The sequence below is a fragment of the Streptomyces javensis genome, assembly GCF_039525925.1.
Taxonomy (GTDB): Bacteria; Actinomycetota; Actinomycetes; order Streptomycetales; family Streptomycetaceae; genus Streptomyces; species Streptomyces asiaticus.
Genome location: NZ_BAAAIF010000009.1, coordinates 56,728 through 113,136 on the forward strand (window position 1 = coordinate 56,728; position 56,409 = coordinate 113,136).

A 56,409-nucleotide genomic window follows, 5' to 3' on the forward strand; every position below is an offset into this window, starting at 1 on the left:
CCCGCCCCGGAAGCGTCCGGTGTGGCACCAGCGGCTGCGGAACCGCCTCGGCGGGCATCCGGCTGTGGAGCCTGCCGCACAGCCCGAGACCCAGCCCAAAGCCCAAGGAGCCTGATTCGTGGACACGATCCTCGGTCCTCTTTATGACGTAGTTTCCTGGATCATCGTCCAGTTCCACTCGTTCTACAGCTTGATCTTCGATCGGGACAGTGGCTGGGCGTGGGGTCTGTCCATCGTTTCGCTGGTGGTGCTGATCCGGATCTGCCTGATCCCGCTCTTCGTGAAGCAGATCAAGTCGACGCGGAACATGCAGGCGCTCCAGCCCAGGATGAAGGCGATCCAGGAGCGCTACAAGAGCGACAAGCAGCGCCAGTCCGAAGAGATGATGAAGCTCTACAAGGAGACGGGTACCAACCCGCTCTCGAGCTGTCTGCCGATCCTCGCGCAGTCGCCGTTCTTCATCTCGCTGTACCAGGTGCTCAACCACATCGCGAACAACAGGACGGTCGGTGTCATCGACCAGTCGCTGCTGGACAGCGCCCGTAACGCCCACATCTTCGGCGCTCCGCTGTCGGTGAAGTTCATGGACTCGGCCTCCAAGGTCGAATCCCTCGGCGCCTCGCTGACCGACGTCCGCATCGTGACGATCACCATGATCGTCCTGATGTCGGCCTCGCAGTTCTTCACCCAGCGCCAGCTGATGACCAAGAACGTCGACCTCACGGTGAAGACGCCGTTCATGCAGCAGCAGAAGATGCTGATGTACGTCTTCCCGATCATGTTCGCCGTCTTCGGCATCAACTTCCCCGTCGGTGTCCTCGTCTACTGGCTGACCACCAACGTCTGGACCATGGGCCAGCAGATGTTCGTCATCCGCCGGAACCCGACCCCGGGCAGTGTGGCCTTCAAGGCCCGCCAGGAGCGGCTGCGGGCCAGCGGCAAGCTGAAGGAGGAGCCGGCCGAGGTCGCCGCCAAGGAGGCGGCCGAGACGGCGCGTGCCAACCGTCAGCAGCCCAAGCGCCAGACCAAGGCGCAGCGCTCCACGACCGGCCACAGCAGGGCCAGCTCGCAGCCGGCCGCCTCGGCCTCCCTGGAGAAGTCCACCGAGGACAAGCCCGCCGAGAAGCAGGGTCCGGGGCAGAAGAAGGGCGCGCAGGGCGGTAAGCCGGCCGGCGGCGGCTCGGCCTCCGGCTCCTCCCGTGGCTCGAAGTCCGGCCAGCGCAAGGGCCAGCAGCGCCCCAAGCACCCGTCCAAGAAGTAACGAAGGAGTCCATCCGTGACGGAAGGCACCACCCCGGCAGCCGAGGGTGTCGACACCCTGACCCGCCTTGAGCAGGAAGGGGAGATCGCGGCCGACTACCTCGAGGGGCTGCTGGACATCGCGGACCTCGACGGCGACATCGACATGGACGTCGAGGCCGATCGCGCAGCGGTGTCGATCATCAGCGACTCGACCAGCCGTGATCTACAGAAGCTGGTCGGCCGCGATGGAGAGGTGCTGGAGGCCCTTCAGGAGCTGACCCGCCTCGCGGTGCACCGGGAGACCGGCGACCGCAGTCGGCTGATGCTCGACATCGCCGGATACCGGGCCCGTAAGCGTGCCGAGCTCACCGAGCTGGGTACCAAGGCGGCCGAGGAGGCGAAGGGCACCGGTCAGCCGGTGAAGCTCAAGGCGATGACGCCCTTCGAGCGGAAGGTGGTGCACGACGCGGTGGCCGCCGCCGGACTGCGCAGTGAGTCCGAGGGCGAGGAGCCCCAGCGCTGCGTGGTCGTGCTTCCGGTCTGAAGCGGTTCCGCCTCGTGATCCACACGGCCCCGTCTGCACGCAGACGGGGCCGAATCTTGTCAGCCTTACATCATCGTTCAGCAGAGTGTTCGGTACGGAAGGACGGTCCCCGTGACGGAAGCAGCGGAGCTCCCCCCGGCGCCCCCCGAGGCAAGGGACGTATTCGGCGACCGTTTCCCGGAGGCCGTCCGCTATGGCGAGCTGCTGGCCGATGTGGGGGTGACCCGCGGGCTGATCGGCCCGCGTGAGGTGCCGCGGCTGTGGGAGCGGCATCTGCTGAACTGCGCCGTGCTCTCCGAAGTGGTGCCCGAGGACGTCACCGTCTGCGATGTGGGCTCGGGCGCCGGGCTCCCCGGTATCCCGCTCGCACTGACCCGTCCCGATCTCCGGATCACGCTGCTGGAGCCCCTGCTGCGCCGGACCAACTTTCTGCGGGAAGTGGTGGAGCTGCTGGGGCTGGAGCATGTGACGGTGGTGCGTGGCCGCGCCGAGGAGGTCCTCGGCAAGCTGACCCCGATGCATGTGGTGACGGCTCGGGCGGTGGCCCCGCTGGACCGGCTGGCCGGCTGGGGGGTTCCGCTGCTGCGCCCGTACGGTGAGATGCTGCTGCTGAAGGGCGACACCGCCGAGGAGGAGCTGAAGCAGGCCCGGGCCGCACTGGGCAAACTGGGCGTGGTGGGAACCTCGGTGCTGCATGTCGGTGAGGGAGTGGTGGACCCGCCGTCCACGGTGGTGCGGGTCGAGGTCGGGGAGAGCCCCGGGGGTGTGCGCTTCGCGGCGAAGCGTGCCAAGGCGGCTCGCCGGTCACCGCGGCGTCGGCCCTGAATCAGGAACATTGCTCCATACAAGCTGGCAAAACTACACATACCGGAGTGTCGCGACCCATTGACGAGGCCTCCCGTGCATCGTGTTTCACGTGAAACGTCGCTCCCTGCTGCATGGAATCATCAGTCGCGGTCGTGCGGCGGCCTTGCCCCGCGACCGCCGACCCCGTATCAACGTGGATTCATCCACAGGAGAACGGGCCTCGCTGGTTCACGACCCCAAAAGCATGGCAGGCTCTGCTTATTGCGAGCCTGATGTCGAGGAGAGTGAATCCTTGCGGTCCGACGCCAACATCGCGGGGCCGATGACCGATCCGGTCCCCGGCCCCCGTACCGAATCGCCGGGGGAGGATGTTTCACGTGAAACGCCGCCTCCGATGGACGACACCCCTATCGGCCGCGCCGCTCAGTTGGCGGTCGAAGCCCTGGGCCGCGCCGGTGAGGGGTTGCCCCGGCCGGAGCAGACCCGGGTGATGGTGGTCGCCAACCAGAAGGGCGGGGTCGGGAAGACCACGACCACGGTCAATCTGGCCGCCTCGCTCGCCCTGCACGGTGGTCGCGTGCTGGTTATCGATCTCGACCCACAGGGCAATGCCTCGACGGCGCTGGGGATCGACCACCATGCCGAGGTGCCATCGATCTATGACGTGTTGGTCGACAGCAAGCCGTTGTCCGATGTGGTGCAGCCGGTCCCGGATGTGGAGGGACTCTTCTGTGCTCCGGCCACGATCGATCTCGCCGGCGCCGAGATCGAGTTGGTCTCCCTGGTGGCCAGGGAGAGCCGGCTTGAGCGGGCCATCGAGGCGTATGAGCAGCCGCTGGACTACATCCTCATCGACTGCCCGCCCTCGCTGGGTCTGCTGACGGTCAATGCGCTGGTGGCCGGGGCGGAAGTGCTGATCCCGATCCAGTGCGAGTATTACGCGCTGGAGGGGCTGGGGCAGCTGCTGCGGAATGTGGATCTGGTGCGGGGGCATCTCAACCCCAAGCTCCATGTCTCGACGATCCTTCTCACCATGTACGACGGTCGCACCCGGCTGGCCTCCCAGGTCGCCGACGAGGTGCGGAGCCACTTCGGCGGCGAGGTGCTCCGGACGAGCATTCCCCGATCGGTGCGCATCTCCGAGGCCCCCAGTTATGGGCAGACCGTCCTCACCTATGACCCGGGGTCGAGTGGGGCGCTCTCCTATCTGGAGGCGGCCCGCGAGATCGCCCTCAGAGGTGTCGGCGTGCACTACGAGGCCCAGCACGCCCATGCCTTGCCCGAGCTCAGCCAGCACGACCAGCACAGCAGCATGCAGGAGGGGATTCAGTGAGTGAGCGACGCAGAGGACTGGGCCGTGGGCTCGGTGCCCTGATCCCTCCCGCGCCGAAGGGGGCGGACAACGCCGCGTCCTCGGCGGGGGCGGGAACGGGAACGGTCACGACGACCGGGGCCACCACCTCACCGACCGCGGTCCCGGTGCTCACCCAGGAGCGCGGAGTGGCGGCGGCCAAGGTGGCCGGACTGGCCACCCAGACGGTTCCACAGGAAACCGAGCCCGCGCCGCGGGAGCAGGAGCCCGAGGCCGCCGCCCCGGAGGAGATGCCGGAGGAGGTGGCCGGGGCTCACTTCGCCGAGCTGCCGCTGGACTTCATCACCCCCAACCCGCGGCAGCCCCGTGAGGTCTTCGACGAGGACGCGCTGGCCGAACTGGTCACCTCGATCCAGGAGGTCGGTCTCCTCCAGCCCGTCGTCGTACGGCAGTTGGCGCCGGAGCGCTATGAGCTCATCATGGGCGAGCGGCGCTGGCGGGCCTGTCGTGAGGCCGGGCTGGAGAAGATCCCCGCGATCGTCCGGGCCACGGATGACGAGAAGCTCCTCCTGGACGCGCTGCTGGAGAACCTCCACCGGGCCCAGCTGAACCCGCTGGAAGAGGCGGCGGCGTACGACCAGCTGCTGAAGGACTTCAACTGCACGCATGACGAGCTGGCCGACCGCATCGGGCGCTCGCGCCCGCAGGTCTCCAATACGCTGCGGCTGCTGAAGCTCTCCCCGTCCGTCCAGCGCAGGGTCGCGGCCGGGGTTCTCTCCGCGGGCCATGCGCGGGCGCTGCTCTCCGTGGACGACCCGGAGGAGCAGGACCGGCTGGCCCATCGCATCGTCGCCGAGGGGCTCTCGGTGCGTGCGGTGGAGGAGATCGTCACGCTGATGGGATCGCGCTCGGGCGGCACGACCAAGCCCAAGAGCCCGAGGGCGGGTGCGAGGGTGTCCCCCGCGCTCACGGATCTGGCCTCACGTCTCTCCGATCGGTTCGAGACGCGGGTGAAGGTCGACCTCGGTCAGAAGAAGGGGAAGATCGTCGTCGAGTTCGCCTCAATAGAGGATCTCGAGCGGATCCTCGGCTCGCTGGCCCCCGGTGAGGGGCCGGTGCTGGAGCAGCCGCTCTCATCCGAGGGCGGAGCGGAGGACGAGGACGAGTGAGGCGCTGTCCGTGCGGTTCAGGCCGCACGGAAGGGCAGCGCGGGGCGGGTCGCGTTCCGACATGGTCGGAACGCGACCCGCTGTTTGCCCAAGGGCGGTATCGGTGCAATCTCGGCACGGATACGATGCGATCAGGTAGGGCGGATCCATGTGGAGGCGCCGCATGTGGAGGGCAGGGCCATGCGATCGGTGAGCCGCACCGGACTGTTGGCCACAGGATTGGGCCTGGGAGCTGTCGGCGGTTTCGTCGGCAGTCTGCTCAGGGAGCGTAGTGCGCTGTCAGCCGCCCGTGGCGCGGCTGGCCACGGAAGTGAAGGACTGGCTTCATGGGGCGTCGGCTCGTACCGCTCACGCTGGACAACCTCCCGGACATCCCCAAGCGCTGCCGCGCCTGTGTCTTCTGGGAGCTCGATCCGGTCAGCGGCGAAGCAGCCGTAAGGGCCGGTCGGCCGGAGCTGGAGAAAGAGGCATGGATCTCCGCCGTGCTGCTGGAGTGGGGATCCTGCGGCCGAGTGGTCTATGTCGATGAGGTCCCGGTGGGCTTTGTGCTGTACGCGCCTCCGGCGTATGTGCCGCGCTCCACGGCCTTCCCGACCAGTCCGGTCGCGGCCGATGCCGTCCAGCTGATGACGGCGTGGCTGATGCCCGGATACCAGGGGCAGGGGCTGGGCCGGGTGATGGTGCAGACCGTTGCCAAGGATCTGATCCGCCGGGGGTTCAAGGCGGTGGAGGCGTTCGGGGACGCCACCTGGAAGGAACCGGCGTGTGTGCTGCCCGCCGATCATTTGCTGGCCGTGGGCTTCAAGACCGTACGGCCGCATCCGCGCTACCCCCGGCTGAGGCTGGAGCTGAGGACGACGATCTCCTGGAAGGAGGATGTCGAGCTGGCGCTGGACCGGCTGCTCGGCGCCGTCCAGAAGGAGCCCGCGCTTCGGCCGCTGTAGCGGTTCCACGTGAAACACGAAGGGGCTGCCCTGATGGGCAGCCCCTTCGTGTATGAGGGCGACGCGCGGCGTCCTCAGCCGATGAAGTCGGCCAGGTCGCGCTCGATGGCAGCCTTGGGCTTGGCGCCGACGATGGTCTTGGCCACCTCGCCGCCCTGGTAGACATTGAGCGTCGGGATGGACATCACGCCGTACTTGGCGGCCGTCGCCGGGTTCTCGTCGATGTTGAGCTTGGCGATGACGATCTTGTCGGGGTGCTCGGCCGCGATGGCCTCCAGGGAGGGGGCGATCTGGCGGCACGGACCGCACCAGGCGGCCCAGAAGTCGACGAGTACCGGCTTGTCGCTCTTGAGGACCTTCTCCTCGAAGTCGGCGTCCGTCACGGTGACCGTGGCACCGGCCATGGCAATCTCCTTAGTGAGTTGGTGCAGAGGTGGGAAGCGAAGTCAGACGGTGGCGTCGCCCTGGCCCAGCGAGGCGAGGTACCGCTCGGCGTCCAGTGCCGCCGAGCAACCGGTGCCGGCCGCGGTGATCGCCTGACGGTAGGTGTGGTCCACGACATCGCCGGCGGCGAAGACACCGGGCAGGTTGGTCCGGGTGGTGGGTGCGTCCACCTTCAGGTACCCGTCGTCGTCCAGGCCCAGCTGGCCCTTGAACAGCTCGGTGCGCGGGTCGTGGCCGATCGCGATGAACAGTCCGGTGACCGGCAGCTCGGAGGCCTCATCCTTCTTGACGTCGCGGATCGTGAGACCGGAGAGCTTGCCGTCGCCGTGGATCTCCTCGACCACGCTGTCCCAGATGAACGAGATCTTCGGGTCGGCGAAGGCCCGCTCCTGCATCGCCTTGCTGGCGCGCAGGGTGTCCCGGCGGTGGACCACCGTGACCGACTTGGCGAACCGCGACAGGAAGGTCGCCTCCTCCAGGGCCGTGTCACCGCCGCCGATGACGGCGATGTCCTGGTCCTTGAAGAAGAACCCGTCACAGGTGGCACACCAGGAGACACCGCGGCCGGAGAGCTCGTCCTCACGCGGCAGCCCCAGCTTGCGGTGCTGAGAGCCGGTGCTCACGATGACGGTCTTGGCCCGGTGGACCGTACCGGTGGAGTCGGTGACGGTCTTGATCGGCTCACTGAGGTCGACCGCGGTGACATCGTCCGGAACGAGCTCGGCGCCAAAACGCTCGGCCTGGGCCCGCATGTTGTCCATCAGGTCGGGGCCCATGATCCCGTCCCGGAAGCCCGGGAAGTTCTCCACATCGGTGGTGTTCATCAGGGCGCCACCCGCGGTCACGGAGCCTTCGAAGACCAGCGGCTTCAAGGAAGCGCGGGCGGTGTAGAGCGCGGCCGTATAGCCCGCGGGCCCGGAACCGATGATGATCACGTTGCGGACGTCGCTCACGGATGTCTTCCTTGTCTCTGCCGACTGCCGGACTGCTGACTGGGCGGGCGGCTCCGGGTCCCCCCGGAATTCCGCTGCCACCCCACCCAACGGATCCTACGGGTCAGGCATTCCCGAGCGCTGTCAGACAGGGCCCCCGGTGTGCGGTGTGCCTCAATACCGTGGGTAGGTCCGGGTCACCAGGAGCTCCCCGGGAGTCGTCGGGGACGCGGAGACGCAGGACGCGTCGATCACAAAGGCATCGACGCGCGAGCTGTCGGAGGGGTGCGGGAGGACGACGATATAGGCGCTCTGACCGTCGTAGGTGTCCTGCTGCGCCGCGAGGGCCGGCTCCTTGCGGCCGGTACCGCTCTGTACGCAGGAGGGCACCTGAGGGTCGTCGTCGGCGCGCAGTGGCACATCGGGTGAGTTGCCCTGCCCGGTGACGCCGTTCGACGCGGTGGACTTCCGGTCGGCGAGCAGTTCGTGCACACGGTCCTTGAGCGTGCCCGAGGAGAGGGTGGACTTCGCGGTGGAGCTCTGGCTGGCGTGCGCCTGCGGGTCGCTGTCGCTGTGATCGCCGGAGGAGCCGCTCTGGAGGAAGAAGGAGCCGATCCCGATCACCGCGGCGGCGCATGCGCCGCCGAGGACGGCCTTGCGCCAGCGGCGGGCGCGGCCGGGGCGGGTGCTGGGCCCGGTGGATCCTCGTCCGGGCCCGGTGGCCCCACGCGGGCGCCCGGCGGGCCGGTCCGCCGCGATGGACGGCTTGGCCGTGGGCTCCACGGTGTCGGCGTCGGGGTCGCTCGAGACGGCATCGGCCGTTTCACGTGAAACAGGCGCGGGCGCGTCGTCCGGATCCGGAGTTTCACGTGAAACATCGCCCACGCGCTCGGGGGCGGTCGCGTCGAGAAGCGCTTCGGCGGCCAGCGCCGCGTCGATACGGCCCGCGATATCGGCGGGCATCCGTACCGGTCCCGGGAGCGTTCCGAGTAGGGAGCGGATCTCGTCCAGGGACTCCCATACGTCCGTACACAGCGCGCAGCTCGCGAGGTGAGTGCGCACATCGACGGCGCGGGACGGAGAGAGCAGACCCTCGGTGAGTGCGGAGATCTCCGCGACTTCAGGGTGCTCTTCCGTGTCCGTCGAGGATGTCACGCTCGCCCACCTCCGCCCTTCACGGCATCTGTGTCGTTCGGTCCTGCCGTCGGTGGGACGGACGTCCCCTGCGTCCGGTTCCTTCCCATGCCCGAGGGTGAGCTACCCCTCCCACTGGGGTGGAGATGTGAGAGGAGTGGCAGCAGTCGTGCGCGGCCCCGGGCGCAGCGGCTCTTCACGGTGCCGGTGGGAACGTCCAGGACCTTCGCCGCCTCCGCGACGGGGTAGCCCTGCATATCGACCAGCACCAGAGCCGCGCGCTGCTCGGGAGGGAGGGTGCGCAGCGCCTGGAGCAGTTCGCGGTGGAGATCACCGCGCTCGGCGGGGGCGGCGGCCGACTCATGGGGTTCCAGGAGTTGCTCGAGCCGCTCGGTGTCGTCGACGGGGGAGGTGCGACGGGAGGCGGCCTTGCGGGCCCGATCCAGACAGGCGTTGACCGTGATGCGGTGCAGCCACGTGGTCACGGCGGACTGGCCCCGGAACGTGTGGGCGGCGCGATAGGCGGAGACGAGCGCGTCCTGGACCGCGTCGGCCGCTTCCTCACGGTCGCCGAGGGTGCGCAGCGCCACCGCCCAGAGTCTGTCGCGGTGGCGCCGCACTATCTCGCTGAAGGCGTCCGGGTCGCCGTCGACGTGCCGGGCGAGGAGCTCGCCGTCGCTCGCTCCGCCGATGGTGGCGTCGTCCAACGTTGAGCCCCCTGCCCGATCAGCCGGCTCAGCCGGTGAACTTCACTTCGGTGATGGCCTGCTTGTAGCCGGGGTCGCTGTACGTGTCACCGGGCGCTTGGGGCATCGCGGTCATCCACAGGACGACATACCGGGCCGATTCCGGGCGGTTCACGGTGAGCTTGGCCGTGGTGCCCGAGGTCGTGGTTGTTGCGAGCTTCCTCATGGAACTCAACGGTGCGGAGGAGGAAAGCGAGTCCGCCGCGTACAGCGACACCGTGGTGTGATCGCCCCCATACTTCAGCCCGAGGGTGGCCGTCTTGGGCTTGTGTCCCGCACCAAGGTCGTACACCAAGCCCACACCCTTCTTGAAGGCCGGGTTGAGATCGGGGCCTTCGTCGTAGCTCTTGCTGCGCCACACCGTGTCTGGGTCGTCGTCGTAGGTCAAGGGCACCTGATTGGTGTGCTGGGGATTCCCGTCGGGGTAGTATTCCGCGGCGCCCTGGATCTTCATCGGTTTGCTGCCAACCTTTGCGCCCTTGCCGTCGTCCTTCTCACTGGTGGACTTGCCCGGGCTGGACTTGTTCTCCTCCTTCAGGAGGGTGTCCGCGAGCTGCCAGCTGCCGAGGCCGAGAGCGGCGATCAGAAGGGCGGAGACGGTCCACTTGAGGGCCTTGCCCGTGCGGCTCTGGAGCGGCGGCGGGGGCGGCACGGAAGCGGCCGGAGGGGCCGGGTGCGTGGTGCGGCCGCGGTGCGGCTGCTGGCCGTACACACCCTGTTGGTACGTCGTGCGCGGGTACGCCGGGGAAGGGGTGAAGGCGGGCTCCGGCGGCCGGATGCGCGGCATCGCCGCGACGGCCTTGGCCAGCTCCTCGGGGGTGGTGCAGGGCTGGTCCTGACGGGAGGCGGTGGCTCCGTCGTTGACCAGCGCGCGCATCGCGAGCTCGGACAGACCGCGGTGCACTCCGGCACGGACCTGATCGGGGGCGATCAGGCCCACGCCCTTGGGCAGCCCGGAGAGGCCGTAGGCGTCGGCCTCGTACGGCCAACGCTGGGTGAGCGCCGCGTACAGCAGCGCGCCGATCGCCTCGGTGTCGGTGCGCTGGGGGTGGTCGACGCTGATACCACGCAGGGCGGCCATGACGGCCAGTCCGCGGATGCGGTACTGACCGGACTCGGTGCGCAGTACGGAGCCGGGGTTCAGCCGCAGATGGGCCAGGCCCTCGCGGTGGGCGGCGGCCATGGCCTGGGAGACCTGGCTGACCAGTTGGTACGCGTCGTGCGGCTCGAGCGGCCCGGCGGCCAGCACGGCGGTGAGCTCGGTGGCGTCGGGAAGCCACTCATGGACGACATAGACGAGATCGTTCTCCTCGACGGCGTCGAGGACCTGGACGAAGCGGGGATCGCCCAGCAGGGCCGCCGAACGGGCCGCGGCGAGCACCGACCTGGCGCGCGGATGGTCCGCGGGCACGACATGCACCCCGACGGCACGCCGCAGTTTCTCGTCCACGGCACGCCAACTGCTGAATCCGTCCAGACGGGTGACGCACTCCTCCAGACGGTAGCGTCTGGCCAGCTTGTGACCGCTGTGCAGTTCTAGGGGGTTCGCTTCGGCCGCGGTGCCCGTATCGTCGGTGACCGCGGCCTCTGTCCCCTTGCCGACCTTCTGTTTCGTCCCCGCCCCGTCGGCCGTGGCCTTACCCGCCTCGGCGGTCAGCGGCTCCTCTCCACCGCTGTCGGCCACGTCGACGGCAGCCGTGCTCCGTTCCGCCACCGTCGTTCCTGCCTCCCCATCCGTTGCGCCTACTCCGAGCCAAGACAATTGTGCCCACAGTCCGCCGCTATGCACGACACACGGTGGCGGACGATGGTTGTGCTCAATGATCAGCGTCCGAGTCGTCCGCGCACCATACCGACCATGGCCGTCAGCTCATCAACGCGCATCCGTTTCGCAGCAATGTAGAAGACCGCGATAAGAACGAGACCGCCGCCCAGCAAAGCCGCTACGGAGCCGACGACGCCCATTCCGAGGGTCTGCATGATGGTGTAGGCCGAGCCGCCGCCCAGGAGGGCGGCGGGGATGCTGGCGCCGACGAGGCGGGTGTAGGTGCGCACGACGCGGGGGCCGTCCAGATCGCCGCCCAGCCGGTTGCGCAGCCGCTTCCAGGCCACGCCCACGCCGATGGCGTAGGCCAGACCGTAGGCGGCCGCCATACCGGCGACGGCCCAGCGGGCGGGGAGCAGAAAATAGGCGAGCGCGGACCCAGCCGCGTTGACCGCTGCGACGATGACGGTGTTGTAGAAGGGGGTGCGTGTGTCCTCGTAGGCGTAGAAGCCGCGGAGGACGACGTATTGCACGGAGAACGGAATGAGCCCGAGGCCGAACGCCATGAGGATGTAGCCCATGGCTTGGGCCGTCTCGGTGCCCGAGGTTCCGAACAACAGAGTGCAGAGGGGGATACCGAGCGCGATGAAACCGAAGGCGAGGGGGACGATGGCGACGGCGGAGGTGCGCAGGCCCTGTGAGATGTCGTCGCGGACCGCTCCGGGGTCGCCATCGTGGGCCGCCCGGGAGAGCCTGGGCAGCAGAGCCGCCATCACCGAGACGGTGATGATGGCCTGGGGCATGTTCCAGATCAGCTGAGCGCTCGTGTAGCCGACGTAACTCGCTCCTGGGTATCCCCCATTGTCGGCTTCCGTGCCAGCCGCGGTGGCTAGCTGGGTCACCACGATGTTGCCCGCCTGGTTGGCAAGCACGAACAGCACGGTCCACTTGGCCAGCTTGGCGGCCTTGCCGAGGCCGTGGCCGCGCCAGTCGAAGCGCGGCCGGAATCGGAAACCAGCTGCTCGGAGGTAGGGGAACATCGACAGGGCCTGGACGGCGAGGCCGAGGAGCGTGCCGATGCCCAGCAGCCGGATTCCCTCCGGCGTGATGGTCGTGACACCCATGTTGGAGTTGCTGGAGGTGCCGAACACCCAGATGAAGAGGCCGAAAGTGGCGATGACGACAATGTTGTTGAGGACCGGGGTCCACATCATCGCCCCGAACTTGCCCCGGGCGTTGAGGATCTGGCCGACCACGACGTGCACACCCATGAAGAAGATGGTGGGCAGGCAGTAGCGGGCGAAGGTGACCGCCACCTCGTTGGAGGGGGGATCGCTGGCGATGTCCGCGGAGAGCATCCGGATCAGCGACGGGGCCGCGAACACCGAAACCGCGACGAGGCTGCCGAGCGCGACCATTGTCAGCGTGAGCAGACGATTGGCGTAGGCGACTCCGCCGTCCTCGTCCTCCTTCATCGCACGCACGAGCTGCGGGACGAAGACCGAGTTCAGGCCGCCGCCGACCGTGAGGAAGTAGATCATCGCGGGTAGCTGATAGGCGACCTGGTAAGCCTGGCCGAGGCTAGCGGCGCCGAGCCCCGCGACGATCACCATCTGCCGGAGGAAGCCGGTCAGGCGGGAGACCAAGGTGCCCGCGGCCATCAGCGCGCTTGACTGGAGCAGACCCGCCGCCCGGCCCCCTGAGGGCTTCTTCGGCTCTGGCTCGGTCGTGGGGGCGGTCACCACCGGGGCGGCCACCGTGGGGGCGGCGGCCGTCGCGCCGGGGGACTCGGATCTGGGGGGCCCGGGGTACGGCGCCTGCCCCTGAGCGGGCGCCTGGCCCTGCGGGTAGTTCCCCGGGCCCTGTGGGTAGCCCTGGCCCTCGCCGGGCCGGGGCTCATAGGACTGCTGATCGCGGTAGAGGTGCGCGAAGGCGTCCCGCTGCGGCTGCTCCCCCGCCCCATAGGCGTCGCCCGTCCCCGGATAGCCCTGGCCCGCCTGATCGGCCGTGTACGGCTGCTGTGCGGCTCCCTGGTGGCCGGCGGCGGCCTCGGGGGACCAGGCGCGCGGGTCGGGGCCCTGCGGCGTGGGGGGCTGCTGGTAGTACTGCTGCTGGTAGCCGTCCTGCCGCGGGGCCTGGGACGAGCGCCGGTCGTACAGGGGGTCCGTCAGCGGGTCGTGGTGGGCGTACCGATCCTGCGTCGGATACGGGTAGGGCGTGAAGCTGCCCGTCGCGTACGCGTCGTCCAGGTAGGGGTCCGGCGCGTAGTACTGCTGGCCGTACGACTGGCGGGGATCGGCCGGGGGCGCCTGCTGGGCGTCGCCCAGATACGGGTCCCGCTGGTGCGGTTCCTGTCCGTAAGGGTCGTGGGGGCCGTGAGGGGACGGCTGTGGCGGCGGTGGCACTCGGCCATCACCGTCATACGGCGCGTTCATCGCTACCCCACCTCATCGTCCACTGCGGCCCACCGGCTCCGGCATTGCTCAATGGTCCACTTTCTCACCCGAGCCGGACGGGCCAGCGCTTTGCGATCCGGTGTCCGACGCCGGGTCACTCGGCTGCTCGGGCACGAGGGCGTGTGCGGGGTCACACCGGTCGGTCTCCGGGGCCTCGCTGTTGTCCTCACCATCCTGCCCGTGCGCCTCCTCGGCGTCTTCCCCGTCCCCGCCGTCCTCACCGCTCCTGGCGGCCGCGCGCTTGCGCTGGACATAGATCCGGACACCGGCGAGGACCAGCAGCAGCACACCGCCGGCGATCACCAGAATCACGGTCGACGTGATTTCGGTGACATTCACCTCGAACTGCATCTCATCGCCGTACGGCTGGCCGTCCGGGGTGTAGAGCCGCGCCGAGACCCACACCGGGCCGTTCGCGTTGGCCGTGGTCCCGAACTTCACGGACTGGCTGTGGCCGCCCTCCACATTGACCAGCTGGGGGTCGCTGACCGCCAGCCGGTTGCCCTGCTGGGAGCGCAGGACGAGTCGCAGCTCCACGCTCTGCACCAGGTTGTTCTGGATGGTCACCGGAACGGTCGCGCTGCGCCCGGAGAGGGTCATGTTCGACTTCGGGACCAGGCGCACCTTATTGGTGAGCCCGGAGAGATAGGTCTGCACATCGTGCCGGAAACCGCTCGCGTTCTGCGCCTCGCTGCGCCACGAGGTCGACATCTCGCGCCTGATCGCGTTCCCGAAGGGGGTGACCACCCGGTATTTGGCGGTGAGAATCGGCTCGAAATTGTCCAGGGTCTTCTGGGTCTTCTGGATCCGCTCGAACGCCTCGGTGGGCAGCTCCCGCGCGCGCAGCGACCGGGGGTACGAGCGGGTGCTCGGCACCCGCTGGGTGGCGCTCGGGTCGGGCTTGGCCTTCGCGGCCTGCCCCAGGCTCAGCGGCTGCGTCCACTGCCCGGAGAGGCCCTCCAGGGCCGCCGCCATCGCCTGCGCCTGGCTGGTGGTGGGCGTCCGCTGGGGGGCGACCACGATGCTGCGCTGCCTGTCCGGCGCCTGGAGGTTGATCATCTGGCTTTGGGCCAGGAAGCGCTGGATGGCGAGGGTGGAGTTCTCCGCCTTGGACATGTCGCCGGTGAAGGCCGTCGACAGCCGCGCGTCGGCGACCACCGCCGTATTGCCGCCGCCGATCTGGCGGGCCGCGGTCGGGGTGTAGGAGAGCCCGCCGGTCTCGCGCAGGCTGTCGCTGCGGGCGATCACGTTGTGGGCGCCCGCGGAGGTGGCGACGTCCACGATCGAGGAGTCGACCGCGCCCTCGACGGGCCAGGCGAAGTCCGTGCGCGGCCGCGTCCCGAGGATGGTCTCCACGGTCGTCGAGGCGAGCTCGGTGGAGCCCTGGAGGTGGCTGAGGGCGCCGGTGACGTTCTTACCGCGGTGGGCGAGCGAGGCGAGGTCGGGGTCGGCGAACGGCAGCGCGACCACCTGCTTGCCCTCCACGGCCTTCTGGAGGGCGTCCAGCCACTGCTTGGCGACGGTCTGGCCGCGGCCCGCCCTGGTCCCGTTGCCCGAGGGGTTCTGGACCTCGTACTTCTTGGTCATCGCGTCGACCGTGGCGAGCAGGTCGGGGTCGATGACCCAGGTGATGGGGAGGTTCTTCCCCAGGGCGACCATCTGCTGGAGCCGGCCGCCCGGGGCCAGCTCCTTGGCCAGGCGGTCGTCCCGGAAGATCGGGGTGCGGTCCTCGTCGTTGTCCGTGCGGGCGGTCACATGGGTGGCGGAGATCAGCGGCCACAGATAGGTGAGCTGGGACTTCTTCTGGGACGGGCCCGACTGCCAGGGCAGGAAGGTCCGCTCGATGCCCAGCACCTGTGGCCAGGGCTGGTGGGAGGTGCCACCGGTGAGCGATACGCCGAGCTGATAGACGCCGTTCTCCCCCAGGTGCAGCTGATCCACCGGTATGGAGAGGGAGAAGTCACGGCTGGTGCCGGCCGCCAGCTTGCCGATCTTCTTGGCGTATTTGCCGTCGATCTCGGTGCCGTCGAGCCCCTCCGTATAGCCGGTGCGGTTTGCCGTGGTGTCGATCGCGCTGCGGCCGCTCATGGTCGGGCCGACACGGAGGCCCACCCGGGCCCCCGAGACGGTGCTCTTGGTGTCGTTGGTGACGGTGCCGCTGACGGTGAGGGTGTCGCTCTTCTTCGGCGCGGTGGGGGTCAGTGAGGTGATGGAGACATCCACCGATCGCGAGCCCGTGGCCTTGCTCTCGGCGTGGGCGGCGGGTGCCGCCGGAATCTGTACCAGGCCCGCGAGCATCGGCGCCGCGGCCAGCAGGGCCGCCGTGCGCCGCAACCATCGCCGGGCGCGAGCGGAAGTTGTCCCCCGGAGGTCTGCCGCATCGGCCACGCGCTCGCCCGTCCCTTGTCGTCAGTAGGTCGTCAGTGGTCGTCGCAATGTGCGTCCACGAATGGTAACGATGCCCGCTGTGACGAAGTGCTGTGGACGGCTCCACAAGATCGTTACGCAGTGGTGGCCCCATCGGGGGTGGACTCTCGGGGGCGCACGGCCACGTACCCTGTTCTGTTGTGCCGAACGCCAACAATGACAGCCGATCCCCGCAGTCCACCAACGAGCTCAGCCAGGTGCAGCGCCGCGCCGTGGGCGAACTCCTGCGGGTCTCTCCCGTTGCCGACGATCTTGCCCGTCGCTTCCAGCAGGCAGGTTTCCGCCTGGCCCTGGTCGGCGGCTCGGTACGGGACGCGCTGCTCGGCCGGCTCGGTAACGATCTGGATTTCACGACGGACGCGCGGCCGGATGAGGTACTGAAGATCGTACGGCCCTGGGCGGACGCGGTCTGGGACGTCGGCATCGCCTTCGGTACGGTCGGCTGCCGAAAGGGCATGTCGCCGGGAAGCGGGTCGGATCAGAGCTTCCAGATCGAAATCACGACTTACCGGTCAGAAGCCTATGACCGGACATCTCGGAAGCCCGAGGTGTCCTACGGCGACTCCATCGAGGAGGACCTGGTCCGTCGGGACTTCACGGTCAACGCGATGGCGGTGGCGCTTCCGCAGAAGGAGTTCATCGACCCGCACCACGGTCTGGAGGATCTCGCGGCCCGGGTGCTGCGCACTCCGGGGACGCCCGAGGAGTCCTTCTCCGACGATCCGCTGCGGATGATGCGTGCCGCGCGCTTCGCCGCGCAGCTGGACTTCGAGGTGGCCCCCGAGGTGGTCGCCGCGATGACGGCGATGGCCGAGCGCATCGACATCGTCTCGGCGGAGCGGGTGCGTGATGAGCTCAACAAGCTCGTTCTGGCCGATCACCCCCGCAAGGGGCTGCGGCTGCTGGTGGAGACCGGGCTCGCCGACCGCGTCCTTCCGGAGCTTCCGGCGCTGCGCCTGGAGCGCGATGAGCACCACCGCCACAAGGACGTCTACGAGCACTCGCTGACGGTGCTGGACCAGGCCATCGACCTGGAGACCAAGGGCCCCGATCTGACGCTGCGGCTGGCCGCGCTGCTGCATGACATCGGCAAGCCCAAGACGCGCCGCTTCGAGAAGGACGGCCGGGTCTCCTTCCATCACCACGAGGTGGTGGGGGCCAAGATGACCAAGTACCGGATGACGAGGCTCAAGTACTCCAATGAGCTGATCAAGGATGTCTCCCGCCTGGTCGAGCTGCATCTGCGCTTCCATGGCTATGGCACGGGGGAATGGACCGACTCCGCGGTCCGCCGCTATGTCCGCGACGCGGGACCGCTGCTGGACCGGCTGCACAAGCTGACCCGCTCGGACTGCACCACGCGCAATCGGCGGAAGGCGGTGGCGCTCTCGCGTGCGTACGACGGCCTCGAGGAGCGCATCGCTCGGCTAGAGGAGCAGGAAGAACTGGATGCGATCCGCCCGGATCTGGACGGCAACGAGATCATGAAGATCCTCGGCATCCCCCCGGGTCCGCAGGTCGGCAAGGCGTACAAGCATCTGCTGGAGCTGCGGCTGGAGCACGGCCCCATGGAGCGGGACACCGCGATCGCCGCGCTCCAGGAGTGGTGGGAAGCACAGCCGGAGGGCTGAGCCCCTCACGTTTCACGTGAAACATCGACCCGCTTGACGCTCTGCCGGTCATGTTTCACGTGAAACCTCACCAGGATCGCGGTGGCCGCGTAGAGCAGCGCCACAGAGATCAGCAGTGCGGCCGATGTGCCGTCCGGTGGCAGTATCACCGCGGCGACCGCCGCGGCTCCCACGAAAGCGACATTGAACAGCACGTCATAGAGGGAGAAGATTCGCCCGCGGAAGTCATCGGCGATGGCGGACTGCACCACGGTGTCGGTGGCGATCTTCGCCCCCTGGGTGATCAGCCCGAGCACGAACGCGGCGATCAGCATGGGAGCGGGCTCGAAGGGCAGCCCGAGTCCCGGTTCCAGGAGGGCCGCGCTCCCCGCGCACACCATCACCCAGGAGAGCCGGCCGTCCGGCCGGGAGGGCGTACGGGCGGCGAGCCGGGCCACCGCCCATGGTGTGATCACCGCCGCCGCGAAGAAGCCCGCGCCCGAGACGCCGACGGCCAGCCCCAGAAGCGTCAGCCCCTGGGACTCGGTGTCGGCCCATGCGTAGCGGCAGAGCATCAGCACCGTCACCGTGAGCGCGCCGTAGCAGAAGCGCATCAGCGTCATCGCGGTCAGTGCCACGGTGGGATCCCGGCGCTCCAGCAGATGGCGTACGCCCGCGACCAGACCCCGGGCGGTGCTCATCAGGGCCGCGGAGAGACGGGGCTGAAGGGCCGCGGGATCCGGCCCCAGCAGCCCCGGTGCCATCAGCAGGGCCGTGAGCCCGGCGATGAGATAGAGCGTGGCGCCCACCAGGACGACCAGCGCGTCCGATGAGGTGCCTCCCGGACCCGACAGTCGGACGATGAAGGCGAGGCTGCCGCCGGCCGTGGCGGCGAGCGTTCCGGCCGTGGGTGAGAGGGAGTTGGCCATGACCAGACGCTCCTGGCTGTCCACGACCCGGGGCAGGGCCGCCGAAAGACCGGCCAGCACGAAGCGGTTGACGGCCGTCACCGACAGGGCCGAGACATAGAAGAGCCACTCCGGCACCTGACCCAGCACCAGTACGGCGGTTCCGGCGGCCAGCCCCGAGCGCAGCAGATTGCCGTAGAGCAGCACCTGCCGGCGGCGCCAGCGGTCCAGCAGCACCCCGGCGAAGGGGCCGAGCAGGGAGTAGGGGAGCAGCAGGACGGCCATGGCGGAGGCGATGGCCGCGGCGGAGGTCTCCTTCTCCGGGGAGAAGACCACATAGGTGGCGAGCGCCACCTGGTAGACGCCATCGGCCGACTGGGAGAGCAGCCGGATGGCCAGAAGGCGGCGGAAGTCCCGCAGTTGCAGCAGTACGCGGAGATCACGCACAACAGGCATGGCGTCAGCCTCACACACCACACGGGCCTCCGGGTGTATTACCCGGAGGCCCGTGATCACGCGGCGGGAATCAGCGCATGGCGCTTCAGCGCTCGACCTCGCCCTTGATGAACTTCTCCACGTTCTCCCGCGCCTCGTTGTCGAAGTACTGCACCGGAGGCGACTTCATGAAGTACGAGGAGGCCGAGAGGATCGGGCCACCGATGCCGCGGTCCTTGGCGATCTTCGCGGCGCGCAGCGCGTCGATGATGACCCCCGCGGAGTTCGGGGAGTCCCACACCTCGAGCTTGTACTCCAGGTTCAGCGGGACATCGCCGAACGCGCGGCCCTCCAGGCGGACATAGGCCCACTTGCGGTCGTCCAGCCAGGCCACGAAGTCCGAGGGGCCGATGTGCACGTTGTCGGCGCCCAGGTCGCGGTCGGGGATCTGGGAGGTGACGGCCTGGGTCTTGGAGATCTTCTTGGACTCCAGACGCTCCCGCTCGAGCATGTTCTTGAAGTCCATGTTGCCGCCCACGTTCAGCTGCATGGTGCGGTCCAGGATGACGCCCCGGTCCTCGAACAGCTTGGCCATCACGCGGTGCGTGATGGTCGCACCGACCTGCGACTTGATGTCGTCACCGACGATCGGCACCCCGGCCTCGGTGAACTTGTCCGCCCACTCCTTGGTACCGGCGATGAAGACCGGGAGCGCGTTGACGAAGGCGACCTTCGCGTCGATGGCGCACTGGGCGTAGTACTTGGCGGCGTCCTCGGAGCCGACCGGGAGGTAGCAGACCAGAACGTCGACCTGCTTGTCCTTGAGGACCTGGACGACGTCGACCGGGGCCTCGTCGGACTCGTCGATGGTCTGGCGGTAGTACTTGCCGAGTCCGTCGAGCGTGTGGCCGCGCTGGACCGTGACACCGGCCGTCGGCACGTCGCAGATCTTGATGGTGTTGTTCTCGCTGGCGCCGATGGCGTCCGCGAGGTCCAGGCCGACCTTCTTCGCGTCCACGTCGAAGGCGGCGACGAACTCCACGTCCTTCACGTGGTAGTCGCCGAACTGCACGTGCATCAGACCCGGCACGCGGGTGTCCGGGTCGGCGTCCTTGTAGTACTCGACGCCCTGCACCAGCGAGGCGGCGCAGTTGCCCACACCGACGATGGCTACACGAACCGAACCCATTCCGGTTGCTCCCTGTGTGTACTGGACGAGGCCCCGCGGATGCCGGGCCTCACTTGGCGGTGTCATCGGACGGATCCGGCCGGGAACCACCCCGGTGCCGGGGCGGGCCGTCCGCATCTTCTGACTGGTCCTGCGGTGGCGGCCGGTCCTCGTCCCGCTCGGTCGTCCGGTCCTGCCCGGCGGTGCCGTCGCGCTGATCGCGCCCGGCCCGCTCGCTCTCGATCAGCTCGTTCAGCCAGCGCACCTCGCGCTCCACCGACTCCATCCCGTGCCGTTGCAGCTCGAGGGTGTAGTCGTCCAGGCGCTCGCGGGTGCGGGCCATGGCGGCGCGCATCTTGTCCAGGCGCTCCTCCAGGCGGCTGCGCCGCCCCTCCAACACCCGCATCCGAACATCTCGTGACGTCTGGCCGAAGAAAGCGAACCGGACGCCGAAGTGCTCGTCCTCCCAGGCGTCCGGCCCGGTGTGGGAGAGCAGTTCCTCGAACCGCTCCTTCCCCGCCGCCGTGAGCCGGTAGACGATCTTCGCCCGGCGGCCGGAGAGAGGTGCCGCGAGAGCTTCCTGGGAGGTGCTGCCGGATTCCTCGATCAACCAGCCGTTGCCGACCAGCGTCTTGAGGCAGGGATAGAGGCTGCCGTAGCTGAACGCGCGGAACACCCCGAGTGAGGTGTTGAGCCGCTTCCGCAGCTCGTATCCGTGCATCGGTGACTCGCGCAGCAGGCCGAGAACGGCGAACTCCAGGACGCCCGAGCGTCTGCTCATTCCCCGCCTCTCCTCTCCTCCGGGCCCGCTATGTCGAGCTGATGTATCGACTCGATACATCAAGACGATAGAACCGTGCTCGGGAAGGGACAAGAGGGACCACGGTGAACGCCGTCACATCACCAATTCGAGACACTCAATCTGACGGTTATGGAGCGAAGGTGGCGGCTGGGCGGGTTTTGACCGTGCGTACTCTGTTCGCCATGCAGACCTATGGGAACCAAGTGACGCCGCGATGCGTCCTCGTCCCGGATGCAGTGCGTCCGGTTGCCTGGTGCGACCGGATCGCACATTGGGGGGACCGGAAGCCATCTGCCGCTTTCAGGCGATAGCGCCTGCCCGAGGAGAAGTCGTTCCATGAGCGAGCACCGTCGCAAGCCGCCGCAACCCCAAGGCGGCGGACGAGCAGCGGCCCGGCGAGCCGGACAGCAGTCGTCCGGCCGCCGCGCAGCACCGACGCACAACGCCGCAGCCGGGTCGGACGCCACCCCGCAGGGGGACGAGCGCCCTTACGGCGGCCGCGCGGCGGCCCGCCGGGCCGCCCAGCGCGGCGGTGGCCGTAGACGAGGATCCGACGCGAGCGCGTCCGGCGCGGGCCCCGGCGGTCGCGGAGGCGGCCGGCGGGGGACCGGCGGCCGCGGGCGTGGCCCGGGGGGCGATGGGCCCCCCGGCAAGAAGCGCTTCATCGACTACCCGCGCGGCGGGCGGTCGGGGTTCCGGCGCTGGGTTCCGTCCTGGAGGCTGGTGACCGGAACCTTCATCTTCTTCTTCGCGGTGCTGCTCGGCGCCGTCGGCATAGGACTGTGGCTGGTGGAGGTCCCGACCGCCCAGGCCGCGTCCCAGACCCAGAAGAACGTCTACTACTGGGCGGACGGCAAGCAGATGGTGGTCTCCGGCGGTGGTGACCTCAACCGCCAGATCGTCCCCCTCAGCAAGATCCCCAAGTCCATGCAGAACGCGGTGATCTCCGCGGAGAACGCCAGCTTCTACGACGACAGCGGCGTCGACCCGATGGGTATCGCCCGCGCGGTCGTCAACATGGCGAAGGGTGGAGCGACCCAGAGTGGTTCGACCATCACCCAGCAGTTCGTGAAGAACACCTACCTCGACCAGTCGCAGACGATCACGCGTAAGGTCAAGGAGCTGTTCATCTCCATAAAGGTGGGCGCGACCAAGGACAAGGACTACATCCTCGGGAGCTATCTGAACACCGCGTACTACGGACGCGGTGCCTACGGCTGTCAGGCTGCCGCCCGCGCCTACTTCGACCGGGACTGCTCGAAGCTGACGCCCAGCCAGAGCGCCTTCCTGGCCTCGACGCTCAACGGCCCCAACCTCTACGACCCCAACGGCGGCTATGGCGCCGCCGCCACCAAGGAGGCCAACACCAAGCGCGCCAAGCAGCGCTGGGAGTGGACCCTGCGGCGTGAGGTCGCCGTGCACAGGATGCCCAGGGCCGAGGCACAGAAGTGGATCAGCAAGGGTTTCCCGATGCCGCAGAACCCGAAGGTGGCCACGAACAAGCAGGGCCAGATCGGCTACCTCACCGACCTCGCCGACAACTACATCATCGCCAACACCGGCATCAGCAAGTCACAGCTGGACAAGGGTGGCTATCAGATCCACACCACCTTCGACCGGAAGAAGATCAGTGAGCTGACCCGGGCGGTCGAGAAGGTCTCCAAGGAGAACATCAAGCCGAAGGAGCGCGAGGTGGACAAGCACGTCCAGTTCGGCGGCGCCTCGGTGGAGCCCAAGACGGGCAAGATCCTGGCCGTCTACGGCGGCAAGAACGCGCTGGAGCACTACCGCAACAACGCCGACTACACCGGTGTCCAGGTGGGCTCGACCTTCAAGCCCTTCGTGATGGCCGCCGCGATGACCAATGGCGCCCGCGATCCGAAGGGCCCACGGGAGCAACCGGATTCCGAGCGCACCCTGGTCTCGCCGAGCAGTGTCTACAACGGCGACAACAAGGTGACCCTGCGGGACTACGACGGAACCGTCTGGCACGACAAGGACGGCAAGGAGTGGCACCAGCGGAACGACGGTGACGAGGACAAGGGCCCGATCAGCCTGCGCACCGCGATGCAGTACTCGGTGAACACCCCGTTCATCCAGCTGGGCATGGACGTCGGCACCGACAAGGTGCGGGACGCGGCCCTGGCCGCGGGCCTCAGCAAGGAGCAGCTGTCGTCGATCACCCCGACGTTCTCGCTCGGCACCTCCGCACCCAGCGCCATCCGGCTCGCCGGGGCGTACGCCACCTTCGCGGCCAGCGGTCAGCAGGCCGATCCGTACTCGGTGGAGCGGGTCGAGGACAAGAACGGCCCCGTCTACGACCACAAGCAGGAAGCCGAGGTCAAGCGGGCGTTCGACTCGAACGTGGCGAACAACGTCACCGACGTGCTGGAGAACGTGGTCCAGCACGGCACCGGCACCTCGGCCAAGATCGGCCGTCCGGTCGCGGGCAAGACCGGAACCACCGACGAGAACAAGTCGGCCTGGTTCTCCGGCTACACCCCACAGCTGTCCACCGCGATCGGCATGTGGCGGGTGGACGACCAGGCCAAGAGCCAGAAGTTCCTGTCCATGCGCGGTGTGGGCGGCCAGAAGACGATCCACGGTGCGTCGTTCCCGGCGGAGATCTGGGCCGACTACATGCGCGGTGCCCTGAAGGGCGTGCCGGTCAAGAACTTCCCCGCGGCCACCCCGATCGGGCAGAAGGTCTTCGGCGAGGACGCCAGCCCGAGCCCGACCCCGACGACGGAGAAGCCGTCCGAGTCCCCGTCGGAGTCGCCTTCGGAATCTCCGTCGGAGTCCCCCTCGGAGTCGCCGTCCGGCAGCCCGACCCCGACGGACACCTGTGACCCGCTGGACCTGAACTGCAACGACAACGGCGGTAACGGGAACGGCGGCAACCAGAACGGCGGCGCGAACGGCGGTCCGGGAGGTCCGTCCACGTCGCCGACCACGGAGGACCCGGGCGGCCCCGGCGGCATATTCGGCGGCCCGTCCGGGGCCCGCAGGGAGGAATAGCCCGCGGTCCCGTACGACCCGTTCACCCTCGCCGGCCGCGCCGGAGCGAACCCGCTCCGGCGCGGCCGGCGCCGTTCCAGGCCCTGAACGGCTCTCTGCGCCTCTGGTACGCCTCTCCCCGTCTCCAGGCCCGGCCGGGCGTCCGCGGCGCGCTCAGCGGCCGCTGGAGCGGTCCTGACTCCCCTGGAGTGGCTCGTACGGCAGGATGGGGGCCATGAGCGTGCGCGAGGACCCACAGGCCCAGCCCGTCAGGCCGACCGCCGAGGACCCGGTGGCCGCGTCCGGCAGCGAGCTGATCGGTGGGCCGACCGGGCGCCGGGCCCTGCTCGGCACGAGCTGGTGGACCCCGGTGCGGATCGTGGCGATCGTCGCCATCGGCATGTTCGCCCTGGGCATGGTGCAGAAGCTGCCGTGCTACGACGGAGGCTGGTTCTACGGGGCCACCGCCCAGTACACCCACGCCTGCTACTCCGACATACCGCACCTCTACAACGGCCGCGGCTTCGCCCTCGACCTCGTCCCGTACTTCGACCGGATACCGGACAACGTCTCGGGCGGGATGCAGTACCTGGAGTATCCGGTCCTCACCGGCCTCTTCATGGAGGTCGCCTCCTGGATGACCCCGCACGGCGGCTCCATCCAGGACCGCGAGCAGATCTACTGGCTGGTCAACGCGGGCATGCTCATGGTCTGCACCGCGGTCATCGCGGTCTGTGTGGCCCGTACCCACCGCCGCCGCCCCTGGGACGCGCTGCTGGTCGCCCTCGCCCCGGCCTTCGCGCTCACGGCCACCATCAACTGGGACCTGTTCGCCGTCGCCCTTACGGCCGCCGCCCTGCTGATGTGGTCCCGCAGCCGGCCGCTGGCCGCCGGTGTGCTGCTGGGGCTCGCGACGGCCGCCAAGCTCTATCCCGGGCTGCTGCTCGGCGCGCTGCTGGTGCTCTGCCTGCGGGCGGGGCGGCTGCGGGCCTTCTGGGCGGCCGCGGGCGGAGCCCTGGCCGCCTGGCTCGTGGTGAACCTGCCCGTGATGGTCAGCACCCAGGGCGGTCCGCACATCCGTGATGGCTGGAAGACGTTCTACACCTTCAGCCAGGAGCGTCCCGTGGACTTCGGCTCCGTGTGGCTGATCATCTCCCAGCGCACCGGGAACTCCCTGGAGGACGTCAACACCTACGGGACCGTGCTGATGGCCCTGGCCTGCCTCGGGGTGGCGGCGCTCGCCCTGTGCGCCCCGCGCCGTCCGCGCCTGGCCCAGCTGTCCTTCCTGATCGTCGCGGCGTTCGTGCTCACCAACAAGGTCTACTCACCGCAGTACGTGCTGTGGCTCATCCCGCTGGCCGCACTGGCCAGGCCGCGCTGGCGCGACTTCCTGGTCTGGCAGGCGTGCGAGGTCATGTACTTCCTGGGGATCTGGATGTACCTCGCGTACACGGGCAGCGGCGACCAGCACCGGGGGCTGCCCGCGGAGGGCTATCAGCTGGCGATCGCCGTGCATCTGCTGGGGACGCTCTATCTGTGCGCCCTGATCATCCGGGACGCGCTGGTGCCGGAGCGGGACCCGGTGCGCCGGGACGGGTCGGACGACCCCGGGGGAGGCGTGCTGGACCGGGCCCCGGACGCGTTCGTGCTGGGAGAGGCGCGGCGCGCGTCCCGCTACGAGGGCGCGGCGCTGGTGGACTGGGGCGTCCACCGGGAGTGAGCCCCGGACCGGGACCTCTCCCGGCGGTGCGGAGCCCCTCCCGGCGGCGTGGGTTCAGCGGTCGAAGAGCCGGTCGAACTGCGTTGTGGTGTGCCGCAGATGTGCCACCAGCTCATCCCCCACCTGGGGTGCCTGGACATCGCTGGGCACGAACAGGATGGACACCTGCATGTGCGGCGGCTCGGCGAACCAGCGCTGCTTGCCCGCCCACACGAACGGCGAGAGGTTGCGGTTGACGGTCGCCAGACCGGCGCGGGCTACCCCCTTCGCTCGGGGCATCACCCCGTGCAGCGCCTTGGGCGCCTCCAGACCGACGCCGTGGGAGGTGCCGCCCGCGACCACGACCAGATGGCCGTCGGAGGCGGCCTTCTGCTGGCGGTAGCCGAAGCGGTCGCCCTTCGAGACCCGGGTGACGTCGAGCACCGAGCCCCGGTACTCCGTCGAGTCGTGGTCGCCCAGCCACAGCCGGGTGCCGATCCGCGCCCGGAAGCGGGTCTGCGGGAACTGCTGCTGAAGCCGGGCCAGTTCCTCGGCCTTGAGGTGGCTGACGAACATGGTGTGCAGCGGCAGCCGCGCCGCCCGCAGCCGGTCCATCCAGGCGATGACCTCCTCGACCGCGTCCAGGCCGTCGGTGCGGTCGAGCGGGAGGTGGATGGCGAACCCCTCCAGCCGGACGTTCTCTATCGCGGCGTGCAGCTTGGGCAGGTCCTCCTCGGTGACGCCGTGCCGCTTCATGCTGCTCATGACCTCGATGACCACGCGCGCGTTCACCAGGCCGTAGACGCCGTCGACCGACGAGACCGAGCGGATCACCCGGTCCGGCAGCGGCACCGGCTCCTCACCGCGGCGGAAGGGGGTGAGCACCAGCAGGTCACCGCTGAAGAAGTCCTTCATCCGGGCGGCCTCGTACGTGGTTCCGACCGCGAGGATGTCGCTGCCGAAGCGGGCGGCTTCCTCGGCCAGCCGCTCATGGCCGAAGCCGTAGCCGTTGCCTTTGCAGACCGGGACTAGCCCCGGGAACTGCTGGATCACCGTTTGCTGATGCGCCCGCCAGCGAGCGGTGTCGACGTAGAGGGTGAGCGCCATTGACCGGTCCCGGAACCTTTCTCGTAGCCGCGGTGTATTGGAGGTATGGGAGACAGCGAATCGTGGTCAGCGGCGCGACATGTAGATGTCGAGCGCCTTGTGCAGGAGCTTGTTGAGCGGGAAGTCCCACTCGCCGAGGTATTCGGCAGCCTGCCCGCCGGTGCCCACCTTGAACTGGATCAGGCCGAAGAGATGGTCAGTCTCATCGAGGGAGTCGCTGATGCCGCGCAGGTCATAGACGGTCGCACCCAGCGCGTAGGCGTCGCGGAGCATCCGCCACTGCATCGCGTTCGAGGGCCGGACCTCGCGCTTGTGGTTGGCGGAGGCGCCGTAGGAGTACCAGACATGGCCGCCGACGATCAGCATCGTGGCGGCGGCGACGGCCTCGTTCTCGTGCATCGCGAAGTACAGCCGCATCCGGTTGGGGTCCTCGGTGTTGAGGGCCGTCCACATGCGCTGGAAGTAGCTGAGCGGGCGGGGCCGGAAGTGGTCGCGCTCCGCGGTGATCTCGTAGAGCCGCTGCCACTCGGCCAGATGCTCGTAGCCGCCCTGGACGACCTCGACACCGGCCTTCTCGGCCTTCTTGATGTTGCGGCGCCACAGCTGGTTGAAGCCCTTGTGGACATCCTCCAGGGAGCGGTTCTCCAGCGGCACCTGGAAGACGTACCGCGGCTGGACGTCACCGAAGCCGGCCCCGCCGTCCTCGCCCTGCTGCCAGCCCATGCGCCGCAGCCGCTCGGCCACCTCGAAGGCGCGCGGCTCGATGAAGGTGGCCTCGACATCGCGCAGTCGCTTGACGTCGGGGCTCTGGATGCCGGACTTGATCGCGGCGGAATCCCAGCGGCGGATGATGACCGGCGGGCCCATCTTCACGGAGAAGGCGCCCTGCTGCTTCAGATGCGCGAGCATCGGGCGCAGCCAGTCCTCGAGGTTGGGGGCGTACCAGTTGATGACCGGGCCCTCGGGGAGGTAGGCGAGATAGCGCTTGATCTTGGGCAGCTGACGGTAGAGGACGAGACCGGCGCCGACGAGCTGACCCGTGGCGTCGAACCAGCCGAGGTTCTCCGAGCGCCACTCCGACTTGACGTCAGCCCATGCAGGCACCTGCATGTGGCTTGCCGCCGGCAGGCTCTGGATGTACGCCAGATGCTGCTCTCGGCTGATCGTCCTCAGGGTCAGGCTCATGTGGGGCGCTCCTCGGCAGGTTTGTCCCCAGGGTCGGGGCTCCGGCTCTCGCGCCGAAGCCTACTGCGACCGGGACACGCCCCGTTCGGGCCCGGGGAGAACCGGACTCCGGGCGGGCTCAGCCCAGCACGCCGCCGAAGAGCCCGCCATGTGCCATGCCGAGATAGAAGCCGACCCCGGCGGCACCGAGCCCGATGATCAGCAGGAAGCGCTCACCGGTGGTCACGGACCTCAGCTGGCCCCAGGCACCGCTGATCATCCCGATCAGTCCGACCCATGAGCTGACCAGGTGGAGGTGAGGGAAATGAGCCGTGACAAAGGCGATCACGCCGATCACCACAGTCGCCACGGCGACCGTGTTCTCTACGGGATGCGACTTGCCATCGGTGTCCAGGAAGGTGAACAAGCCGTGGTGGGATCGTGCTGCCTGTGCCATGGGGCACCTCCAGGTAGGCACATAGAGCAGGGCGGCGAACTGTTACGCCGCTCACACCCGATGTGTACAGATTGCGGGCCAAGACGCCCGGATTTCAAGCGGGCGGCAGGAGCCGGGTACTGTGTACCGTCCGCGGTGGTGTCTGTACTGACGCCGAAGCGGATACGCATCACGACCCTCCTGCCACGGAACGACCGTGGCCGCTGAGTCCAAAGGAGGTGGGTTCCACATGCGTCACTACGAGGTGATGGTCATCCTCGACCCCGATCTCGAGGAGCGCGCTGTCTCCCCGCTGATCGAGAACTTCCTTTCCGTCGTCCGTGAGGGCAACGGCAAGGTCGAGAAGGTCGACACCTGGGGCCGTCGTCGTCTCTCGTACGAGATCAAGAAGAAGCCCGAGGGCATCTACTCGGTCATCGACCTCCAGGCCGAGCCCGCGGTCGTCAAGGAGCTCGACCGCCAGCTGAACCTGAACGAGTCGGTCCTCCGGACCAAGGTCCTCCGTCCCGAGACCCACTGACCGCCTAAGCGTTCAGCGGTCATCGGGGCCGAATCGCAACGAGTAGCAAGCAGCCCAGCAGTACCCGCCGAGAGGTTCCCCCAATGGCAGGCGAGACCGTCATCACGGTCGTCGGCAATCTCGTCGACGACCCCGAGCTGCGTTTCACCCCGTCCGGTGCGGCGGTCGCGAAGTTCCGCGTCGCGTCCACTCCCCGTACCTTCGACCGGCAGACCAACGAGTGGAAGGACGGCGAGAGCCTCTTCCTCACGTGCTCGGTGTGGCGGCAGGCCGCGGAGAACGTGGCCGAGTCCCTTCAGCGCGGTATGCGCGTCATCGTGCAGGGCCGTCTGAAGCAGCGGTCCTATGAGGACCGCGAGGGGATCAAGCGCACGGTCTATGAGCTGGATGTCGACGAGGTCGGCGCCAGCCTGCGCAACGCCACAGCCAAGGTCACCAAGACCACCGGTCGCGGTGGTCAGGGTGGTTACGGCGGCGGTGGCGGTGGCGGCCAGGGCGGCGGTGGCTGGGGCGGTGGTCCCAGCGGCGGCGGCCAGCAGCAGGGCGGCGGCGCTCCGGCCGACGACCCGTGGGCGACCGGCGCTCCGGCCGGCGGCCAGGGCGGCGGAGGTGGTGGCTGGGGCGGCGGCTCCGGCAACTCCGGGGGCTACTCGGACGAGCCGCCCTTCTAGACCCGAGGCGTTGTTTCACGTGAAACAGCGCGCGGTCTGGTCAGGGCGACCAGCACACACTTCTTGATCACACTGGAGAGAGACAATGGCGAAGCCGCCTGCTCGCAAGCCTAAGAAGAAGGTTTGCGTGTTCTGCAAGGAGAAGATCTCCTACGTCGACTACAAGGACACGAACCTGCTGCGGAAGTTCATCTCCGACCGCGGCAAGATCCGTGCCCGCCGGGTCACCGGCAACTGCACCCAGCACCAGCGTGACGTCGCCACGGCCGTGAAGAACAGCCGTGAGATGGCGCTGCTGCCCTACACCTCCACCGCGCGATAAGGGAAGGGGACTGACTCATGAAGATCATCCTCACCCACGAGGTCTCCGGCCTCGGCACTGCCGGTGACGTCGTGGACGTCAAGGACGGTTACGCCCGTAACTACCTGGTCCCGCGTGGTCTGGCGCTCCGCTGGACCAAGGGCGGCGAGAAGGACGTCGAGCAGATCCGCCGCGGTCGTCGCATCCGCGAGATCGCCACGATCGAGCAGGCCAATGAGGTCAAGGCTCAGCTCGAGGGCGTCAAGGTGCGCCTGAAGACCCGCGCCGGTGACGCCGGCCGGCTGTTCGGCTCCGTCACCCCGGCCGACATCGCTTCGGCGATCAAGGACGCGGGTGGCCCGGAGGTGGACAAGCGCCGCATCGAGGTGCAGTCCCCGATCAAGACCCTGGGCGCGCACCAGGTCTCGGTCCGGCTGCACGCCGAGGTTGCCGCCAAGGTCGGCGTCGAGGTCGTCGCCGCCTGACGACGGCCGTGACGGCCGCCGTCGGCACCGTGCACAGTGCACCGGAGGGCCGCACCCCTGTTGTGGGTGCGGCCCTCCGCCGTGTCGGTCTTCCGCCGTGCTCGCCCTCCGCCGTGCCGAAGGCTGACGGGTGGGACGTGAGCTCAGCCGCGTACCGCGCCGGTGACGATCCAGCGACCGGAGCGGGCGCGCAGCCACAGGGTCGCCATCCGGACCGACATCATCAGCGCCATGGTGCACCACAGCGCCGTCAGGCCCCCGCCGAGCGAGGGCACCAGCAGCGCCACCGGGGCGAAGACGGCCAGGGTGGCGATCATCGCCCAGGCCAGATACGGCCCGTCGCCCGCGCCCATCAGTACGCCGTCGAGGACGAAGACCACGCCCGAGACCGGCTGGATGAGGGCCGTGACCAGCAGGGCGGGCAGCAGGGCGTCCCGTACCGCGGAATCGGTGGTGAACAGGGGGATGAACAGCGGCCGGGAGGCCACCACCAGCAGGCCCAGCGCCACGCCCGAGGCGATGCCCCACCGCACCATGCGACGGCAGGCGGCCCGGGCCCCCTCCTCGTCGCCGGCGCCCAGATAGCGTCCGATGATCGCCTGTCCCGCGATGGCGATGGCGTCCAGGGCGAACGCCAGCAGGCTCCACAGGGTGAGCACGATCTGATGGGCGGCGATATCGGTGTCGCCGAGGCGGGCCGCCACGGCCGTCGCGATCAGCATCACCGCGCGCAGCGAGAGCGTACGGATCAGCAGCGGTGCCCCGGCGTGGGCACAGGCCCTGATCCCCGCGGCGTCGGGCCGCAGCGAGGTGCCATGGCGCCGGGCGCCCCGGATGACGACGGCGAGGTAGACGGCGGCCATGGCGTTCTGGGCGATCACCGTGCCCCAGGCCGAGCCCGCGATGCCCAGCCCGGCCCCATAGACCAGGGTGGCGTTCAGCGCGGCGTTGGCGCCGAAGCCGCCGATGGCGACGTACAGCGGGGTGCGGGTGTCCTGGAGGCCGCGCAGCACACCGGTGGCGGCGAGTACCACCAGCATCGCGGGGATGCCGAGGGTGCTGATCCGCAGATAGGTGATGGCGTAGGGCGCGGCGGTGTCCGAGGCGCCGAAGAGGTCGACCAGGGCGGGGGCGGTGGGAAGGGCCACGGCGATGACGGCGGCGCCGAGCAGCAGGGCCAGCCAGATGCCGTCCATGCCCTGCCGGATCGCCCCGGCGAGGTCGCCCGCGCCGACCCTGCGGGCCACCGCCGCGGTGGTGGCGTAGGCGAGGAAGACGAAGATGTTGACGGCGGTGGCGAGCAGGGCCGCGGCGACGCCCAGACCGGCCAGCTGAGCGGTGCCCAGATGGCCGACGACGGCACTGTCGACCATGACGAAGAGGGGTTCCGCCACGAGTGCGCCGAAGGCGGGAAGCGCGAGTGCGATGATCTCGCGGTCGTGGTGGCGCGGGGTGCTCCGCGCGCTCGTGGGGACCTGTGTCATGAGGGCAATGTAATCGTCCACAGGTAAGAGACACAAGCTGCCGTCGCTCCTTACAAGGCGGCGCGCGGGACGATCTTCTCTGCGCCCTTTGTCGTGATCTTGCGCTGGGGGTGGAAGTTTTTCTCCTGCACAGCCACTGGATAGAGAAACCGCAGGTCAGACGTGGACTCTCGAGGTGATTGTGTGTTTGTCCACAGCACTGTCCCCCGGCCCGTGCACAGGTTCGCGCGACTTACCCACAGGATGGATCCCATCATCCACAAGCCCTGTGGATAACCAAGTTGGCTGGCGGTCCCGACGGGCCTACCGTGGTCCGGCGCCCGCCACCCGATCCGGCCCTGGAACCCCCAGACTTCGATGCGCCGTGTCCGGAAAGCCGGCCGCTCAGTTGTGTCATAGCCGTGCCGTAAGAAGGACGGGCACGGCGAGGTTCGCTTCGCGGACGGGAGGAGGTGGCGGGGTGAGCGTGCCCGAGCCCATGGACGACCCATGGGCGGACTCCGGCCCGTCCGACCGGTTCCCGTCCCCCCGCTTCCGCCGCGGTGAGGGCGGCGGCCGGGGCCGCGACGGCCAGGATCGCGACGGAGGCGGTGGCTCCCCCTGGGAGGGCTCCGGTTTCGAGCGCGTTCCGCCCCAGGACCTCGACGCCGAGCAGTCCGTCCTCGGCGGCATGCTGCTCTCCAAGGACGCCATCGCCGATGTGGTGGAGGTCCTCAAGGGCAATGACTTCTACCGGCCCGCCCACGAGACCGTCTACCAGGCCATCCTGGACCTCTACGCCAAGGGCGAGCCGGCCGACCCGATCACCGTCGCCGCCGAGCTGACCAAGCGCGGCGAGATCGCCCGGGTCGGCGGCGCCTCGTATCTCCACACCCTCGTCCAGTCGGTCCCCACCGCCGCCAACGCGGAGTACTACGCGGAGATCGTCCACGAGCGCGCCGTGCTGCGCCGCCTCGTCGAGGCCGGCACCCGCATCACCCAGATGGGATACGCGGCGGACGGGGACGTCGACGAGATCGTCAACAACGCCCAGGCGGAGATCTACGCCGTCACCGAGCAGCGCACCAGCGAGGACTATCTGCCGCTCGGCGACATCATGGAGGGCGCGCTCGACGAGATCGAGGCGATCGGCTCGCGCAGCGGACAGATGTCCGGCGTGCCCACCGGCTTCACCGATCTGGACTCCCTGACGAACGGGCTGCACCCGGGCCAGATGATCGTCATCGCCGCCCGCCCCGCCATGGGTAAGTCCACCCTGGCCCTCGACTTCGCGCGCGCCTGCTCCATCAAGCACGCCATGCCGAGCGTCATCTTCTCCCTGGAGATGGGCCGCAACGAGATCGCCATGCGTCTGCTCTCCGCCGAGGCCCGAGTGGCGCTCCACCACATGCGCTCCGGCAGCATGACCGACGAGGACTGGACCCGGCTGGCCCGCCGGATGCCGGACGTCTCCCAGGCCCCGCTCTACATCGACGACTCGCCGAATTTGTCGATGATGGAGATCCGGGCCAAGTGCCGCCGCCTCAAGCAGCGCAACGACCTCCAACTGGTCGTCATCGACTACCTCCAGCTGATGCAGTCCGGCGGCGCCCGGCGCCCCGAGAGCCGTCAGCAGGAGGTCTCGGACATGTCGCGAAACCTGAAGCTGCTGGCCAAGGAGTTGGAAGTACCGGTCATCGCGCTCTCCCAGCTCAACCGAGGCCCCGAGCAGCGCACGGACAAGAAGCCGATGGTCTCCGACCTCCGAGAGAGTGGATCCATCGAGCAGGACGCCGACATGGTCATCCTGCTCCACCGCGAGGACGCCTACGAGAAGGAGTCGCCGCGCGCGGGCGAGGCGGACCTGATCGTGGCCAAGCACCGTAACGGCCCGACGGCCACGATCACGGTCGCCTTCCAGGGCCACTACTCCCGCTTCGTGGACATGGCCCAGACCTGACAGCCGCCTTTGTAGGTTCTCAAATCCCGTGTCATTTTCTCAGTCGCAATGTCATCTGATTGGCCGAACTGACATGGGATTGAGAATCGCTGGCCACTGTCTTCACTCGTTCGGCTGACCTTGCCTTAGGTCCGGCGTGGGAGCCTCGCACGGATGCGAACGTAGCGCTCGCGGAGGAGGCGGCCGACGATCCGGGGGTGACGCATGGCGGCAGGGCTGAGAGCGGCATCGATCACCGTGAGCCTGCGGGGCCCGGATGGCAGCCAGGTTGAGAACCGGGAGTGGAGCGCGTCCTCGATCGACCTGCTTGCGGCGGCGTCACCCTGGCGAATCTTTCGCTGGTATAGGGGCCAGCGGCACTACTCGGGCACCTACTGGTCCGCCACGATGCGCGACCACGTGATCTACGAGTCGCGTCTCGTACTGGCGAGGCTCCTCTTCGCTGATTTCGATCCGTCCGTACGGCGTGTCGTGGCCCAGCCATTTCTGCTCAAGGCCGAGGTGGACGGGGCTGTGCGCAAGCACATCCCGGACTACCTCCTCGTCACCGACGAGGGGCCCGTGGTCGTGGATGTGAAGCCACTGCACCGGTTGTCGAAGCCGGAGGTGGCCTTCACTTTCGGCTGGACCCGTGAGGCGGTGGAGGCCCGCGGGTGGAAGTACGAGGTCTGGAGCGAGCCACCCACGGCTGAGCTGGAGAACGTCCGCTTCTTGTCGGGCTACCGCAGAGACTGGCTGTTCGACCGTGGGCTCGTCGACGAGCTCCGTGGGGCTGATCTCAACGGAGTCTCTCTGCGGCGTGCGGCGGCCAGCTTGCCCGGTCGCCCGGTCGCCCGGAGGAGCAAGTCCGATCTGCGGTCTATCACTTGCTGTGGACGCACGAGTTCACGGTGGACCTCGACCGGCCGTTCAGCCCGGCGCACTTGCTCAGGAGAACGGCGTGACCAGGGCCGGAGCGCGGGTCGGCGTCGGTACACACTTCCGCTACGACGGGGAGACCGTCGAGGTGGTCGAGATGGCCGCCACCACGGCCGGCAACGAGGTCGTCCTCAAGGACCGCCACGGCAGGCTCCTGCGTCTGTCATTGCGGGAACTGCTCTTCTCCGACCGGGCCACTCTTATCCCCGAGGGGCCTGGACCGTCCTCGGACGACGCCGAGGAGATTGCCTCGGTGGTACTGGGGCAGTTGGACGAGAAGGACAGACAGTAGATCCTGGAGCGGGCCGAGCACATTCGGGAACTCCTCACGGGATATCGGTCCGGCAGCACCGAACTTGCGCGTGAAGGCGAACCGCGAGCTCCGTACGCGCCGACGCTGTCGCTGGACGCCCGCTATGCGGCGAAAGCTGCGGAACTCGGAGTCACTGATCGCACTATTCGACGGTGGGTCGCCGACTATCGCCGACACAATGAGGCCGGCCTGGTCCAGCGGACAAGTCCCCAGACACGGTCCTTCGGCAGGGCCGATGACCGATGGGTGGAGACCGCGCTGGAAGTCATGGTCGAGCACACCGGAGAGTCGAAGCCATCACGCAAGATGGTCATAGATCGGACTCAGGCCCGGGTGATCGCGCGGTTCGGTCCTGAAGTCGTACCCCAGCCCAGCCAAGCCACTGCCTACCGGGTGCTCACAGAGCTGGAGCGGCGACACCCGCTGTTCCGGCTGAGTACGAAGCGCAACCGGGATATCGCCGATCGGCCGGAGGGCCCGTACGGCAAGCTGCGACCGACGCGGCCGGGCGAGTACCTGCTGATGGACTCCAACCGCCTGGACGTCTTCGCGTTCGACCCGCTGACCCTGAAGTGGGTGCAGGCCGAGCTGAGTGTCGGGATGGACTGGTACACCCGCTGCATCACGGGGATCCGGCTCACGCCGGTCTCGACGAAGGCGGTGGATGTCAGCGCAGTGCTGTTCCAGTCATTTCGGCCGCGGCCTGCGGGGCGGGACTGGCCGCGGCACGCGGTCTGGCCCGAGCACGGCATCCCCCGCACCGTCCTGGTCGACGTCAAGGGCGCCACCGGGCCGGGGCTGGCCTCGCCGCCTTTGGTTCCCGAGACGCTGGTCGTCGACCACGGCAAGGTCTACGTATCGGAGCACCTGACCAGCGTCTGCCGCCGGATGGGCATCTCCATCCAGCCGGCCCGGCTGGGGACGGGCCGCGATAAGGGGCCGGTCGAGCGCTACTTCCGGACCCTGTGGGAGGGTCTGCTGCAGGTGCTGCCCGGCTATAAGGGCCCCGACATCCACTCGCGAGGCGAGAGCCCGGAGGACGACGCGTTCTTCTTCCTCGACGAGCTTGAGGCGATCATCCGGGAGTGGACCGCGGCGGTCTATCACTGCCGGCCGCATTCCAGTCTGGTCGATCCGGGTCTGCCAGGTCTGCGGATGTCCCCGGCGAAGATGTTCGAGCACGGCATGGCGCGGGCGGGTTACATCGAAGCGCCCCGCGACCGGGACCTGGCTTACGAGTTCCTGCAGACGAAGTGGCGCACGGTCCAGCACTACGGGGTCGAGATCGGCCGCCGCCGCTACAGCGGCCCCGGCCTGCCCGAGACGGGAGTCCGCAGCCCCTACGACAGTCCGGTCAAGAACGGCTGGCCTTTCCAGGTGGACCCCGACGACATCACCCGGATCTACTTCCGCGATCCGGCTACTCGGGCCTGGCACACGCTGGTCTGGGAGCACGCGCCGTCGGCCGAGATGCCGCTGAGCGAGGACGCGTTGACGTTCGCCCGCCAACTGGCGGTCTCGAAGTATCGCTTTCCTGATGACCGGCTTGCCGTCGCTGATTTGTTGGAGCGGTGGAATCTCGGGCTGGGCACCACGATCGCCGAGCGGCGCATGGCCCTGCGGCTCGCGCGCGAGCAGGCCGCTATCGAGCTTCCGGAGAGTGAGGCGGAGACGGTCGTCTCGCTTCCCTCCGTACGCAAGGCCCTCGGTCAGGACAAGCAGACCGCGGAACTGCGGGAGCCCGACGTGGTGGCGGAGACGGGGGATGACGACGAGGTTGATCTGGAGGACCTCGCCGGGGAGGACGACTTCTACGCTGATGCCCTGGAGGACGTGTGACCGTCGGCAGCGTTCCGCAGCCGGGCAGTCTTGCCTTGTCGCGGAAGGAGGACTTCAAGGCGTTCGCCGAGAGCCCTCGCCGCAGTCGGCCCGATCTGCTGACCCGCAAGCAGCTGAAGTCCCTGCCCACGCAGGCCCGGGCGGACTACGACCGTCAGCGCCGGCAGTGGCACGCGAACATCGGCCCAGTGAAGACGCCGCAGCTGACGGAGCTCCATGAAGACCTATGGGACATCGTCGACAGCAACGAGCAGGACGGCGACAAGGCCAAGGGGGCGGTGGCCGTCGACGCGTTCCCGGGGCTGGGCAAGACGACCTCGGTGCTGGCCTTTGCACGCGACTTCCACCAGCGGGAGATCGAGGAGTCTGGAGCGTTCACGAGCCAAGGGCACGAGCGGATCCCGGTCTGCCGGGTCGGACTGACTGGGAACACCGGAATGAAGGATCTCAACCGGGCCATGCTGGAGTTCTTCGGCCACCCCGGACAGATGCGGGGGACCACCGCCCAGTTCGGACGGCGAGTGCTGGACTGCGTGCTGTCCTGCGATGTCCGCCTGGTGGTTCTGGACGATCTGCACTTTTTGAAGTGGGGACAGAAGAGCGGCATCGAGGTGAGCAACCACCTGAAGTGGATCGCCAACGAGTTTCCGGTGACGTTGCTGATGGTGGGGGTCGAGCTCGCGAAGAAGGGCCTGTTCGGCGAGGGCACGAACGGGCGCGACACCGCTCTGGCCCAGACCGGCCGCCGCACCACCCGCCTCGGGCTTCGTCCGTTCACCATCGATATGGAGGCCGGGCGCCGGGAGTGGCGGCAGATGCTGCTGGCCCTCGAACAGCGAGTCGTGCTCACCGACAAGCATCCCGGCATGCTCGCGGACGATCTGTCGGACTACCTCTTCGCCCGCAGCACCGGACACATCGGCTCGCTGATGACGCTGATCAACCGCAGCTGCCAGCGGGCGGTCCGCACCGGCGCCGAACGTCTTGACCAGGAGCTCATGGACCGGGTGAAGAACGACGAGGCATCCGAGGCCGCCCGCCTCGAACTGCAGGCCGCGCTGGAGAAGAAACGGCTGACCAGCCGCCCGCGGCCCCGGAGCCGGCGACCCGCATGAGAACGTCGGTCCGCACCCTGCCGATCCGGCTGCCTCCACTGCCCGGCGAGGCTCTGGACTCATGGCTGGAGGCGATGGCCAGGCGGATGGACACCGCGCTCGGTGATGTCCTGCTGCACTTCGGCTTCCCGGTCCGGCACCGGGCCGGAAACCAGTTCAGGGGCATCCCGGCAGACTGGACGATCGTCCTCGACGAGCAGCAGACCAATGCCGTCGCGCACGCCACCGGGACGTCCCCGGAGAAAGTCGCTGCCCTGACCCTGGCTCATTACGACGGACGGGCCCTCCACCTGAGTGCCGGGGGCCGGGCCGTGTCACGGCACGTCCTTTGGGGCCGCGGAGGGGGATCCCGGTTCTGTCCGGAGTGCCTTCATGCCACTGGTGGGCGATGGCAATTGTCCTGGAGGCTCGGTTTCTCCTTCGCCTGCACCCGGCACCGCAGGCTGCTGGCGGACTGCTGCCCGCACTGCGGGAGGGTGCCGCGGCAGCGGCCCCGTTCCGGCCGGTCCGTCCCCCGGCCTGAACTCTGCGGCAATCCACCGACCCGCCCCACCCGCCCGTTCTCGGCGGGCTGCGGCACCGATCTGACCCGCGCTTCGACACTTCTCCTGCCTCCTGGCCATCCGGTTCTCATGGCCCAAGACCGAGTGATGGAGATCATCGACGGAGCAACGGCAGCTTTCGGCCCCTACCGAACCTCTCCCCAGCCGGCCTCGGCGGTGCTGGCCGACATCCGGGCCCTGGGCATACGCGTCCTGAGCGACCTGCCCACGGCCGTCCTCCAGGAACAGATTCCGGCTGACATCGCAGAAGCTCACCTCAGCACCGATGCGGTCTCCCCGCACACCGGACAGGCCATGGAACGTCCGGGGTTCATGGCCCCGCCCCGAGCCGCAAACACGGCCGTCGCGGTCACCATGGCCCTGCGGAGCCTGCTGGAAGCAGTACGCGAGGAACTCACGCAGATCTCGGCGACCAGCATCGACAGCTGGGGCAGGGGCATCAGCCCGGTGCTGCAGTCCGTGCACCTGGCGGCCCTCGCCCCTTCCCTCCGACCCAGCGAATACGTCCGCTACCGCATCATGATCGAGACCCCCCGCCGGCCGACCCGGACCACTCGGGACATCGAGCAGCGAGCCAGGAAGATCCCCACGATGTTCTGGCCGCCCTGGACGATCCGCCTCGCACCACCTGAAGGAACCCATGCCCGGGCTCTGGCTCCCGTTCTCGCCGCCCTGTTGCTGATTCCCGACAGCCGCACATCCCTGGACCAGGCAGCCGGGCTGATCGGTGACGTCATCGACGGCACTGAGGTGTCACGCCTCCTCCAGGAAGTCGACGACCTTCCGCAATGGCCGGACATCGCCACTGCTCTGGACCGGCTCGCGGACTACCTCGGTGCCAACAGCACCCCCATCAACTACGGTCGGCGCCGACTCCTCGACTACACCGGCCTGCTTCCTCATGACCGCTGGCTGGAGATCTGCCGCCACACGGAACACCACCGGGAACCGGACGGCGCGAACGCATCGCACGCAGCCAGCTCTTCCAACGTCTCAGCGGCCTGCCCGCCGAGTCTGCCCCCGACGACCTGGGCGGGCCCGACAGTGCAGAGTTCCGGGCGACGTCCCTGCGGTTCACCGCGCTTCAGACCCCTGAACTCGCGCACGCCCTCCAGCAGGAAGCCCTCAACTTCCTGGCCTCACACCACATCCACGACGAGCCCATGACCTGGCAGCCGCCCGCCACCCTGCTGGCAGGGCTCTCCCTTCCCGGCCCCGACCCGGCACACGTCGACCTACCCCGCCTGCACCAGCTTGTCCGCGAACGCCAGCACCCTGTTCAGCACGCCGCCCAGGTTCTGGGTACGACCGTCGAGGCCATCCGACATGTTCTCGACGAACATCCAGCCCCTGCACCCCCGCTGACGAAGAGCATCGCCAGGGCCGCCGGCCGCATCCGGCAGCAGGCCCGGCAAGCCATTCCGGCAGAGCGCTTCACCCGGCTCTACCTTGACGAACACCGGTCCCTCCAGCAGATCGCCACCCTCACCGGCTTCTCCCGCAGAGTGCTGACCGACCTTGCCAAGGAGTACGGCATCCCGCTCCGAGAGGGCCCCAAGGACTACAAGCGCCGCGGCACCGTCGAACGGGCCTGGCTCATCGAGCAGTACGTCCACCGCCGCCGGACCCTGCCGGACCTCGCCCGAGAAGCTGGCATGAGCACCGCGAACATGGCCCGCTGGGCCAAGACCCACAACGTTCCGCTGCGACCACGCGGAGGATCCAGTCACAGCCAGGTACTTCGGGCAATCGACCAGGCCAGCCGAGCACCAAGCATCCTTCGGCCGGCACTCGGCGGCCAGGGGGCCAGCGAACGGTTGAGCCGATTCGCGGCTGCATCTCCCTACCCCAGCCTCGGTGCCGCAGCGAGCGGCCTCGGCCTCAACACGTTCACCCTCGTCGCACAGATCAACCGGATCGAACGAGAACTCGGTGGACCACTCCTGGTCCGGGCGGAACGAGGTAGGCCCATGACGCTCACTCCCCTGGGGAAGAAGGTGCTCAAGGCCATTCGAAAACGCAGGACAACACGATGCCCTGAGACACGGCATGATCATTCCGGGTCGGCAATGCGTCGGAACACCCCGTCGAACTCGCCGGATGCCACGAGCCCGGCAATCACGCGCACCATGCTGCCGATGCCGGGATTCCGCACGATCAGCCCGTCCGCGCAGAAGAAGCACTGCCCGGAGACCGCCTCTCCGCTCGCCTCCCAGCTCCGCATGAGCCGATCCACCTCGGCGAGAGTGAAGATCGTGGAACTCCAGCGCGACCCGTCGGCAAGATGAACCTCGGCATCGACGTTGCAGACCTCTTCGATCGCCTCGTCCGGTTCCACGAGGAAGAGCACCTGGAAGCCGGCGGCTCGAACCCGGTAGTAGGGAGCCTCCCAGTCGGCATCAGAAGCCCACCCTCGGATGCCGGGCCCGCCTGTTGCGGCATCGACGCCGTCACTGAAGCTCCTCACCCGGCGGTATGAAGGCGTCGGCGCTGTCGGCGTCCTCCACATGCCCCTGAGCATCGACTGTGATGGCAGTCGCCCGGCCCTGCGAAGTGATCAACCAGGCCAGCACCTGCTCCGTGAGAGGTGATCCACCCGGCCCTTCATCCGTCCAGTGTGCCCGCCATCCCCCACCGGGTATCGCGGCGACCACCTGATCGGCCCGCTCCAAGTGGGAGAAGTCCACGTAGTCCGTGACCTGGCGCAGTGCCCCTCGTTGCGGGTCGACCACTAAGGCTGTCCCGGTTGCGGGATCCCATCCCTCCACGCGCACCATGCGACCGATCTCGGTCTCAGTGCCATTGAAGATGGCGGTCCATCCGGTCTGATTGAAGTATCGGAGTTGCATGGCGTCATGATCCCGGAGGTCCGGCGACCTGCTCGACCTCCGTGTCGTGGAAGCCGTGGTTAGCCTGTAGGGCTCACGGAGCTTGTGGCCGACCGGCGGGCAGCCGGGCCAGCGTTGCTGCCACAGATCCGTCAGAAGCACCCGCACATCTCCAGTCAGTGGAGCCGCGACTGGCTCCCCAAGCAGGGGAGGCCGCCGAGTAGGCGGGAGAGAGTGCGGTCAGTGGATTGCTGCTTTTCTATGCTGGTGCACACATTCACTCGTTGGGGGACTCCGTTGCCAGCGGGATACCGCACCGCCAGCAGTCGTTCGCGTGGTCGTCCTGGCAGACGTAGCCGATGGCACCATCCACGCACCATTCGGCGGCCTCCTCGGAAAGCAGGTCGGGCCCGGCAAGGAGCAGCCGACGAAATTCCGTGGTGTCCGCAATGTCGGCCGGCCGGTTGGTGAACCACTCGTTGAACCAAGGCTTGTCCTGGTATATGCGCCAGTGCGCATTCTCCCGGTCGTCGACAGCCGTAAGGAACCGATCGACGATGCGCCCCCAACTCGGTGCTCCGAACCAGCCGTTGTCGGACGCACAGAAGGATTCGATCAGGGTTCGCAGGCCGAACTCCTTCTCGTGAAGGCAGTACCTTCGCCCCCATGAGATCGCGACCTGCGCCATCTCCGCGAGTTCTTCTCGCGGATCAACCTCGTGCGCCGGGTCGTCAGGGTTGTGGCAGGCCAGCCCGAGCTCGAGTACGGACTGCCCTGTCGGTAGAACCCGGGACGGGTTGACGATCGCGAGACCGAGACCGATCCAGTCGGCATGGTCGAACGACAGCATCGAGCGCACGAGTCGGGTGGTTGCCGTGTTGATCCGCATCATTGTGCCGTCGTGGAGCGGACTCTTCCCGGCATGCCAGTTCTCGACGGGTGTGTTGCGCCACACGGCGAGCGTGATGCGGGTGGCAGCGAGCCACAGCAGGGCGTCGTCGTCGAGGTGCCCGAACCGCTTGGCACACTCCTGGGCGCCGTAGGTGATCAGCTCTTCCGGTTTCGGCCACCTGTGGCTGTCGGGCTCTTCAGGCCCTTCAGGCGCGTACTCATAGTCGTCGGCGTACTCGTCGAGGATCGCACTCAACTCGGCTGCGCTGTAAGCCTCGCTGTACTCGGAGCTGTCCGGCTCTTCGACGGTGTACATGTCGTAGTCCCAGGAGACGTACACGTCGCCCCAGAGCACGACGTCATCGCACTTGCTGGCGTTGTCCGTCACAACCGGCCTGATGGTGATCGGGGCAGTACGCCCGTCGGTTCGCTCGCCGTCCTTCTCGGCGGCCCATGCGGTGATGACCCCGAGCGGCTTCGGAAGGAGAGGACCGACCTCGGTGATGCTGAACGGCTCGTCGTCGTCATCGGTGTCGAACCGGCTGTTGACGAACGCGACCGCCTCGGAGGGCGTGCTGACGATGGACTGGCTACCACTCTCGTTGTCAACTACACGCCACAACGTCCTGTTCTTCACGGTGCTCTCCGATCGCGGTGAGTGCACCCGGGGCGGGTGCGATGCGCCGGGTCGCTTGGCACTGACACCAACTTATGGGCTGATCAACCCATCCGTAGTCCCGAAGGTGCTTGTCGGCGATAACGTTCGGTACGTTCGCGTGCAACCTGCTTTTCGCGACTGCGGCGACACATCAGAGTCCAACGGCGCAGGAGGCGAAGATGGCGCTGAACAAGAAGGGTACCCGGCGCATAACCGTTGACGGGATCGAGTACCGCTGGCGGATCCGCAGGAAGCCCTCCTACATGCAGGGACTCTGCTGGACACCACTGACCTATGCGGTTGAAGCAGCCAGCGGCAGCCAGCCGGGCACGACCTTGATCGGCACCAGCGGCCAGGCCCATCCCAGCAACTGGGTGGGTGCCGAGGCAGTGCCCATCCGCCCAGCCCACGTTGCTGCCAGCATCCGAGAAGCACGGGACCGAGGCTGGGAACCAACCAAGGCCGGATCTCCTTTCCAGCTCGACCGATCCGCAGGGTTCATCGCCCACCCATGAGACAAAGCGAACAAAAGCAGTCCATATCGGTCGAACTGCCGCAGAGGCTCCAGGCCTGGTTCGCCGAGCATGAGGAACGCCTGCAATCCTGCGGAATCACGGGTGCGGTCCAGCAGTCGCCCGAGGACGGCCGAACCAAGAACAGCACCTGGATGACGCTCGAAAACGATGACTTCGTCGCCGTGCTCATCGTCTGGAGCAGCGGGGAAGCCGAGCTTGAGTACGGGGACATGGCAACAGGCCAGGTCCGACAACAGCACCGGGATCTCTGCACCTTCCAGGGCCTCCTCGACGCCATCGAGGCCGTCCACGAATGGATCCGCATAAAGGGCGAGCCGTCCGTGGAAGGGTGACCTCCGGCGAGTTCGAGAAAGCCTGGGCCGAGTTCCTTGACAGATTGCAACCCGACCCCGCCGACCTCTCGGTGTTCCGAGGGCTTCTTGGCATCATCGCGGCATGACCCCGACCCTTCCCCGCACCGTCCGAGCCGTCGACACCGCTCAGCTCCTGGACCTGGCCCAGGAGGCCGCCATGCATGGCTTCAGCCAGCGGCTCCCGGTCGACTGGCTACGAGAGCACCTCGCCGCAGAAGCGACGCACTACCTGTTCCCGACACTCGTGCAGCGGCTCACGCACCGTCCCGAGGTGCCGCTGCAGTGGAGGTGCCAGCAACTGCTGACCGTCAGCACCGGCGAGCAGATCTGGGGTCTCCTCGACGTCCTTCCCGACACCTTCGACAAGATCCCGGAGACCTTGGGCATGGCGTCCAAGAAGGACATCGTCAACCGCATCGAGCAAGCAGTGAAGGTGCGGGAGTGGATGGAACGGACGGCCGCCGATGCAGGTTCATGAGGTCCGGCGCAGCCGGCTGGGCAGTCTGAGGAAATGACATCGATCTGAGACAGCCGCTTGCCGACACGCCGTGAGACTGGAGGGGAACGTCCTGGTCACAGCGGCGGCGCCTGACACCGAAAGTGAGAACCTACAGCAGGTCGGCCCAGGCCTTGCTGGTTCCGCAAAGAACTTTGCCAGGTGAGCCTGGGTGGCGGCAGGTTGGTGGGCATGGACAGACAGTTCTGGGACGACATGTACGGCAGTCGTGAACAGCTCTTCAGCGGCGCGCCCAACGGGGTGCTGGTCAGCGAGGTCGCCGAGCTGCCGCCCGGGCAGGCGCTCGATGTGGGGTGCGGGGAGGGTGGCGACGCGGTCTGGCTGGCTCGGCGGGGGTGGCAGGTGACCGCGGTGGACATCTCCCGGGTCGCCCTGGAGCGCGCCGCCGCGGCGGGCGCGGACCTCGGGGGCCGGGTGGCGTGGACGCGGGCCGATCTGACCAGTAGGCGGCCACCGGCCGCGGCGTTCGACCTGGTGTCGGTCCAGTACTTTCCGCTCAAGCGCCGGCCGGACCACGCCGCGCTGCGCGGTCTGCTGGACGCCGTCGCGCCCGGGGGCACACTGCTGTTCGCCACGCATGACCTGGCCGATCTGAGCCCGCACCCGGAGCAGGACTTCGACCCCCGGGACTACTACCAGCCCGACGAGATCGCCGGGGTGCTCGACGACGACTGGACGGTTGTGGTCAACGAGACCCGTCCACGCACCGCTCCCGCCCCCGCCGGCACCCACCACACCCATGACACCGTGCTGCGGGCGCGACGGCTGCGATAAGCGGTGGCCGCGACAGGCGACGGCCGCGACACGCGACGGCCGCGACAGGCGGCCGGGTCGCGGCGGCCGGGGCCGGTCAGGGCTGGAGCTGGTGGCCCAGGGCCTTCGCCTTCTCCACGCGCCGGGCGAGGACCTCCTCGTGACGGTCCGCCATCTGCCGCAGCGCGTCCTTGCGGTCGCGCTTGGAGAGCCGGTCGATGTAGAGGTGCCCCGAGAGATGGTCGGCCTCGTGCTGTAGACACCGGGCGAAGTAACCGGTGCCCTCGATCACCAGCGGGTTGCCGTCCTTGTCGACGCCGCGGACCACGGTGCGGTCGGTGCGCGGTACGTCCATCCGCGCGCCCGGTACGGACAGACAGCCCTCGGTCTCCTCGATGAGCAGCCGGTGGGCCGGGTCGGGCTGGTCCAGGACGGGGTTGATGATGTGGCCGATGTGCCGTACGCCGTGGTCGTCCGGGCAGTCGTAGACGAACAGCCGCAGATCGACGTCGACCTGATTGGCGGCCAGCCCGGCGCCGTCGGCGATGTACATGGTGAGGAACATGTCGTCGATGAGGGCGCTCAGCTCGGGTGTGCCGAACTCGGTCACCTCGCGGCAGGAGCGGCGCAGCACCTCCTCACCGACCTCGGTGATCCGGCGCGGGGAGCCGCGCCCGGCCTCGGGAGGCAGCGCCGGATAGGAGTCGACGGGTTTCCCCTGTACCAGGACGCGCACCGCTGACCTCACCATTTCCGCCCCCACTGCCGGCCGTCCGATGGCCCCTCACGGCCGCTGAGGCCGCCCCCGCTGATGGTCATGTCCGGCCAACGTAGCAGGGGCGGTTCGGCCGCGGCTCCGGCGCGCGTCAGATCGCGTCAGATCGCGAGGTACGGGGTCAGAGCGCTTCGCCGAGCTCCTCCAGCAGCCGCCGCTTGCTGCGGGCCCCGACCAGCGACCGCACCGGCTCGCCCGACCGGAAGAGCATTAGGGTCGGCATCGAGAGCACCCCGTACGCGTTGGTGGTGGACGGGTTCTCGTCCACGTCCAGGGACACCACCTTCAGCCGGTGGCCCTCCTCCTGGGCGATCTCCGCCAGCACCGGCGCGATCATCCGGCACGGGGGGCACCACGAGGCGGTGAACTTCACCAGCACGGGCAGCTCGGCCGCCAGCACCTCCTCGGCGAAGGTGGCGTCGGTGACCGTGGCCACTCCCCCAGTGTGTGTCAGTGACATGTCATCTCTCCCTTGGCGTCTCTGTGGTGCGTGTGGAGCTGTCGTGGTTACGGCGCGCTCACGGGCCGGGCGGTGTCAGCTCGCAGCGCGGTTCCGGGGCCCCTTCGGGCGCCGTCGCCGCGGCCTCCAGCTCCGCGCGGGCCCGCTCCGCCTGGACGAGCTGTGTTCCGACCCGCTCCCGGATGGCGCTCAGCCGGGCGATGCACTCGTCCAGCTCGGCGAGCTTGCGCCGGTAGACGTCCAGCGAGGCGGGGCAGGAGTCACCGGCCGGATGGCCGGAGCGCAGGCACTCGACGAACGGACGCGTCTCCTCCAGCTCGAAGCCGAAGTCCCGCAGCGTGCGGATCTGCTGGAGCAGCCGCAGGTCCTCCTCGTCGTACGACCGGTAACCATTGCCGGTGCGGCGCGCGGGCAGCAGCCCGAGCGACTCGTAATAGCGCAGGGTGCGGGTGGTCGTACCCGCCCGTTCGGCCAGCTCTCCGATCCGCATGACCTGACGGTAGACCTTGACCCCGGCGTAAAGGCCAGAGCGCCGTGCGGGACTTGGGGCTCCGCGGCCGCCGACCGATGACTGACCGTTGTCGGACCCTCGCCGTAGAGTGCCGATATGACCACACCCGACGCGGATGAGTTCGCCGAGCCGCTGCCCGCCACCCGCCGTGCTCTGCTGCGGCGCCTTGCCCGCGGCCAGGCCGAGGGCCGTGCCCCGTCCCTGGTGGGGGCCGTGGTGCGGGAGGGGCAGCTGGTGTGGACGGGTTCGCGCAGCTCCGGGGAGGGATCCGCACCGGACGCCGACACCCAGTACCGCATCGGCTCCCTGACCAAGACCTTTGTGGCGGTCCTGGTGATGCGGCTGCGCGACGAGGGGCTGCTGGACCTGGGCGATCCGCTGGCCAAGCACATGGACGTGCCGGAGGCCGGGGGCGCGACCGTCGCCCAGCTCCTCGCCCACACCTCGGGTCTCGCCGCCGAGGCCCGTGGCCCGTGGTGGGAGCGCACGCCCGGGGCGCTGCGGCCCGAGACGGCCGATATCTTCGGCGAGCGCCCGCTGATCCATCCCGCGGGCCGCCGTCACCACTACTCCAACCCCGGTTTCGCGCTGCTCGGCGCGCTGGTCGAGCGGCTGCGCGGAGCGCCCTGGGGCGAGGTGCTCGCGCGCGAGGTGCTGGAGCCGCTGGCGATGGGGCGTACCTCGCTCGAGCCGCGGGCGCCGCACGCCGGGGGATGGGCCGTGCACCCCTGGGCGGATGTGCTGCTGCCCGAACCGGCCGAGGACACCGGGCGGATGGGCCCGGCCGGGCAGCTCTGGTCGACCGCCGGGGATCTGGCCCGCTTCGCCGCCTTCCTGCTGGACGGGGACGAGCGGGTGCTCGGCGCGGAGTCGCTGGCCGAGATGCGGGTGCCCGCCGTCGCCCCCGAGGAGGGGGACTGGGACGGCGGCTACGGACTGGGGACGCAGCTCGTCCGCACCGGCGGACGGTTCCTTTACGGCCACACCGGCTCCATGCCCGGCTTCCTGGCCACGCTGTGGGTGAGCGCCGAGGACCGGCTGGCCGGGATCGCGCTGGCCAACGCCACCGCGGGGCCCGCGATCGGCTCCATCGCCGCCGACCTCATACGGATCGTGGCGGAGCACGAGCCCCCCATCCCCGAGCCGTGGCGGCCGCTGACCGAGGTCGATCCGGCGCTGCTGGCGCTGACCGGACCCTGGTACTGGGGGCCGCGCGCCTACCACCTGCGGCTGCGCGCGGACCGTGGACTGGAGCTGTCCCCGGCCACCGGGGGCGGCCGGGCCTCCCGCTTCAGGGCCGAGCCGGACGGCACCTGGACGGGGCTCGACGGGTATTACGCGGGGGAGACCCTGCGGGTGGTCGAGGGGGAGGGCGGCGCCCCGGTCCATCTGGACCTGGGCACCTTCGTGTTCACCCGGGAGCCCTACGCCCCGGGAGACGTGGTGCCCGGCGGCGTCGACCCGGAGGGCTGGCGCGCCCTCTGAGGGGAGGTGACCGGGGGGTGGGAGCGGGATGCCGCGCTCCGGCGGAGTGTTCCGGCGGGGCGTTGAGGGCCCGGCGGCCGTAGCCTGACCCCGCCAGTGGTACGCACGGCTGGGGGCTGGGTCGGCGGTGCGGCGGGCGGCAGATTGGTCTCCGGTTTCATCCGCCCCTCCCCCAGGAGCCCCGCCGTGCGCTCGTCCACGCTTCGTCTCAGTGCCTCCCTGCTAGCCCTCACCACCGTCATGGCCGCCTCCGTGGCCGCCTCCGGGACGGCCACCGCCCGGCCCGGCGGTCCGGCGGCCGACCGTGACCGGCCGGGGACCGTCTGGTCGGCCGGGTGGGCCGCCCCCGTCCAGCGCCCCAGCTCGGGCTTCGAGAAGAACTGGGCCGAGAGCGGCTTCGCCGAGCGCACCGCCCAGACCCTGCGTCAGGTCGTCCGGGTGACCGGCGGCGGCTCGGCCGCCCGGATCAGGCTGTCGAACCGCTATGGCACCACCCCGCTGCGGATCGCGGGCGCGACCATCGCCCGTACCGCGCACGGCGCCGCCGTCCACGGCGCGAGCCTGCGCCCGCTGACCTTCGGACACCGGCGGTCGGTGGAGATCGGGGCGGGCGGGGAGACGGTGAGCGACGCGGCCCCGCTGCGCGTGGCGGCACGTCAGCCGGTCACGGTCACGCTGTACTTCGACCGTCCGACCGGCCCCGCCACCTTCCACGCCCAGGCGTACGCCCGCAGCTTCCGCGCGGACGGCGACCACCGCGCCGACCGCGCCGGAGCGGCCTTCACCGAGACCACCCACTCCTGGTACTACCTCTCCGATGTCGAGGTCACCGGCGGTCCTCGGCACCCGGGCACGGTGGTGGCCTTCGGCGACTCGATCACCGACGGCTTCGGCTCGACCTACGACGCCGACCACCGCTGGCCGGATCTGCTGGCCGGGCGCCTCGCGGCCGCGGGCACCCCGCGCCCCGTCCTCAACTCCGGGATCGGCGGCAATCTGCTGCTGCACGACTCGGCCTGGTACGGCGACCGGGCGGGCGCCCGCTTCCGGCGCGATGTCCTGGACAAACCGGGCGTACGGTCGGTGATCCTGCTCCAGGGGCTCAACGACATCGGCTTCAGCGAGGTCGATCTGCCCACCTACAAGCCCAATCCGCAGGTTTCGGCCGATGAGGTGATCGCCGGTTACCGGGAGCTGATCGGTCTCGCCCACACCCGCGGGATCAAGGTCATCGGCGGGACGATCCTCCCGTTCAAGGGCGCCGAGTACCACACCCCGCGCTCCGAGGCGAAGCGCACCGCGATCAACGAGTGGATCCGCACCTCGGGCGCCTTCGACGCGGTCGTCGACTTCGCGGAGGTCATGGCCGCGCCGTCCGATCCGCTGCGGCTGAACCCGGCGTACGACTCGGGCGACTTCAAGCACCCGAACGACGCGGGCTACCGGCGGATGGCCGAGGCCGTCGACCTCGCGACGCTGTGAGGCCGCCGACGGGCAAGTGGGACCAGGCCGGTTCAGGCCAGCGGCAGCTTGAAGCCGACGTGGCTGGCCTCGAAGCCGAGCCGCTCGTAGAAGCGGTGGGCGTCGATTCGGGTCGCGTCCGAGGTGAGCTGCACCAGCACACACCCCTCGCGGCGCGACTCCTCGACGGCCCACTCGATCAGCTGGGTGCCGAGCCCGCCGCCGCGCTCCTCGGAGTGGATCCGGACGCCTTCGATGATCGAGCGCGTGGCGCCGCGCCGCGACAGCCCGGGGATCACGGTCAGCTGGAGGGTGCCGACGGTGCGGCCCTCCCGGACCGCGACGACCAGCCGCTGCTGGGGATCCGAGTCCAGCCGCTCGAAGGCGGCGCGGTACGGGGTCAGGTCGTCCGGGGACTCCCGGCCGGCGCCGAGCGGGTCGTCCGCCAGCATGGCCACGATCGCCGGGATGTCATCGACGGTCGCGCGCCGTATCTCGAAGTCGCTCATGCGGTGGAGCCTACGCCGAGGCACGCGAGCCCCGGACGGCGCGACTGGCCCGTGGCCACCGGGTATCGGCACGTCCCGGGATCGGCACATCCCCGGATCAGCCCGCCTCGGGATCGGCCCGCCTCGGGATCGGCCCGCCTCGGGATCGGTGTGTCCGGCCCATCAGCACGTGGTGCCGGTCAGCCCCTCCACAGCGGCGACGAGGGGCGCCAGTTCCGGCCGCCTGGCGGCCTCGGCGAGGGCTTCGCGCAGCGCGGTGTCATGCGTCGGCCGCGCCTCCTCCAGGAGCTTCAGCCCCTCGTCGCTGACGTCGGTGTAGATGCCGCGGCGGTCGCCGGGGCAGATGTAGCGGGCGAGCAGACCGCGGTCCTCCAGCCGGGTGACCAGCCGGGTCGTGGCGCTCTGGCTGAGCACGACGGAGTCAGCGAGCTGCTTCATCTGGAGATGTCCGCCGTCGCCGTCGTGCTGCCCGCTGAGTACGTTGAGCACGGAGAATTCGCGGACGCTCAGGTCGTGCCTGGCCTGTAGCGCACGCTCGACATGCGTCTCTATCCGGCCGTGCAGGGAGGACAGGGCGCACCAGCCCTGGGCCAGGGCCTGTTCTGCGGGCGGGGCGACGGCGCCGTGCGGTTCGTCCGGCATGGAACCCCTCCTTGGTGGGTGAGCGGATTCCAGGATAGTCCAGGGATGAAAAAGACCGCGTATGCAATTATCGGCGCTTTGTCGCCCGCAGCCGTCGCCCCCGGGCGGTCAGCCCCCAGGGCTTGATCACCGAGATCGCGGTGAGAAAGGTATAGACGCCCAGGCTGACCGACGGCGCCAGGATCAGATCCGTGGTCGCCCCGACCGTCCGCCCCGCCACCACATCGGCCATCGCGGAGTCGATCCGGGCGCGCAGGGCGAACGCCGTGGCGGCGGTGGTGATCATCGTCAGCCAGAACTTCATATACACCCACCGGTGGCGCGCCAGCCCCCAGGGTGTCCCCAGCGACAGCACGATCCCGCTGACCAGCGACAGCAGGCTGATCGGGATCAGCAGCCAGTCGCCCAGCACATTCATGGACCGGTACGCCGCCCCGGCCTCCTCGGCCGAGCCGGCCGTGGCTCCGGTGATCCCCAGGGCCAGCACCCCGAGGGTCAGCCCGAGCCATCCGACGGAGGCGACGACATGAACGACGAGGAGGCCCCGGCGCGCGGGGCGGGTGAGTTGCCGCATGCCCTCACCGTGGCCGCGCGGCGGCCCCCCGGGCGTCTGACGGCGGGAGTATCCGCGCGTACTCCCGGTGGCGCGGGCGAACCGGTGCGATGGCTCCGGGCGGGGCCGGGCCATTGGCGTCAGGCCGGGCCATTGGCGTCGGGCCGGGCCGTTGGTGCGGGGCCGGGGCGGTGATGGCCGGGAGGTGCATCTACGCTCGGCTGGTATGACCAGACTGCATCTGTTCGATCTGGACGGGACGCTCATCCACGGCTCGGCCGCCGCGATCGAGATCTCCCGGCAGCTCGGTCTGGAGCGGGAGATCGCCGCGCTGGAGCGGGCGTTCGCGGGCGGGGAGCTGACGACGGCCCAGTTCGCGGAGCGAGCCTGTGCGCTGTGGGAGGCGCTGACGGAGGAGCACGTGGCAGCGGCGTTCGAGGGGGCGCCGTGGCTGGCCGGGATCCGTGAGGTGTGGGCGGACATCCGGGCGCGGGGCGAGCGCTGCGCGGTGATCTCGCTCTCGCCGGGCTTCTTCGTGTCGCGGCTGCTGGAGTGGGGCGCGGACGCCACGTACGGCTCGACCTGGCCCGCCGTGCCGTTCCGGGAGCCGGTGGATCCGGCGGGGATCCTGACCCCGGCCGCGAAGGTCCGGATCGCCGATGAACTCTGTACGAAGTTCGGCTTGACCAGGGATCACTGCGTGGCCTACGGGGATTCCCTCTCGGACGCCGAACTGTTCACGGTGGTGCCGGTCTCGGTCGCCGTGAACGCCGACCACCATGTGAGCGAAATCGCATCCCACGCCTATACCGGTCGTGATCTCCGAGAAGCTTACGAATTGATGAGTAACCACACGTAACTATCGGTAATTACGTGAGTTGGTGGGTGTAACAGATGTGGGGCACTTGGGGCTTGTGAATTCATCCGGGGCCGGTAGGGTCGGGTCCGGTTCCGTGCGGCGTGCTGTAACGGGGTCAGAACGGGCATCCCAGGCCAACCAGCATATCGGGAACACAGCTCCCGTTTCCCGGACTTCGGGCTATGCACCCGGCGCGGGGAACGAGCATGGCATGCTGCCCGGAAGAGAGTTGCAGAGAGGGTCGGTACGACCATTCTCGCTTGAACCAGTGCACCAGGACGGGGAATTGCGGGCACATTCCGGCAGCGGAAGTGCGAAGACCGACAGAAAGATGTTCGAGGCGAGGCACCCATGGACGCTCCGACCACCACATCGTCGGCCGGCAGCGACGGCTCCGGCGGAAACAGTGGCGACTGGGGCTGGTTCACCCCGAGCAGGAAACCGGCCGACGACCGCAGGGCCCCGGACCAGCAGAGCGAAGAGCGTGCGCCCAGTCGCCCGGTGAACCCGATACGGCCGGTCGGCACCGAGGCCGACCGCCGTACGCCCCCGGCCGCGGCCCCCGCGCCCGGCCCGGGAGCGGGCGACCGCGGCACCGACGACCGCCGCCCGGACGACCGCCGGGCCCCCGGCCCCGCCGCCCGCGGGAGCGAGGAGCATCAGCGCCCCGACGAGGTGGCCCCGGCCCCGCAGGACGTCCGGCCCGGCCCCGACTCGCCGTTCGCCGTCCCCGAGACCGCCTCGCCCGACGCGATCCTGCTGCGCCGCACCATGGCCGAGGTCGAGCCCATCAGCGACAAGGTCACCTCGTACTTCTACGCGCTGCTCTTCGTCCAGCACCCCGAGCTGCGGCCGCTCTTCCCCGCCGCGATGGACGCCCAGCGCGACCGGCTGTTCAAGGCGATCCTCACCGCCGCCCGGCTCATCGACGACCTCGACATCCTCACCGAGTTCCTCACCCGGCTCGGCCGTGGCCACCGCAAGTACGGCACCCAGCCCGAGCACTACCCCGCCGTCGGCGAGTGCCTGATCGGCGCGCTCACCCGCTACGCCGTCAGCACCTGGAGCGACGAGGCCGAGGCCGCCTGGGTGCGCGCCTACACCCAGATCTCCCAGATCATGATCGACTCGGCGGCCGAGGACGAGCTGATCGCCCCCGCGTGGTGGCAGGCCGAGGTGGTCGGGCATGAGCTGCGCACCCACGACATCGCCGTGATCACCGTCCGCCCGGACCAGCCGTACCCCTTTCTGGCGGGCCAGTACACCTCACTGGAAACGCCCTGGTGGCCGCGGGTCTGGCGGCACTATTCATTCGCCGCCGCGCCGCGCTCCGACGGGCTGCTCTCCTTCCATGTGAAGGCCGTGCCGGCCGGATGGGTGTCCTCCGCGCTGGTGCACCGGGCCCGCCCCGGCGATGTGATCCGCCTCGGGCCCCCCGCCGGTTCCATGACGGTCGACCACGCCAGCGACAACGGGCTGCTCTGCCTCGGCGGCGGCACCGGTATCGCGCCGATCAAGGCGCTGGTCGAGGACGTCGCCGACCACGGCCGCAACCGTCCGGTCGAGGTCTTCTACGGCGCCCGCAACGATCACGATCTGTACGACATCGACACCATGCTGCGGCTGGCCCAGAAGCATCCGTGGCTCGCGGTCCGCCCCGTCGTCTCCGACGGCCCGACCAACGGCCTCAGCGGTCGGCTGCCCGACGCCGTGCGGCAGTACGGCCCGTGGAACGCGTTCGACGCCTATCTCTCCGGGCCGCCCGGGATGATCCGCAGCGGTGTCGACGCCCTGATGGGCGTCGGCATTCCGTCGCACCGCATCCGGCACGACTCCATCGAGGAGCTCGCCGCGGCCGCGGAATAGGACGCGGGCCCGACGGCATACGGCGAAAACACCAACACTAGGCAGGCATTCCGGCGATTCCGGACGGCGAATCAGGACGGGGACGAGAACCGTGGACAGTGCGGAGCACCTGGACGACCGCGCGTGGCGTCCCGGGAGCGACGGCGAACACCAGCTACAGCGGCGACTGGACACCGTCGGCCGCGCCGACCGCTTCTACGACGATCAGGTGCTGGACCACCTGAATGTCCGGATGCGGGAGTTCATCGAGCGCCAGGAAATGTGCTTTCTGGCCACCTCCGACCGGCACGGGGAGTGCGACAGCACGTTCCGGGCCGGTCCGCCCGGCTTTCTGAGAGTGCTCGACACGCGCACGCTGGCCTATCCCGAATATCGGGGAAACGGCGTCATGGCCAGCCTCGGCAATATCCAGGAGAACCCCCACCTGGGCATTCTCATGGTCGACTTCTTCCGGGACCGGATCGGGCTGCATGTGAACGGCCGGGCCCGGGTGGTGGAGGACGCCGAGATGCGCGCGGCACACCATGGGCTGCCGGAGGACCCGGTGCCGGGGCGGCGCGCGGTGGTGTGGGTCGAGGTGACCGTCGAGGAGGCGTACATCCACTGCGCCAAGCACATTCCGCACCTCCAGAAGGTCCCGGCGCAGCGGCGCACCGGCGGTGGTGACGCGGCCCGGCGCCGGGGGTCATCCAATGACCAGGCCCTCGAGCACGACCGGGAGCGGGACTGGGGGACGGACGACGTCAAGCGGAAGGGTGGCGACTTCTTCGGCGCCGCGGCGGAGGCCCGCGAAGGCCGCAGGGTCCCGCCCGCTCCGCCTACTTCTCCCGCGCCGCCTGCTCCGTCTGCCCCTCCTGAGCCGCCTGGTCCGTCCGCCTCTCCTGCCCCGCCTGCTCCGTCTGCCCCTCCTGCTCAGCCCGCTCCACCCGTGGCGCCTGCCCCGCCCGTCTCACGGCCCTCCTGGGCTGTGGACCTGCCGGGCCAGGCTGCCCGGCCTCTCCCGGCCGCTCGGGCCGAGCTGGAGGTCTCGGTCCCTCAGGCTCCGGCTTCCCTGGCGGCCCCGGCTGCACCGGCCCCGGACCCTCAGCCCCTGACAGACACGGACACTCAGGTTCTGGCCATCCCCCCTGCCCCGCCCACCTCACCGGTCTCGTGGCCGGTGGGCCTGCCTGCCCAGACCGCCCCGCCGACCCCGGCCGCGCAAGCCGACGCGGTGGCCGACGCCGCTCCGCGGGCCGCTGAGCCCTCCGCCGTGCGTGATCTCAGCCCGGCCATCCGGCCGCCGGTCCGGCCCGACGCGGGGCCCGAGGACTGGCGGGAGGAGGCCGAGCGGGTGCTGGCCGAGGCGCGTCAGCGGGCGGCCCGGAAGACCCAGCAGCCGTTCAGCGGCTGGTTCCGTTAGGTACTGCCCCGATAGAGCTCAGCCCTGCCGGTCCTGTTCGCGATGATCGCCCGGCAGGGCCTCGCCGCGCTCAGCCGAGGTCGTCCGCGAGCAGGGCCAGCACACCCTCGATGTTGGCGTCGAGATACGCCCGCAGCGAGGGCGGCACCACCTCGACCGAGGCGATCCCCTCGCGGGTGAACGGGACGCTCACCACGTCGTACTCCCCGCACGGCTCGTCCACCTCCGGGCCGTGCCGCCGGGTGAGGTCCATCGAGGCGAGTCTGCAAACGAAGAAGTGCTGCACCTTCACACCGGCACCGGCACTGGCACTGGCACCGGCACCGGCCGGGCCCGCGCCCCCGGCGCCCTCAGCGCTCTCATCGGGGTGCGGGACGGTGTCGACGAAGGCGGGCACCACATCCGTCACCTTCGCGCCCAGCTCCTCGTCCACCTCGCGGTACAGGGCCTCGACGACGGTCGCGTCCTCGGGCTCCATCCCGCCGCCCGGAGTGATCCAGTACGGCGCCTGGCCGGGCTTGGTGCGCTTGATCAGGATCATGCGGGGCGCGGTGTCGCCCTCGAGGAGAATGGCGCGGGCGGTGCGCTTGACCACGGGTCGTTCGGTCATGCAGGACATCTGCCGCACCCGTGGTCCCGCGAAACCACTTACTCACCAATCGACAGCCGCGCGCAACAGCCACTCGTGCGCCCGCGCGATATGCGGCAGCGCGAGTGCCCCGGTCCGCACCACCAGGAAATAGGTGCGCAGCGGTGGCACCGGCGGGTTGAGCAGCGCCACCACCTCCCCGGCGTCCAGCGCGTCCATGCAGAGATAGCGCGGCAGAACGCCGAGCCCCGCACCCTGCGCGACGCAGGCGAGCACCGCGCGCAGATCGGGCGCGATGATCGTGCCGGCGGTGACCGGCCGGGTGTCGAAGACGGCCGACCAGT

The 56,409-nt window shown here is 69.1% G+C and carries 53 protein-coding genes and 4 pseudogenes (2 of these 57 cut by a window edge); 31 read left to right on the top strand and 26 right to left on the bottom strand.

What is annotated here, in order from left to right:
* The 7 genes from yidD to ABD329_RS11165 all read left to right on the top strand — a co-directional run.
* Positions 1-115, top strand: the 3' end of a protein-coding gene (gene yidD / locus ABD329_RS11135; protein WP_020869966.1) for a membrane protein insertion efficiency factor YidD. The gene continues 203 nt to the left of window position 1, outside the view; the window shows 115 of its 318 coding nt (coding positions 204-318); the start codon falls outside the window, past its left edge; it ends in the stop codon at positions 113-115.
* A 3-nt stretch (positions 116-118) separates the two neighbouring features.
* Positions 119-1,261 (top strand): membrane protein insertase YidC, encoded by a 1,143-nt coding sequence (gene yidC, locus ABD329_RS11140; protein WP_198276369.1) that lies wholly within the window; start codon positions 119-121, stop codon positions 1,259-1,261.
* A 15-nt stretch (positions 1,262-1,276) separates the two neighbouring features.
* Complete coding sequence (locus ABD329_RS11145) at positions 1,277-1,786, top strand: Jag family protein (protein WP_020869968.1); 510 nt, start codon at positions 1,277-1,279, stop codon at positions 1,784-1,786.
* Between the two features lie 111 nt (positions 1,787-1,897).
* Positions 1,898-2,611, top strand: coding sequence for a 16S rRNA (guanine(527)-N(7))-methyltransferase RsmG (rsmG, locus tag ABD329_RS11150; RefSeq protein WP_198276370.1), 714 nt, complete (start codon positions 1,898-1,900; stop codon positions 2,609-2,611).
* Positions 2,612-2,837: 226 nt separating this feature from the next.
* On the top strand, positions 2,838-3,926 hold the full coding sequence (locus tag ABD329_RS11155) for a ParA family protein (protein ID WP_078956777.1): 1,089 nt from the start codon (positions 2,838-2,840) through the stop codon (positions 3,924-3,926).
* Positions 3,923-5,074 (top strand): ParB/RepB/Spo0J family partition protein, encoded by a 1,152-nt coding sequence (locus ABD329_RS11160; RefSeq protein ID WP_198276371.1) that lies wholly within the window; start codon positions 3,923-3,925, stop codon positions 5,072-5,074. Before ABD329_RS11155 ends, ABD329_RS11160 begins: the two co-directional genes overlap by 4 nt.
* Positions 5,075-5,400: 326 nt before the next feature.
* Positions 5,401-6,018, top strand: coding sequence for a GNAT family N-acetyltransferase (locus ABD329_RS11165; protein WP_037954609.1), 618 nt, complete (start codon positions 5,401-5,403; stop codon positions 6,016-6,018).
* A 74-nt stretch (positions 6,019-6,092) separates the two neighbouring features.
* Here ABD329_RS11165 and trxA (ABD329_RS11170) read toward each other — a convergent pair whose 3' ends face one another.
* The 7 genes from trxA (ABD329_RS11170) to ABD329_RS11200 form a co-directional block, all read right to left on the bottom strand.
* Positions 6,093-6,422 carry a thioredoxin gene (trxA, locus tag ABD329_RS11170; protein ID WP_014061966.1) on the bottom strand — a complete coding sequence of 110 codons (330 nt, stop codon included), beginning with the start codon at positions 6,420-6,422 and terminating at the stop codon, positions 6,093-6,095.
* 42 nt (positions 6,423-6,464) lie between these two features.
* Complete coding sequence (gene trxB / locus ABD329_RS11175; RefSeq protein WP_198276372.1) at positions 6,465-7,415, bottom strand: thioredoxin-disulfide reductase; 951 nt, start codon at positions 7,413-7,415, stop codon at positions 6,465-6,467.
* 153 nt (positions 7,416-7,568) lie between these two features.
* Entirely contained in the window at positions 7,569-8,549 is a 981-nt protein-coding gene (locus tag ABD329_RS11180; RefSeq protein ID WP_198276373.1) for an anti-sigma factor, read from the bottom strand.
* Entirely contained in the window at positions 8,546-9,235 is a 690-nt protein-coding gene (gene sigM, locus ABD329_RS11185) for an RNA polymerase sigma factor SigM (protein ID WP_037954618.1), read from the bottom strand. Before sigM ends, ABD329_RS11180 begins: the two co-directional genes overlap by 4 nt.
* A 28-nt stretch (positions 9,236-9,263) precedes the next feature.
* Entirely contained in the window at positions 9,264-10,988 is a 1,725-nt protein-coding gene (locus ABD329_RS11190; protein ID WP_198276374.1) for a protein kinase family protein, read from the bottom strand.
* Positions 10,989-11,098: 110 nt separating this feature from the next.
* Positions 11,099-13,474, bottom strand: a complete 2,376-nt coding sequence (gene murJ / locus ABD329_RS11195) for a murein biosynthesis integral membrane protein MurJ (RefSeq protein WP_344316298.1) — start codon at positions 13,472-13,474, stop codon at positions 11,099-11,101.
* 48 nt (positions 13,475-13,522) lie between these two features.
* On the bottom strand, positions 13,523-15,883 hold the full coding sequence (locus ABD329_RS11200; RefSeq protein ID WP_198276384.1) for a DUF6049 family protein: 2,361 nt from the start codon (positions 15,881-15,883) through the stop codon (positions 13,523-13,525).
* 179 nt (positions 15,884-16,062) lie between these two features.
* Between ABD329_RS11200 and ABD329_RS11205 the strand changes: the two genes are divergently transcribed.
* Positions 16,063-17,553 (top strand): CCA tRNA nucleotidyltransferase, encoded by a 1,491-nt coding sequence (locus ABD329_RS11205; protein ID WP_198276383.1) that lies wholly within the window; start codon positions 16,063-16,065, stop codon positions 17,551-17,553.
* 5 nt (positions 17,554-17,558) lie between these two features.
* Here ABD329_RS11205 and ABD329_RS11210 read toward each other — a convergent pair whose 3' ends face one another.
* The 3 genes from ABD329_RS11210 to ABD329_RS11220 form a co-directional block, all read right to left on the bottom strand.
* Positions 17,559-18,896 carry an MFS transporter gene (locus ABD329_RS11210; RefSeq protein WP_198276382.1) on the bottom strand — a complete coding sequence of 446 codons (1,338 nt, stop codon included), beginning with the start codon at positions 18,894-18,896 and terminating at the stop codon, positions 17,559-17,561.
* Positions 18,897-18,981: 85 nt separating this feature from the next.
* Positions 18,982-20,064, bottom strand: a complete 1,083-nt coding sequence (locus ABD329_RS11215; RefSeq protein ID WP_037954631.1) for an inositol-3-phosphate synthase — start codon at positions 20,062-20,064, stop codon at positions 18,982-18,984.
* A gap of 49 nt (positions 20,065-20,113) precedes the next feature.
* Positions 20,114-20,824 carry a PadR family transcriptional regulator gene (locus ABD329_RS11220; RefSeq protein WP_198276381.1) on the bottom strand — a complete coding sequence of 237 codons (711 nt, stop codon included), beginning with the start codon at positions 20,822-20,824 and terminating at the stop codon, positions 20,114-20,116.
* 357 nt (positions 20,825-21,181) lie between these two features.
* Here ABD329_RS11220 and ABD329_RS11225 point away from each other — a divergent pair, with 357 nt between their 5' ends.
* Positions 21,182-23,863 carry a transglycosylase domain-containing protein gene (locus ABD329_RS11225; RefSeq protein WP_198276380.1) on the top strand — a complete coding sequence of 894 codons (2,682 nt, stop codon included), beginning with the start codon at positions 21,182-21,184 and terminating at the stop codon, positions 23,861-23,863.
* 214 nt (positions 23,864-24,077) lie between these two features.
* A complete protein-coding gene (locus ABD329_RS11230) occupies positions 24,078-25,562 on the top strand; it encodes a glycosyltransferase family 87 protein (RefSeq protein WP_198276379.1) in 1,485 nt (494 codons plus the stop codon).
* A gap of 54 nt (positions 25,563-25,616) precedes the next feature.
* On the opposite strand, the gene ABD329_RS11235 is transcribed toward ABD329_RS11230, so the two are convergent.
* The 3 genes from ABD329_RS11235 to ABD329_RS11245 form a co-directional block, all read right to left on the bottom strand.
* Positions 25,617-26,648, bottom strand: coding sequence for an alanine racemase (locus tag ABD329_RS11235; protein ID WP_198276378.1), 1,032 nt, complete (start codon positions 26,646-26,648; stop codon positions 25,617-25,619).
* A 66-nt stretch (positions 26,649-26,714) separates the two neighbouring features.
* Complete coding sequence (locus ABD329_RS11240; protein ID WP_138914811.1) at positions 26,715-27,833, bottom strand: lipid II:glycine glycyltransferase FemX; 1,119 nt, start codon at positions 27,831-27,833, stop codon at positions 26,715-26,717.
* Between the two features lie 118 nt (positions 27,834-27,951).
* Positions 27,952-28,269, bottom strand: a complete 318-nt coding sequence (locus ABD329_RS11245; protein ID WP_044572649.1) for a hypothetical protein — start codon at positions 28,267-28,269, stop codon at positions 27,952-27,954.
* A 229-nt stretch (positions 28,270-28,498) separates the two neighbouring features.
* On the opposite strand from ABD329_RS11245, the gene rpsF reads away from it, so the two are divergent.
* The 4 genes from rpsF to rplI all read left to right on the top strand — a co-directional run bounded on the left by rpsF (position 28,499) and on the right by rplI (position 30,246).
* Positions 28,499-28,789, top strand: coding sequence for a 30S ribosomal protein S6 (gene rpsF, locus ABD329_RS11250; protein ID WP_030827724.1), 291 nt, complete (start codon positions 28,499-28,501; stop codon positions 28,787-28,789).
* An 83-nt stretch (positions 28,790-28,872) separates the two neighbouring features.
* Positions 28,873-29,460 carry a single-stranded DNA-binding protein gene (locus ABD329_RS11255; protein ID WP_037954647.1) on the top strand — a complete coding sequence of 196 codons (588 nt, stop codon included), beginning with the start codon at positions 28,873-28,875 and terminating at the stop codon, positions 29,458-29,460.
* A gap of 85 nt (positions 29,461-29,545) precedes the next feature.
* Positions 29,546-29,782, top strand: a complete 237-nt coding sequence (gene rpsR, locus ABD329_RS11260) for a 30S ribosomal protein S18 (protein ID WP_003978893.1) — start codon at positions 29,546-29,548, stop codon at positions 29,780-29,782.
* Positions 29,783-29,799: 17 nt separating this feature from the next.
* Positions 29,800-30,246, top strand: a complete 447-nt coding sequence (gene rplI / locus ABD329_RS11265) for a 50S ribosomal protein L9 (RefSeq protein ID WP_020869991.1) — start codon at positions 29,800-29,802, stop codon at positions 30,244-30,246.
* Positions 30,247-30,389: 143 nt separating this feature from the next.
* On the opposite strand, the gene ABD329_RS11270 is transcribed toward rplI, so the two are convergent.
* Positions 30,390-31,730, bottom strand: coding sequence for an MATE family efflux transporter (locus ABD329_RS11270; protein WP_198276377.1), 1,341 nt, complete (start codon positions 31,728-31,730; stop codon positions 30,390-30,392).
* A gap of 460 nt (positions 31,731-32,190) precedes the next feature.
* Here ABD329_RS11270 and dnaB point away from each other — a divergent pair, with 460 nt between their 5' ends.
* From dnaB to ABD329_RS11300, 7 genes and pseudogenes are all read left to right on the top strand, one after another.
* Positions 32,191-33,669 carry a replicative DNA helicase gene (gene dnaB / locus ABD329_RS11275; protein ID WP_037954653.1) on the top strand — a complete coding sequence of 493 codons (1,479 nt, stop codon included), beginning with the start codon at positions 32,191-32,193 and terminating at the stop codon, positions 33,667-33,669.
* A gap of 204 nt (positions 33,670-33,873) precedes the next feature.
* Positions 33,874-34,443 (top strand): annotated as a pseudogene (locus tag ABD329_RS11280) (TnsA-like heteromeric transposase endonuclease subunit); the annotation flags it as partial.
* 166 nt (positions 34,444-34,609) lie between these two features.
* Positions 34,610-34,879, top strand: coding sequence for a hypothetical protein (locus tag ABD329_RS48200; RefSeq protein WP_425574318.1), 270 nt, complete (start codon positions 34,610-34,612; stop codon positions 34,877-34,879).
* Between the two features lie 267 nt (positions 34,880-35,146).
* Positions 35,147-36,739 carry a transposase gene (locus tag ABD329_RS11285; RefSeq protein WP_425574312.1) on the top strand — a complete coding sequence of 531 codons (1,593 nt, stop codon included), beginning with the start codon at positions 35,147-35,149 and terminating at the stop codon, positions 36,737-36,739.
* Positions 36,736-37,854 (top strand): AAA family ATPase, encoded by a 1,119-nt coding sequence (locus ABD329_RS11290; protein ID WP_198276376.1) that lies wholly within the window; start codon positions 36,736-36,738, stop codon positions 37,852-37,854. The genes ABD329_RS11285 and ABD329_RS11290 overlap by 4 nt, the downstream gene beginning before the upstream one ends.
* 74 nt (positions 37,855-37,928) lie before the next feature.
* A pseudogene (locus ABD329_RS11295) lies at positions 37,929-38,243 on the top strand (TniQ family protein); the annotation flags it as partial.
* Between the two features lie 261 nt (positions 38,244-38,504).
* Positions 38,505-39,584 carry a hypothetical protein gene (locus ABD329_RS11300; protein WP_246618831.1) on the top strand — a complete coding sequence of 360 codons (1,080 nt, stop codon included), beginning with the start codon at positions 38,505-38,507 and terminating at the stop codon, positions 39,582-39,584.
* 68 nt (positions 39,585-39,652) lie between these two features.
* On the opposite strand, the gene ABD329_RS11305 is transcribed toward ABD329_RS11300, so the two are convergent.
* The gene (locus tag ABD329_RS11305) at positions 39,653-40,033 is read right to left on the bottom strand and encodes a hypothetical protein (RefSeq protein WP_246618832.1); all 381 of its coding nucleotides are present in this window, start codon (positions 40,031-40,033) and stop codon (positions 39,653-39,655) included.
* 54 nt (positions 40,034-40,087) lie between these two features.
* On the opposite strand from ABD329_RS11305, the pseudogene ABD329_RS11310 reads away from it, so the two are divergent.
* Positions 40,088-40,348: pseudogene (locus ABD329_RS11310) on the top strand (helix-turn-helix domain-containing protein); the annotation flags it as partial.
* A gap of 122 nt (positions 40,349-40,470) precedes the next feature.
* Here ABD329_RS11310 and ABD329_RS11315 read toward each other — a convergent pair.
* The 3 genes from ABD329_RS11315 to ABD329_RS11325 form a co-directional block, all read right to left on the bottom strand.
* A complete protein-coding gene (locus ABD329_RS11315; protein ID WP_344316316.1) occupies positions 40,471-40,755 on the bottom strand; it encodes a hypothetical protein in 285 nt (94 codons plus the stop codon).
* A 112-nt stretch (positions 40,756-40,867) separates the two neighbouring features.
* Complete coding sequence (locus tag ABD329_RS11320; RefSeq protein WP_055592324.1) at positions 40,868-41,266, bottom strand: hypothetical protein; 399 nt, start codon at positions 41,264-41,266, stop codon at positions 40,868-40,870.
* A 256-nt stretch (positions 41,267-41,522) separates the two neighbouring features.
* A complete protein-coding gene (locus tag ABD329_RS11325) occupies positions 41,523-42,773 on the bottom strand; it encodes a hypothetical protein (RefSeq protein ID WP_198279772.1) in 1,251 nt (416 codons plus the stop codon).
* Positions 42,774-42,973: 200 nt separating this feature from the next.
* On the opposite strand from ABD329_RS11325, the gene ABD329_RS11330 reads away from it, so the two are divergent.
* The 4 genes from ABD329_RS11330 to ABD329_RS11345 all read left to right on the top strand — a co-directional run bounded on the left by ABD329_RS11330 (position 42,974) and on the right by ABD329_RS11345 (position 44,974).
* Positions 42,974-43,309 carry a hypothetical protein gene (locus tag ABD329_RS11330; protein ID WP_198279773.1) on the top strand — a complete coding sequence of 112 codons (336 nt, stop codon included), beginning with the start codon at positions 42,974-42,976 and terminating at the stop codon, positions 43,307-43,309.
* Positions 43,306-43,662, top strand: coding sequence for a hypothetical protein (locus ABD329_RS11335; protein ID WP_198279774.1), 357 nt, complete (start codon positions 43,306-43,308; stop codon positions 43,660-43,662). The genes ABD329_RS11330 and ABD329_RS11335 overlap by 4 nt, the downstream gene beginning before the upstream one ends.
* 103 nt (positions 43,663-43,765) lie before the next feature.
* A complete protein-coding gene (locus ABD329_RS11340; RefSeq protein ID WP_198279775.1) occupies positions 43,766-44,161 on the top strand; it encodes a hypothetical protein in 396 nt (131 codons plus the stop codon).
* Positions 44,162-44,371: 210 nt separating this feature from the next.
* The gene (locus ABD329_RS11345; protein WP_198279776.1) at positions 44,372-44,974 is read left to right on the top strand and encodes a class I SAM-dependent methyltransferase; all 603 of its coding nucleotides are present in this window, start codon (positions 44,372-44,374) and stop codon (positions 44,972-44,974) included.
* A 76-nt stretch (positions 44,975-45,050) separates the two neighbouring features.
* On the opposite strand, the gene def is transcribed toward ABD329_RS11345, so the two are convergent.
* The 3 genes from def to ABD329_RS11360 form a co-directional block, all read right to left on the bottom strand.
* The gene (def, locus tag ABD329_RS11350) at positions 45,051-45,704 is read right to left on the bottom strand and encodes a peptide deformylase (protein ID WP_198279777.1); all 654 of its coding nucleotides are present in this window, start codon (positions 45,702-45,704) and stop codon (positions 45,051-45,053) included.
* A gap of 145 nt (positions 45,705-45,849) precedes the next feature.
* The gene (gene trxA, locus ABD329_RS11355) at positions 45,850-46,188 is read right to left on the bottom strand and encodes a thioredoxin (RefSeq protein WP_020869999.1); all 339 of its coding nucleotides are present in this window, start codon (positions 46,186-46,188) and stop codon (positions 45,850-45,852) included.
* A 58-nt stretch (positions 46,189-46,246) separates the two neighbouring features.
* Complete coding sequence (locus ABD329_RS11360) at positions 46,247-46,678, bottom strand: MerR family transcriptional regulator (RefSeq protein WP_037954660.1); 432 nt, start codon at positions 46,676-46,678, stop codon at positions 46,247-46,249.
* Between the two features lie 117 nt (positions 46,679-46,795).
* Here ABD329_RS11360 and ABD329_RS11365 point away from each other — a divergent pair, with 117 nt between their 5' ends.
* On the top strand, positions 46,796-48,184 hold the full coding sequence (locus ABD329_RS11365; RefSeq protein WP_344316300.1) for a serine hydrolase domain-containing protein: 1,389 nt from the start codon (positions 46,796-46,798) through the stop codon (positions 48,182-48,184).
* 186 nt (positions 48,185-48,370) lie between these two features.
* On the top strand, positions 48,371-49,666 hold the full coding sequence (locus ABD329_RS11370; protein ID WP_344316301.1) for an SGNH/GDSL hydrolase family protein: 1,296 nt from the start codon (positions 48,371-48,373) through the stop codon (positions 49,664-49,666).
* Positions 49,667-49,698: 32 nt separating this feature from the next.
* Here ABD329_RS11370 and ABD329_RS11375 read toward each other — a convergent pair whose 3' ends face one another.
* The 3 genes from ABD329_RS11375 to ABD329_RS11385 all read right to left on the bottom strand — a co-directional run bounded on the left by ABD329_RS11375 (position 49,699) and on the right by ABD329_RS11385 (position 51,370).
* A complete protein-coding gene (locus ABD329_RS11375; protein ID WP_198280732.1) occupies positions 49,699-50,154 on the bottom strand; it encodes a GNAT family N-acetyltransferase in 456 nt (151 codons plus the stop codon).
* Positions 50,155-50,316: 162 nt separating this feature from the next.
* Positions 50,317-50,796 carry a MarR family winged helix-turn-helix transcriptional regulator gene (locus ABD329_RS11380; RefSeq protein ID WP_198280731.1) on the bottom strand — a complete coding sequence of 160 codons (480 nt, stop codon included), beginning with the start codon at positions 50,794-50,796 and terminating at the stop codon, positions 50,317-50,319.
* Positions 50,797-50,863: 67 nt separating this feature from the next.
* On the bottom strand, positions 50,864-51,370 hold the full coding sequence (locus ABD329_RS11385; RefSeq protein WP_198280730.1) for a DUF2269 domain-containing protein: 507 nt from the start codon (positions 51,368-51,370) through the stop codon (positions 50,864-50,866).
* Between the two features lie 205 nt (positions 51,371-51,575).
* Between ABD329_RS11385 and ABD329_RS11390 the strand changes: the two genes are divergently transcribed.
* From ABD329_RS11390 to ABD329_RS48205, 3 genes and pseudogenes are all read left to right on the top strand, one after another.
* Complete coding sequence (locus ABD329_RS11390) at positions 51,576-52,208, top strand: HAD family hydrolase (protein ID WP_198280729.1); 633 nt, start codon at positions 51,576-51,578, stop codon at positions 52,206-52,208.
* A gap of 351 nt (positions 52,209-52,559) precedes the next feature.
* Positions 52,560-54,074 carry a globin domain-containing protein gene (locus ABD329_RS11395; protein WP_198280728.1) on the top strand — a complete coding sequence of 505 codons (1,515 nt, stop codon included), beginning with the start codon at positions 52,560-52,562 and terminating at the stop codon, positions 54,072-54,074.
* 91 nt (positions 54,075-54,165) lie between these two features.
* A pseudogene (locus ABD329_RS48205) lies at positions 54,166-54,867 on the top strand (pyridoxamine 5'-phosphate oxidase family protein); the annotation flags it as partial.
* A 679-nt stretch (positions 54,868-55,546) separates the two neighbouring features.
* Here ABD329_RS48205 and ABD329_RS11405 read toward each other — a convergent pair.
* Both ABD329_RS11405 and ABD329_RS11410 read right to left on the bottom strand, forming a co-directional pair.
* Positions 55,547-56,086 (bottom strand): NUDIX domain-containing protein, encoded by a 540-nt coding sequence (locus ABD329_RS11405; protein WP_198280519.1) that lies wholly within the window; start codon positions 56,084-56,086, stop codon positions 55,547-55,549.
* A gap of 42 nt (positions 56,087-56,128) precedes the next feature.
* Positions 56,129-56,409, bottom strand: the 3' portion of a protein-coding gene (locus tag ABD329_RS11410; protein ID WP_198280518.1) for a LysR family transcriptional regulator. Its footprint extends 616 nt past the window's final position; only the last 281 of its 897 coding nucleotides appear in the window; its start codon lies off the right edge, out of view; it ends in the stop codon at positions 56,129-56,131.

What these genes read in the sequence shown, in the direction of transcription:
- ABD329_RS11210 (WP_198276382.1), bottom strand. Translation starts at nt 18,896, where the DNA reads ATGCCTGTTGTGCGTGATCTCCGCGTACTGCTGCAACTGCGGGACTTC.
- ABD329_RS11395 (WP_198280728.1), top strand. Translation starts at nt 52,560, where the DNA reads ATGGACGCTCCGACCACCACATCGTCGGCCGGCAGCGACGGCTCCGGC.
- ABD329_RS11155 (WP_078956777.1), top strand. Translation starts at nt 2,838, where the DNA reads ATGGCAGGCTCTGCTTATTGCGAGCCTGATGTCGAGGAGAGTGAATCC.
- ABD329_RS11375 (WP_198280732.1), bottom strand. Translation starts at nt 50,154, where the DNA reads ATGAGCGACTTCGAGATACGGCGCGCGACCGTCGATGACATCCCGGCG.
- murJ (WP_344316298.1), bottom strand. Translation starts at nt 13,474, where the DNA reads ATGAACGCGCCGTATGACGGTGATGGCCGAGTGCCACCGCCGCCACAG.
- ABD329_RS11270 (WP_198276377.1), bottom strand. Translation starts at nt 31,730, where the DNA reads ATGACACAGGTCCCCACGAGCGCGCGGAGCACCCCGCGCCACCACGAC.
- ABD329_RS11385 (WP_198280730.1), bottom strand. Translation starts at nt 51,370, where the DNA reads ATGCGGCAACTCACCCGCCCCGCGCGCCGGGGCCTCCTCGTCGTTCAT.
- ABD329_RS11405 (WP_198280519.1), bottom strand. Translation starts at nt 56,086, where the DNA reads ATGACCGAACGACCCGTGGTCAAGCGCACCGCCCGCGCCATTCTCCTC.
- ABD329_RS11380 (WP_198280731.1), bottom strand. Translation starts at nt 50,796, where the DNA reads ATGCCGGACGAACCGCACGGCGCCGTCGCCCCGCCCGCAGAACAGGCC.
- rpsF (WP_030827724.1), top strand. Translation starts at nt 28,499, where the DNA reads ATGCGTCACTACGAGGTGATGGTCATCCTCGACCCCGATCTCGAGGAG.
- ABD329_RS11165 (WP_037954609.1), top strand. Translation starts at nt 5,401, where the DNA reads ATGGGGCGTCGGCTCGTACCGCTCACGCTGGACAACCTCCCGGACATC.
- ABD329_RS11215 (WP_037954631.1), bottom strand. Translation starts at nt 20,064, where the DNA reads ATGGGTTCGGTTCGTGTAGCCATCGTCGGTGTGGGCAACTGCGCCGCC.
- rpsR (WP_003978893.1), top strand. Translation starts at nt 29,546, where the DNA reads ATGGCGAAGCCGCCTGCTCGCAAGCCTAAGAAGAAGGTTTGCGTGTTC.
- ABD329_RS11360 (WP_037954660.1), bottom strand. Translation starts at nt 46,678, where the DNA reads ATGCGGATCGGAGAGCTGGCCGAACGGGCGGGTACGACCACCCGCACC.
- ABD329_RS11345 (WP_198279776.1), top strand. Translation starts at nt 44,372, where the DNA reads ATGGACAGACAGTTCTGGGACGACATGTACGGCAGTCGTGAACAGCTC.
- ABD329_RS11335 (WP_198279774.1), top strand. Translation starts at nt 43,306, where the DNA reads ATGAGACAAAGCGAACAAAAGCAGTCCATATCGGTCGAACTGCCGCAG.
- ABD329_RS11225 (WP_198276380.1), top strand. Translation starts at nt 21,182, where the DNA reads ATGAGCGAGCACCGTCGCAAGCCGCCGCAACCCCAAGGCGGCGGACGA.
- ABD329_RS11390 (WP_198280729.1), top strand. Translation starts at nt 51,576, where the DNA reads ATGACCAGACTGCATCTGTTCGATCTGGACGGGACGCTCATCCACGGC.
- ABD329_RS11235 (WP_198276378.1), bottom strand. Translation starts at nt 26,648, where the DNA reads ATGGCGCTCACCCTCTACGTCGACACCGCTCGCTGGCGGGCGCATCAG.
- trxA (WP_020869999.1), bottom strand. Translation starts at nt 46,188, where the DNA reads ATGTCACTGACACACACTGGGGGAGTGGCCACGGTCACCGACGCCACC.
- ABD329_RS11365 (WP_344316300.1), top strand. Translation starts at nt 46,796, where the DNA reads ATGACCACACCCGACGCGGATGAGTTCGCCGAGCCGCTGCCCGCCACC.
- ABD329_RS11340 (WP_198279775.1), top strand. Translation starts at nt 43,766, where the DNA reads ATGACCCCGACCCTTCCCCGCACCGTCCGAGCCGTCGACACCGCTCAG.
- ABD329_RS11220 (WP_198276381.1), bottom strand. Translation starts at nt 20,824, where the DNA reads ATGAGCAGACGCTCGGGCGTCCTGGAGTTCGCCGTTCTCGGCCTGCTG.
- ABD329_RS11245 (WP_044572649.1), bottom strand. Translation starts at nt 28,269, where the DNA reads ATGGCACAGGCAGCACGATCCCACCACGGCTTGTTCACCTTCCTGGAC.
- ABD329_RS11320 (WP_055592324.1), bottom strand. Translation starts at nt 41,266, where the DNA reads ATGCAACTCCGATACTTCAATCAGACCGGATGGACCGCCATCTTCAAT.
- def (WP_198279777.1), bottom strand. Translation starts at nt 45,704, where the DNA reads ATGGTGAGGTCAGCGGTGCGCGTCCTGGTACAGGGGAAACCCGTCGAC.
- ABD329_RS11230 (WP_198276379.1), top strand. Translation starts at nt 24,078, where the DNA reads ATGAGCGTGCGCGAGGACCCACAGGCCCAGCCCGTCAGGCCGACCGCC.
- ABD329_RS11330 (WP_198279773.1), top strand. Translation starts at nt 42,974, where the DNA reads ATGGCGCTGAACAAGAAGGGTACCCGGCGCATAACCGTTGACGGGATC.
- ABD329_RS11300 (WP_246618831.1), top strand. Translation starts at nt 38,505, where the DNA reads ATGGAGATCATCGACGGAGCAACGGCAGCTTTCGGCCCCTACCGAACC.
- trxA (WP_014061966.1), bottom strand. Translation starts at nt 6,422, where the DNA reads ATGGCCGGTGCCACGGTCACCGTGACGGACGCCGACTTCGAGGAGAAG.
- rplI (WP_020869991.1), top strand. Translation starts at nt 29,800, where the DNA reads ATGAAGATCATCCTCACCCACGAGGTCTCCGGCCTCGGCACTGCCGGT.
- ABD329_RS11240 (WP_138914811.1), bottom strand. Translation starts at nt 27,833, where the DNA reads ATGAGCCTGACCCTGAGGACGATCAGCCGAGAGCAGCATCTGGCGTAC.
- ABD329_RS11255 (WP_037954647.1), top strand. Translation starts at nt 28,873, where the DNA reads ATGGCAGGCGAGACCGTCATCACGGTCGTCGGCAATCTCGTCGACGAC.